Origin of the sequence: Pseudomonas sp. NFPP24, from assembly GCF_900112095.1 — a bacterium.
Taxonomy (GTDB): Bacteria; Pseudomonadota; Gammaproteobacteria; order Pseudomonadales; family Pseudomonadaceae; genus Aquipseudomonas; species Aquipseudomonas extremorientalis.
In genome coordinates this window covers 336,976-393,672 of record NZ_FOKD01000003.1, presented here as the reverse complement: position 1 = coordinate 393,672, position 56,697 = coordinate 336,976, and the positions used below count along the sequence as shown (strand labels likewise).

Annotated in this window: 53 protein-coding genes and 1 pseudogene (2 of these 54 cut by a window edge); 21 read left to right on the top strand and 33 right to left on the bottom strand. The window is 62.6% G+C overall.

Translation table 11 applies throughout. The features are described 5' to 3' along the window. Both BM026_RS08670 and BM026_RS08665 read left to right on the top strand, forming a co-directional pair. On the top strand, positions 1-288 hold the 3' portion of the coding sequence (locus BM026_RS08670) for a hypothetical protein (RefSeq protein WP_093124398.1). The gene continues 93 nt to the left of window position 1, outside the view; only the last 288 of its 381 coding nucleotides appear in the window; its start codon lies off the left edge, out of view; it ends in the stop codon at positions 286-288. A gap of 113 nt (positions 289-401) precedes the next feature. Further along, positions 402-1,913 (top strand): hypothetical protein, encoded by a 1,512-nt coding sequence (locus tag BM026_RS08665; protein ID WP_071492122.1) that lies wholly within the window; start codon positions 402-404, stop codon positions 1,911-1,913. A 60-nt stretch (positions 1,914-1,973) separates the two neighbouring features. On the opposite strand, the gene BM026_RS08660 is transcribed toward BM026_RS08665, so the two are convergent. Both BM026_RS08660 and BM026_RS08655 read right to left on the bottom strand, forming a co-directional pair. Then, positions 1,974-3,071, bottom strand: a complete 1,098-nt coding sequence (locus BM026_RS08660) for an SMP-30/gluconolactonase/LRE family protein (protein ID WP_093528079.1) — start codon at positions 3,069-3,071, stop codon at positions 1,974-1,976. Next, entirely contained in the window at positions 3,068-3,745 is a 678-nt protein-coding gene (locus BM026_RS08655; RefSeq protein ID WP_093528076.1) for a sterol desaturase family protein, read from the bottom strand. The genes BM026_RS08660 and BM026_RS08655 overlap by 4 nt, the downstream gene beginning before the upstream one ends. 294 nt (positions 3,746-4,039) lie before the next feature. Between BM026_RS08655 and BM026_RS08650 the strand changes: the two genes are divergently transcribed. From BM026_RS08650 to BM026_RS08625, 6 genes are all read left to right on the top strand, one after another. After that, entirely contained in the window at positions 4,040-4,963 is a 924-nt protein-coding gene (locus BM026_RS08650; protein WP_093528073.1) for a substrate-binding domain-containing protein, read from the top strand. A gap of 63 nt (positions 4,964-5,026) precedes the next feature. Continuing rightward, the gene (locus tag BM026_RS08645) at positions 5,027-6,535 is read left to right on the top strand and encodes a sugar ABC transporter ATP-binding protein (protein ID WP_093512974.1); all 1,509 of its coding nucleotides are present in this window, start codon (positions 5,027-5,029) and stop codon (positions 6,533-6,535) included. Continuing rightward, on the top strand, positions 6,501-7,493 hold the full coding sequence (locus tag BM026_RS08640; protein ID WP_093512972.1) for an ABC transporter permease: 993 nt from the start codon (positions 6,501-6,503) through the stop codon (positions 7,491-7,493). Before BM026_RS08645 ends, BM026_RS08640 begins: the two co-directional genes overlap by 35 nt. Before the next feature lie 22 nt (positions 7,494-7,515). Continuing rightward, entirely contained in the window at positions 7,516-8,595 is a 1,080-nt protein-coding gene (locus BM026_RS08635) for an alcohol dehydrogenase catalytic domain-containing protein (RefSeq protein ID WP_078049332.1), read from the top strand. A 2-nt stretch (positions 8,596-8,597) separates the two neighbouring features. Then, the gene (locus tag BM026_RS08630) at positions 8,598-10,130 is read left to right on the top strand and encodes an FGGY-family carbohydrate kinase (RefSeq protein ID WP_093528070.1); all 1,533 of its coding nucleotides are present in this window, start codon (positions 8,598-8,600) and stop codon (positions 10,128-10,130) included. After that, positions 10,131-10,856 (top strand): SDR family oxidoreductase, encoded by a 726-nt coding sequence (locus BM026_RS08625; protein WP_071492114.1) that lies wholly within the window; start codon positions 10,131-10,133, stop codon positions 10,854-10,856. On the opposite strand, the gene BM026_RS08620 is transcribed toward BM026_RS08625, so the two are convergent. From BM026_RS08620 to BM026_RS08555, 14 genes are all read right to left on the bottom strand, one after another. Next, positions 10,853-11,857 carry a LacI family DNA-binding transcriptional regulator gene (locus BM026_RS08620; RefSeq protein ID WP_092244607.1) on the bottom strand — a complete coding sequence of 335 codons (1,005 nt, stop codon included), beginning with the start codon at positions 11,855-11,857 and terminating at the stop codon, positions 10,853-10,855. The genes BM026_RS08625 and BM026_RS08620 overlap by 4 nt on opposite strands. Positions 11,858-11,915: 58 nt before the next feature. Then, positions 11,916-12,779, bottom strand: a complete 864-nt coding sequence (locus tag BM026_RS08615) for a LysR family transcriptional regulator (RefSeq protein ID WP_092244610.1) — start codon at positions 12,777-12,779, stop codon at positions 11,916-11,918. 176 nt (positions 12,780-12,955) lie between these two features. Further along, on the bottom strand, positions 12,956-14,362 hold the full coding sequence (locus BM026_RS08610) for an amidase (RefSeq protein WP_093528067.1): 1,407 nt from the start codon (positions 14,360-14,362) through the stop codon (positions 12,956-12,958). Then, positions 14,359-15,627, bottom strand: a complete 1,269-nt coding sequence (locus BM026_RS08605; RefSeq protein ID WP_092244616.1) for a Zn-dependent hydrolase — start codon at positions 15,625-15,627, stop codon at positions 14,359-14,361. Before BM026_RS08605 ends, BM026_RS08610 begins: the two co-directional genes overlap by 4 nt. A gap of 13 nt (positions 15,628-15,640) precedes the next feature. Further along, positions 15,641-16,336 (bottom strand): ABC transporter ATP-binding protein, encoded by a 696-nt coding sequence (locus tag BM026_RS08600; RefSeq protein ID WP_028617000.1) that lies wholly within the window; start codon positions 16,334-16,336, stop codon positions 15,641-15,643. Next, the gene (locus tag BM026_RS08595; protein ID WP_071492108.1) at positions 16,336-17,085 is read right to left on the bottom strand and encodes an ABC transporter ATP-binding protein; all 750 of its coding nucleotides are present in this window, start codon (positions 17,083-17,085) and stop codon (positions 16,336-16,338) included. Before BM026_RS08595 ends, BM026_RS08600 begins: the two co-directional genes overlap by 1 nt. Continuing rightward, a complete protein-coding gene (locus BM026_RS08590) occupies positions 17,082-18,092 on the bottom strand; it encodes a branched-chain amino acid ABC transporter permease (RefSeq protein WP_093124359.1) in 1,011 nt (336 codons plus the stop codon). Before BM026_RS08590 ends, BM026_RS08595 begins: the two co-directional genes overlap by 4 nt. Position 18,093: 1 nt before the next feature. Beyond that, the gene (locus tag BM026_RS08585) at positions 18,094-18,954 is read right to left on the bottom strand and encodes a branched-chain amino acid ABC transporter permease (protein WP_015884776.1); all 861 of its coding nucleotides are present in this window, start codon (positions 18,952-18,954) and stop codon (positions 18,094-18,096) included. Positions 18,955-19,011: 57 nt separating this feature from the next. Further along, positions 19,012-20,214, bottom strand: a complete 1,203-nt coding sequence (locus tag BM026_RS08580; protein WP_092244625.1) for an ABC transporter substrate-binding protein — start codon at positions 20,212-20,214, stop codon at positions 19,012-19,014. 225 nt (positions 20,215-20,439) lie between these two features. Continuing rightward, the gene (locus tag BM026_RS08575) at positions 20,440-21,207 is read right to left on the bottom strand and encodes a FadR/GntR family transcriptional regulator (protein ID WP_015884774.1); all 768 of its coding nucleotides are present in this window, start codon (positions 21,205-21,207) and stop codon (positions 20,440-20,442) included. A 107-nt stretch (positions 21,208-21,314) separates the two neighbouring features. Further along, the gene (locus BM026_RS08570; RefSeq protein ID WP_093528064.1) at positions 21,315-22,064 is read right to left on the bottom strand and encodes an alpha/beta fold hydrolase; all 750 of its coding nucleotides are present in this window, start codon (positions 22,062-22,064) and stop codon (positions 21,315-21,317) included. A 104-nt stretch (positions 22,065-22,168) separates the two neighbouring features. After that, complete coding sequence (locus BM026_RS08565; protein WP_093528062.1) at positions 22,169-23,572, bottom strand: efflux transporter outer membrane subunit; 1,404 nt, start codon at positions 23,570-23,572, stop codon at positions 22,169-22,171. Next, positions 23,565-25,553, bottom strand: coding sequence for a MacB family efflux pump subunit (locus BM026_RS08560; protein ID WP_139217545.1), 1,989 nt, complete (start codon positions 25,551-25,553; stop codon positions 23,565-23,567). Before BM026_RS08560 ends, BM026_RS08565 begins: the two co-directional genes overlap by 8 nt. Then, positions 25,537-26,706: an efflux RND transporter periplasmic adaptor subunit gene (locus BM026_RS08555; RefSeq protein ID WP_092244633.1), complete on the bottom strand. Its 1,170-nt coding sequence runs from the start codon at positions 26,704-26,706 to the stop codon at positions 25,537-25,539. Before BM026_RS08555 ends, BM026_RS08560 begins: the two co-directional genes overlap by 17 nt. A 255-nt stretch (positions 26,707-26,961) precedes the next feature. Between BM026_RS08555 and BM026_RS08550 the strand changes: the two genes are divergently transcribed. From BM026_RS08550 to BM026_RS08535, 4 genes are all read left to right on the top strand, one after another. Further along, complete coding sequence (locus tag BM026_RS08550) at positions 26,962-27,444, top strand: sigma-70 family RNA polymerase sigma factor (RefSeq protein WP_093528056.1); 483 nt, start codon at positions 26,962-26,964, stop codon at positions 27,442-27,444. Positions 27,445-27,564: 120 nt separating this feature from the next. Beyond that, the gene (locus tag BM026_RS08545; protein ID WP_093528053.1) at positions 27,565-28,902 is read left to right on the top strand and encodes a lysine N(6)-hydroxylase/L-ornithine N(5)-oxygenase family protein; all 1,338 of its coding nucleotides are present in this window, start codon (positions 27,565-27,567) and stop codon (positions 28,900-28,902) included. A gap of 66 nt (positions 28,903-28,968) precedes the next feature. Continuing rightward, the gene (locus BM026_RS08540) at positions 28,969-30,189 is read left to right on the top strand and encodes a putative DNA modification/repair radical SAM protein (RefSeq protein ID WP_092244638.1); all 1,221 of its coding nucleotides are present in this window, start codon (positions 28,969-28,971) and stop codon (positions 30,187-30,189) included. Continuing rightward, a complete protein-coding gene (locus tag BM026_RS08535) occupies positions 30,186-31,019 on the top strand; it encodes a TIGR03915 family putative DNA repair protein (protein ID WP_092244641.1) in 834 nt (277 codons plus the stop codon). Before BM026_RS08540 ends, BM026_RS08535 begins: the two co-directional genes overlap by 4 nt. Positions 31,020-31,141: 122 nt before the next feature. Here BM026_RS08535 and BM026_RS08530 read toward each other — a convergent pair whose 3' ends face one another. The 7 genes from BM026_RS08530 to ctlX form a co-directional block, all read right to left on the bottom strand. Further along, a complete protein-coding gene (locus BM026_RS08530) occupies positions 31,142-31,639 on the bottom strand; it encodes an Lrp/AsnC family transcriptional regulator (RefSeq protein WP_016974875.1) in 498 nt (165 codons plus the stop codon). Between the two features lie 5 nt (positions 31,640-31,644). Then, positions 31,645-32,475, bottom strand: a complete 831-nt coding sequence (locus BM026_RS08525; protein ID WP_256575504.1) for an ABC transporter ATP-binding protein — start codon at positions 32,473-32,475, stop codon at positions 31,645-31,647. A 3-nt stretch (positions 32,476-32,478) separates the two neighbouring features. Next, the gene (locus tag BM026_RS08520; RefSeq protein WP_065903984.1) at positions 32,479-33,192 is read right to left on the bottom strand and encodes an ABC transporter permease; all 714 of its coding nucleotides are present in this window, start codon (positions 33,190-33,192) and stop codon (positions 32,479-32,481) included. Next, positions 33,189-33,890 carry an ABC transporter permease gene (locus BM026_RS08515; protein WP_071492097.1) on the bottom strand — a complete coding sequence of 234 codons (702 nt, stop codon included), beginning with the start codon at positions 33,888-33,890 and terminating at the stop codon, positions 33,189-33,191. Before BM026_RS08515 ends, BM026_RS08520 begins: the two co-directional genes overlap by 4 nt. Before the next feature lie 167 nt (positions 33,891-34,057). Beyond that, positions 34,058-34,837, bottom strand: a complete 780-nt coding sequence (locus tag BM026_RS08510) for an ABC transporter substrate-binding protein (RefSeq protein WP_092244644.1) — start codon at positions 34,835-34,837, stop codon at positions 34,058-34,060. Positions 34,838-35,063: 226 nt separating this feature from the next. After that, positions 35,064-36,110, bottom strand: a complete 1,047-nt coding sequence (locus BM026_RS08505; protein WP_093528050.1) for an ornithine cyclodeaminase — start codon at positions 36,108-36,110, stop codon at positions 35,064-35,066. Between the two features lie 11 nt (positions 36,111-36,121). Then, entirely contained in the window at positions 36,122-37,048 is a 927-nt protein-coding gene (gene ctlX / locus BM026_RS08500) for a citrulline utilization hydrolase CtlX (protein WP_092244650.1), read from the bottom strand. Between the two features lie 285 nt (positions 37,049-37,333). Here ctlX and BM026_RS08495 point away from each other — a divergent pair, with 285 nt between their 5' ends. Further along, complete coding sequence (locus BM026_RS08495) at positions 37,334-38,224, top strand: GNAT family acetyltransferase (RefSeq protein WP_083351484.1); 891 nt, start codon at positions 37,334-37,336, stop codon at positions 38,222-38,224. 35 nt (positions 38,225-38,259) lie between these two features. Here the strand turns inward: BM026_RS08495 and BM026_RS08490 are convergent, their stop codons facing one another. The 5 genes from BM026_RS08490 to BM026_RS08470 form a co-directional block, all read right to left on the bottom strand. Next, positions 38,260-39,279 carry a branched-chain amino acid aminotransferase gene (locus BM026_RS08490; protein ID WP_093528047.1) on the bottom strand — a complete coding sequence of 340 codons (1,020 nt, stop codon included), beginning with the start codon at positions 39,277-39,279 and terminating at the stop codon, positions 38,260-38,262. Positions 39,280-39,463: 184 nt separating this feature from the next. Further along, on the bottom strand, positions 39,464-40,843 hold the full coding sequence (lpdA, locus tag BM026_RS08485; protein ID WP_093528043.1) for a dihydrolipoyl dehydrogenase: 1,380 nt from the start codon (positions 40,841-40,843) through the stop codon (positions 39,464-39,466). A gap of 3 nt (positions 40,844-40,846) precedes the next feature. Then, positions 40,847-42,106 (bottom strand): dihydrolipoamide acetyltransferase family protein, encoded by a 1,260-nt coding sequence (locus BM026_RS08480; protein WP_093124315.1) that lies wholly within the window; start codon positions 42,104-42,106, stop codon positions 40,847-40,849. Continuing rightward, on the bottom strand, positions 42,107-43,165 hold the full coding sequence (locus BM026_RS08475; RefSeq protein WP_016978112.1) for an alpha-ketoacid dehydrogenase subunit beta: 1,059 nt from the start codon (positions 43,163-43,165) through the stop codon (positions 42,107-42,109). Position 43,166: 1 nt separating this feature from the next. Further along, positions 43,167-44,402 carry a 3-methyl-2-oxobutanoate dehydrogenase (2-methylpropanoyl-transferring) subunit alpha gene (locus BM026_RS08470; RefSeq protein ID WP_092244665.1) on the bottom strand — a complete coding sequence of 412 codons (1,236 nt, stop codon included), beginning with the start codon at positions 44,400-44,402 and terminating at the stop codon, positions 43,167-43,169. A gap of 195 nt (positions 44,403-44,597) precedes the next feature. Between BM026_RS08470 and bkdR the strand changes: the two genes are divergently transcribed. Then, positions 44,598-45,086 carry a Bkd operon transcriptional regulator BkdR gene (gene bkdR, locus BM026_RS08465; RefSeq protein WP_092244668.1) on the top strand — a complete coding sequence of 163 codons (489 nt, stop codon included), beginning with the start codon at positions 44,598-44,600 and terminating at the stop codon, positions 45,084-45,086. Between the two features lie 123 nt (positions 45,087-45,209). Here bkdR and BM026_RS08460 read toward each other — a convergent pair whose 3' ends face one another. Further along, the gene (locus tag BM026_RS08460; RefSeq protein WP_092244671.1) at positions 45,210-46,073 is read right to left on the bottom strand and encodes an MBL fold metallo-hydrolase; all 864 of its coding nucleotides are present in this window, start codon (positions 46,071-46,073) and stop codon (positions 45,210-45,212) included. Positions 46,074-46,167: 94 nt separating this feature from the next. On the opposite strand from BM026_RS08460, the gene BM026_RS08455 reads away from it, so the two are divergent. The 6 genes and pseudogenes from BM026_RS08455 (at position 46,168) to BM026_RS08430 (ending at position 52,410) form a co-directional block, all read left to right on the top strand. Continuing rightward, on the top strand, positions 46,168-46,503 hold the full coding sequence (locus BM026_RS08455) for an ArsR/SmtB family transcription factor (RefSeq protein ID WP_005789341.1): 336 nt from the start codon (positions 46,168-46,170) through the stop codon (positions 46,501-46,503). A 50-nt stretch (positions 46,504-46,553) separates the two neighbouring features. Continuing rightward, complete coding sequence (locus BM026_RS08450; protein WP_093124298.1) at positions 46,554-47,798, top strand: NAD(P)/FAD-dependent oxidoreductase; 1,245 nt, start codon at positions 46,554-46,556, stop codon at positions 47,796-47,798. Then, on the top strand, positions 47,799-48,611 hold the full coding sequence (locus BM026_RS08445) for a sulfite exporter TauE/SafE family protein (protein WP_092244676.1): 813 nt from the start codon (positions 47,799-47,801) through the stop codon (positions 48,609-48,611). 145 nt (positions 48,612-48,756) lie between these two features. Beyond that, a pseudogene (locus tag BM026_RS08440) lies at positions 48,757-49,080 on the top strand (porin); the annotation flags it as partial. A gap of 299 nt (positions 49,081-49,379) precedes the next feature. Continuing rightward, positions 49,380-50,525 (top strand): nitric oxide-sensing protein NosP, encoded by a 1,146-nt coding sequence (nosP, locus tag BM026_RS08435; protein ID WP_093124293.1) that lies wholly within the window; start codon positions 49,380-49,382, stop codon positions 50,523-50,525. Beyond that, a complete protein-coding gene (locus BM026_RS08430) occupies positions 50,467-52,410 on the top strand; it encodes a PAS domain-containing hybrid sensor histidine kinase/response regulator (RefSeq protein ID WP_175507939.1) in 1,944 nt (647 codons plus the stop codon). Before nosP ends, BM026_RS08430 begins: the two co-directional genes overlap by 59 nt. A 585-nt stretch (positions 52,411-52,995) precedes the next feature. Here the strand turns inward: BM026_RS08430 and BM026_RS08425 are convergent. Together BM026_RS08425 and BM026_RS08420 are read right to left on the bottom strand one after the other, a co-directional pair. Continuing rightward, entirely contained in the window at positions 52,996-53,661 is a 666-nt protein-coding gene (locus BM026_RS08425; RefSeq protein ID WP_058427587.1) for a response regulator transcription factor, read from the bottom strand. A gap of 27 nt (positions 53,662-53,688) precedes the next feature. Beyond that, positions 53,689-54,228 carry a PQQ-dependent catabolism-associated CXXCW motif protein gene (locus BM026_RS08420; RefSeq protein WP_093528036.1) on the bottom strand — a complete coding sequence of 180 codons (540 nt, stop codon included), beginning with the start codon at positions 54,226-54,228 and terminating at the stop codon, positions 53,689-53,691. Positions 54,229-54,381: 153 nt separating this feature from the next. Between BM026_RS08420 and BM026_RS08415 the strand changes: the two genes are divergently transcribed. Beyond that, positions 54,382-55,008, top strand: coding sequence for a response regulator (locus BM026_RS08415; RefSeq protein ID WP_092244689.1), 627 nt, complete (start codon positions 54,382-54,384; stop codon positions 55,006-55,008). On the opposite strand, the gene BM026_RS08410 is transcribed toward BM026_RS08415, so the two are convergent. After that, positions 55,005-55,652, bottom strand: a complete 648-nt coding sequence (locus tag BM026_RS08410) for a pentapeptide repeat-containing protein (protein WP_092244692.1) — start codon at positions 55,650-55,652, stop codon at positions 55,005-55,007. The two genes, BM026_RS08415 and BM026_RS08410, sit on opposite strands and share 4 nt — an antisense overlap. Positions 55,653-55,841: 189 nt before the next feature. Beyond that, on the bottom strand, positions 55,842-56,697 hold the 3' end of the coding sequence (exaA, locus tag BM026_RS08405; RefSeq protein ID WP_083351482.1) for a quinoprotein ethanol dehydrogenase. 1,037 nt of this gene lie beyond the right edge of the window; 856 of the gene's 1,893 nt are visible here — the last part of the coding sequence; its start codon lies off the right edge, out of view; the stop codon is at positions 55,842-55,844.

Below are 56,697 nucleotides of genomic sequence, written 5' to 3'. Positions count from 1 at the left end.
GAGGTCGAAAGTTACTTCCTTGAAAACGAAAAGGTTCGCGAGAACAAGCGCTTCTGGAGCCGAAACCAGTGGATCGACAGGCAGCATCGCATGATGCTGATTTCTGACTTCTTTTCAAACTCAAAACGCCATGTGGAGGCCGGTTTGGTGACAGAGGCCGAACTGGCATCTGTTCCTGTAGCGCTCAAGCGTTGGATGGTGTGGCCCTACTACCTTTTGCAAATTTTGGCCGTCGCAACAGCAGTCTGGGGCTTCTGGCGCTGGTGGTGCGACATCCCCACTCCATAGAAATTGAAATTTCTTCAAAAAATACTGTACATCCATCCAGTTATATCCTACATTCCATCCCAGGTGACCGGACGTCACCTGAGCTTCACTTTTTAACTATGGATGGATAAAAAATGAAATCGAAAAAAGCCTTTATGCTGGGCGCGGCCATGGCGGCCTCCTGCTTCGTTTCGGCCTTCGCCCTGGCCGAGCAATACCCTCACCTGGCTGCACAAGCCGTTCAAACTGACATCAAGCAAAGCCTCAAAGCCGCCGGTATAGTGCCGGCCACCAAGGCCCCAGCGACGCTCAAGCAGCAACTCAAAGCGGGTGCTCAACTGAAAAAACCGGCGTTCGCCGCCAAGGCCCAGGCCGATTCGGTGGTGGAAGATCATGCCGCTCCGGCGCCGGTAACCCAGGTCAAGAAAGCCGATGCCCAGGCAGCGGCCGCCGTGCAGGCGGCACTGGTCCAGGGCTGTGAAACCACGCTGGATGTGAACCAGTTGTACACCATCAATGGCGTACAGACCGGTGACCTGCTGTGCTACCACTTCAACCTGCCACAGAAGGCGCGCATCAACGCGTTGCTGGTGGGTCAGACCGCAGGCACCGACATGTCTTTGACCCTGTTCCAGGACGATGGTCAAGGCAATCCGCTCCCGCTGGGCACCTCCAATAATCCAGGCACGGGCGATGAAAGCCTGAGCGGGGTGGTGCCTGCCGGTGACTACTACTGGTTCATGGAAGCCAACGCAGCGGTGCAGGGCTCCAGCTTCCAGTTCGGTGTGGCGGTGGATGCCAACATCGATGCCTATGAACCCAATGACACGCCCGACACGGCGTTTCAACTGCCGGATACCCTGAACTACATCAAAGGCAACGCCGACAGCCTAGACGATGTCGACTACTTTGATTTCACGGCGGTCCGTGGCCAGAGCGTAGGCATAGCCCTGACGGCCGACGCGGCCAGTGGCAGCACCCGTAACAAGTGGATCCTTGAGCGTTTCGATGGCAGCCAGTGGGTCACCGTGGGTGCGAATGTCGTGTCGACGTCGATCCCGAACCCGGGTGTCGGTGGGGTAGTCAAGGTGCGTGTTCGTCCGAACCAACACCCGAATGAGCCTTGGAGCGCAACGGGCAAATACAACCTGTCCTTCGGTTCCAACCCTCGGGTCAACAGCCCTGATGTAAAAGGCGAAGGCAACGTGTTGCGCATCCCTTACTCCGCGTCCGACGTGGGGTATGGCTACATGACCACCCAGGCCTATCGCGACCTGACCTGGACCATGGGGCTGTCGGACAGCACCGGCGCACCGCTGGTGGGGCTGCACCCGATCGTCTACCTCGACCAGCACATCAACCCCGACACCGGTGCTATCGTCTACAAAGGGTATTCGGCGGCTACCAACAGTGCCGGTCAGGCGAGTGGCACGATCAACGTGGGCACCTGCTTCGGTGACTTCCAGACCACCTTTGTCGACTACGCCCAGGGCTACAAAAACACTTGGCGTACCGACTTCAACTACGGGGTATGGCGCATGGAAGTGCTGGAATACCCAGGTATCGGCGTGGGTGGTGATAACACTGAGTTCGTCAGCTTTGGCCATCTGTGCAAGCAGACCCTGCTCAGCAGCACCAAGAGCTAAGCGTGTTTAACCAGTAACCACCAGGGCATACAGGCCGCGCGCCTGTATGCCCTTTTTGCGTCAGGGCGCCAACGCCTGTGCCAACGGCAACCGCGCCATGCTCGTGCCCTTCAACGAGCCCAGGTACAACCACTCGCCGTATTCCCGAGCGGTGGTAATGGGCGAGTAATTCCCCGCGCTGCCATCCTGCAAATTGGCAATCACCTTGCCTTGCGTATCCAACCCCAGCACAAAGGCTTTGCGCTCGATCGGCTTGGGCACCACCATCAACGCCCGCACCATCACTTTGCGCAGCAAGGGGTAGCCGGCGAAGCTGTCCAGCAAAGGGTTGCGCGGTGAATACAGCGCCACCCAGAAACGGTCCTGGCCGTTGAAACTGAGGTTGTCCGGCAGGCCGGGCAGGTTGTCGATAAACAGGTCATGGCTGCCGGCACGTTCGCCCTTGAGCCAATACCGGCTGATGCGATAGGCGCCGGTCTCATTGACCAGTACGTAATGTTCATCCGGGCCCAGGGCCACGCCATTGGCGAATTGCAGCTGGTCGAGCAGCACCTCGGTGGTGCTGTTGCTGAAGTCATAGCGCAGCAACCGGCCATCGCCACCATGCTCGATCACCGCTTCGCCGTCCTGGCCGTAACCCCAGCGGCTCGATGCATCACTGAAGTAGGCATAACGCCCGCTGGCGTCCACGGTGACGTCATTGGTGAAACCGAAGGGGACGTTATTGGCACCCGTGCTCAAGGTAGTGAGTTGGCGGTTTGCATCCAGGGCGAGCAGGCCCTTGATGCCATCGGCAATGATCAAGCGCCCATCCGGGTGCAGCGCCAGACCCAGGGGCCGCCCGCCGGTGTCGGCCAGCACCTCCAGGCTGCGGCTGTCGGGCGCGGTGCGGATGATGCGCCCGTCATGCAGGCCGCTGATCAGATAACCCTGTGTATCCAGCAGCAACGCCTCTGGCCCGGCGATGTCCTGGGCGCCGATCTTCTGCACGCCCTTGAGACGCTGGTTTTCGGCGTAGGGGCCGTCCTTCATCGAAGGTGGCTTGGGCGGTGTCCAGTTCACCGGTTGCACTTTGGTGGGCATCAGCAGCAAGAAGGCAACCACCAGCAGAAACAGCACAAACAACAGATGACGCAGTTTTTTGGGACGGGTACTCATGACGATTCCTGGTTGTCGTGGGGGCCCGGCTCCCAGTACAGGGTGCCGAACAGGTAATCCATCAGCGGGAGGACGATATTGAAATTGCGCCCCTGCATCAGCTCACGGCGGTGATGCAGGGCGTGCAACTGGTGCATCTGGCGGATCCACGGCAGGCGCGCCACCGGGTGGTCGGCGGGCAGGTGCTCACAGGCGTGAAACAATTCGTAAAGCAAATACCCGAGGATCATGCACCCGGCGAACAGGCCGGCGACGTTGGGACTCAGTTGCTTGATCAACCACCACGCGGGCAGTGTGATCGCCAGGCTGTGCAACACGATCAGCCAGGCCGGGAACAGGATGACGCGCCAGTCCCGGGGGCTGTCGTAGGTCATGTGGCCAGGGGTGAAAAAGCTGTGGTGATCGCCAGTATGGCGCGCATAAAACAGACGGGCCAAGGCGTGTTTGTGATGGCCAAGGTGGCGGTGCACCAGGTAGATACACAGGTTGAAGAACACCAGCGTCGCGGGCACGGTCAGCCATTGCAGTGCGGTGATCTGGTGCGTCGATGACCAGGCCAGGCTGATGCACACAATGCCGTAGCCGAACACGAAACTGGCGTGGAGCCAGGGGTTGTAGTGGCGCGCGACTTGGGCGCGGTAACGGGCGCGAAAGGTCTCGGTGGGATGGGCCATGGCAGGCAGCTCGGTATTTTTTATTGGAGGCTGAGCTTAGTTGGTACTCAAGATTGTGCGAGGTTTTGTGGTGCACACATGAACACGTGTGGGAGGGGGCTTGCCCCCGATGGTGGCGGGTCAGTCACTTACATCGCCAACTGACACTCCGCCATCGGGGGCAAGCCCCCTCCCACATTCCGACCGAAGCCGACCAGTGGCCCCTTGCGTCACCCGAATTTCCTTGTTAGCTTCTCGCAAAATGTTAACGATAACATTTGCTCTAACAATAAAAACAAAACAGAGAACCACGCCATGAAAATGCTCCCGAAAACCCTGTGTTTATTGGCTGTAAGCATCACCCTCGGCACCGCCGCCCCTGCTTTTGCCGACGCCGCCACGCCGATCCGCATCGGCGCGTCCTTCCAGGAAATCAACAACCCCTATTTCGTCACCATGAAAAATGCCCTGGAAGAAGCCGGGGCGAGCATCGGTGCGAAACTGATCATCACCGACGCCCGCCACGACGTGTCCAAGCAGGTCAGCGACGTCGAAGACATGCTGCAAAAAGGCATCGATATCCTGCTGATCAACCCCACCGATTCGGTCGGCGTGCAATCGGCCGTCAAATCCGCCCATGCCGCCGGTGTGGTGGTTGTCGCGGTCGATGCCCAGGCGGATGGCCCGCTGGATTCCTTTGTCGGTTCGAAAAACTTCGATGCCGGCTTCCAGGCCTGTGAATACCTGGCCAAGAGCATCGGCGACAAAGGCAACATCGCCATCCTCGACGGCATCGCCGTGGTGCCGATCCTGGAGCGTGTGCGCGGTTGCAAGGAAGCCGTGGCCAAGCACCCGGACATCAAGATTGTCAGCATCCAGAACGGCAAGCAGGAGCGCGACCAGGCGCTGACCGTCACCGAAAACATGCTGCAGGCGCAACCGACGCTCAAAGGTATTTTCAGCGTGAATGACAACGGCTCCCTCGGCGCACTCTCGGCCATCGAAGCCAGCGGCCTGGACGTGAAACTGGTCAGCGTCGACGGCGCGCCGGAAGCGATCAAGGCGATCCAGAAGCCGGGCAGCAAGTTCATCGCCACCTCGGCGCAATACCCTCGCGACCAGATCCGCCTTGCCCTGGGCATTGCCCTGGCCAAGAAGTGGGGCTCGCAAGTGCCGGCCACCATCCCGGTGGACATCACCTTGATCGACCGGGACAAGGCCAAGGATTTCAGCTGGTAAATCACCCGGGCCCCACGCCATCCGTGGGGCTTGCGGTCTCCTTCTGAATACGAGGTCGGCGGTATGAGCAGTCTTCTGAAGCTGGAAAACATCTGTAAGCGTTACCCGGGCGTACAGGCCCTAAAGTCCATCAACCTGCAGGTCGAGCGCGGCGAGATCCATGCCTTGCTCGGCGAAAATGGCGCGGGCAAATCGACCCTGATGAAGATCCTCGGCGGCGTCGAGCATCAGGACGAAGGCCAGATCCTGATCGATGGCCAGGCACGGCAGTTCGCCACCTACCGCGATGCAATCGCCGCTGGCATCGGCATCGTGTTCCAGGAATTCAGCCTGATTCCCTACCTCACGGCGGTGGAAAACATCTTCCTCGGCCATGAGCTCAGCAACCGTTTCGGCCTGCTGCGCAAGCGCGAAATGGTCGAGGCCAGCGAGGCCTTGTTTAAGCGCCTGGGCGTGACCATTGACCTGCAATGCGCAGTCAAGCACCTGAGCGTGGCCGAGCAGCAGTTTGTCGAAATCGCCAAGGCCCTGGCCCTGGATGCGCGCCTGCTGGTGCTCGACGAACCCACCGCCACCCTCACGCCCAGCGAAGCCGAGCTGCTGTTCGAGATCATGCGCGAGCTCAAGCGCCAGGACGTGGCAGTGATATTCATCTCCCATCACTTGGAGGAGATTTTCCAGGTGTGCGACCGCATCAGCGTGTTGCGCGACGGCGGCAATGTCGGCGTCACCGAGGTGGCCGACAGTGATATCGACCGCCTGGTCGAGATGATGGTCGGGCGGCGCCTGGAATGCAGTTTTCCGCCCAAACCGAGCGGCGCACGCGGCCCGCTGTTGCTGGAGGTCAGGGACATCCAGCTGGTGCGCAACGGGCCCCGCAACAGCTTCCAACTGCACAAGGGCGAGATCCTCGGTTTTGCCGGTCTGGTCGGCTCCGGTCGCACCGAACTGGCGCTGGGCATGATGGGCGCGCTGCCGTCAGTGAGCAAAGACGTGTGGCTGCGCGGTGAGAAAATCACCCTCGATGACCCGGCGCAAGCGCTCGCCCACGGCATCGGCCTGCTGCCGGAAAGCCGCAAGAGCGAAGGGCTGATCACCGATTTCAGCATTCGTGAAAACATCTCGCTGAACAACCTGCCCAAATACCAGAACGCTTCGGGCCTGATCGACAAGGCCAGGGAAAGCGCCAGCGTCGAAGACCTGATGCGTCAGCTGTCGATCAAGGCGCCCAGCGGCGAAAGCCGGGTGTTCAACCTCAGTGGCGGCAACCAGCAGAAGGTGGTGATCGCCCGCTGGATCAACCACCACTGCGACGTGCTGGTGTTCGACGAACCCACCCGTGGCATCGACGTGGGGGCCAAGGCGCAGATCTACGCGCTGATGCGCAGCCTCACCGCACAGGGCTACGCAATCATCATGATTTCCTCCGAGTTGCCGGAAGTCATCGGCATGTGCGACCGCGTCGCCGTGTTTCACAAGGGCGCCATCGTCAAGGTACTCGAAGCGTCCGCCGTCAATCCTCAAGAGGTCATGCGCCATGCAACAGGGGGCTCAAGTGAATACGTCCATTAACACCGTCGACAGCAGTCGGCTGCGCCTGAACCTGGCGCGGCTGGTGCGCTCGCCGGCGTTCTACCCGTTCGTGGGGCTGGTGGTGGTGACCCTGGTGATGATCCTGGCCAGCGACACCTTCCTCTCCGCCAGCAACCTGTCGAACATCGCCCGCCAGGTGTCGATCAACGCGATCATCGCGGTGGGCATGACCTGCGTGATCCTCACCGGCGGCATCGATCTGTCGGTGGGGCCGGTGATGGCGTTGTCCGGCACGCTCACCGCTGGCCTGATGGTCGCGGGCTTGCCGCCGGGCCTGGCGATTGGCGCGGGGATGTTGATCGGCGTGGCCTTCGGCATCGGCAACGGCCTGTTCGTCGCCTACCTGCACATGCCGCCGATCATCGTGACCCTGGCGACCATGGGCATCGCCCGGGGCCTGGGCCTGATGTACACCGACGGCTACCCGATTTCCGGGCTGCCGGAGTGGTTTGGCTTCTTTGGTCGCCAGAGCCTGTTCGGCATCGAAGTGCCGATCCTGATCATGCTGGTCACCTACGCCGCCGCCTATGTGCTGCTGCAACACACGCGCATCGGCCGCTACATCTACGCCATCGGCGGCAATGAAGAAGCGGTGCGCTTGTCCGGCGTGCGCGCCGCGCGCTTCAAGTTGCTGGTGTATGGCATCAGCGGCCTGACGGCGGCGATTGCCGGGCTGGTACTCACCTCACGCCTGATGAGCGGCCAGCCGAATGCCGGCGTGTCGTTCGAGCTGGATGCGATTGCCGCCGTGGTACTCGGCGGCGCGTCGATTGCCGGCGGGCGCGGGGTGATCGTGGGCACTTTGCTCGGCGCCATGCTGCTCGGCGTGCTGAACAACGGCCTGAACATGCTTGGCGTTTCACCCTACGTCCAGAGCGTGATCAAGGGCGGGATCATTTTGCTGGCGATTTTCATCAGCCGTCAGCGCCATAAATAAACTCAAGACAGGACCTAACACCATGGACAAGCACACCCAAATGCAAGCCGTCGTTTGCCACGGCCCCAAAGACTATCGCCTGGAGCGCATCGGCAAACCCCAGGCGCGCGCCAATGAACTGGTGATCCGCATCGCCGCCTGTGGCATTTGCGCCAGTGACTGCAAGTGCCACTCTGGCGCGGCGATGTTCTGGGGTGGCGACAACCCGTGGGTCAAGGCGCCGGTGGTGCCGGGGCACGAGTTTTTCGGCTATGTGGTGGAGGCGGGCGAGGGCGCCGAAGAGCACTTTGAAGTCGCGGTAGGCGACAAGGTGATCGCCGAGCAGATCGTGCCCTGCGGCAAGTGCCGCTTCTGCAAATCCGGCAAGTACTGGATGTGCGAAGTGCATAACATCTTCGGCTTCCAGCGTGAAGTGGCCGAAGGCGGCATGGCCCAGTACATGCGCATTCCCAAGACCGCCATCGTGCACAAAATTCCCGAGTCGGTGTCGCTGGAAGACTCGGCACTGGTGGAACCGATGGCGTGTTCGATCCACACCGTCAACCGTGGCGATATCCAGCTCGACGACGTGGTGGTGATCGCCGGCGCCGGCACCCTCGGCCTGTGCATGGTCCAAGTCGCCGCGCTGAAAACCCCGAAGAAACTGGTGGTGATCGACATGGTCGATGAGCGCCTGGAGCTGGCGAAGACATTCGGCGCCGATGTGGTGATCAACCCGTCGCGCGACAACGCCCGCGAGATCATCAACGGCCTCACCGACAACTATGGCTGCGACGTCTACATCGAAACCACCGGCGTGCCGGCCGGCGTGACCCAGGGCCTGGATTTGATCCGCAAGCTCGGGCGTTTTGTCGAGTTCAGCGTATTTGGCGCCGAGACCAGCGTCGACTGGTCGATCATCGGTGACCGCAAGGAGTTGGACGTACGTGGCGCGCACCTCGGCCCCTATTGCTACCCCATTGCCATCGACCTGTTCGAGCGCGGCCTGGTCACCTCCAAAGGTATCGTCACCCATGACTTCCCGCTGGACGATTGGGCCGAAGCCTTCGAGCTGGCCAACTCGACCAAATCGATCAAGGTGCTGCTGAAGCCGGTGGTTTGAGCATGAATTACGTGATGGGGGTCGACATAGGAACCCAGAGCACCAAGGCGCTGCTGGTGGATGGTCACGGCACGATCATCGCCCAGCACAGCCAGGGGTATCGCGTGGATACCCCGAAAGTGCGCTGGGCCGAACAATGGCCGCAGGTCTGGCTGGACGCGGTCGAGATCTGTGTGGCGCAGTGCATGGCCAAGGCCGGCGTGGCGAAAGACCAGGTCAAGGCGCTGTGCATCAGCAGCCTGTACGGCGGCTCGGGGATTGCGGTGGATGCGCAGCTCACACCGCTGCACCCGTGCCTGATCTGGATGGACCGCCGCGCCGGCGAGCAGGTGGCCTGGGTGCGTGAGCATGTGGACCTGGAGCGCCTGTTCGAGGTGAGCGGCAACTCGGTGGACAGCTACTACGGTTTCACCAAGATGCTCTGGCTCAAGCAGCACCAGCCCGAGGTGTGGGCGAAAACCCGCTACCTGCTGCCACCGAACAGCTACATCAACTGGTGCTTCACCGGTGAGTTGGCGGTGGACCACAGCAGTGCCGGCAACATCGGTGGCGTCTACGACGTGAAGACGCGTGGCTGGTCTGGCGAAATGCTCGATGCATTGGGCATACCGCCGGCGATGATGCCGGAGCGCCTGGTGTATTCCGGGGAGGTCGTCGGTGGGTTGCTGGAGGGGTGGGCTGCGCGTCTGGGCCTGCAGGCGGGGACACCGATCCTGGCCGGTGGCGTCGATGCGGCCATGGCAACCTTGGCGGCGGGAGTGACTCAACCAGGCAATCATGTGGCAATGATCGGCACCAGCATGTGCTGGGGGTACCTCAACCAGCAGGTGGATGCACACCATGGCCTGGTGAGCATGCCCCACGTCTACAACGGCCACCGCGACCTGTATATCTTTGGCGGTGCGATCACCGCCGGGGCTTCGGTGAGCTGGTTTCGCGAGCAGTTCTGCCAGGCCGAAGAGCAGCAGGCCAAGGCCAGCGGCCAGGACAGCCTGGCGTTGCTGGAACAGCGTGCGACGCATATCCCGGCGGGCAGCGAAGGGTTGTTGTTCCTGCCCTACCTGATGGGTGAGCGCAGCCCGGTGTGGGACGACCGCGCCAGTGGCAGTTTTGTCGGCTTGAACCTGTATCACAGCAGAATCCACCTGTACCGCGCAGTGCTGGAAGGGGTGAGTCTTGCCCTGCGGCACAACATCGAAGCGGGCACGCGCGGCGCGCATTCCCTGGACCCGCGCTTGATCGTGGTGGGCGGGGCGAGCCATTCGGACCTGTGGATGCAGATCATCGCGGACGTTACGCGGTATCCGGTGTACACCATCGTGCAGGAGGTTGAGGCGGCGTTGGGCGCGGCGTTGCTGGCGGCACATACGGTGGGGTTGGTGAGCGATGGGGAGATGGACAAGGGCTGGGTACAGCTGGAGTTGCGAGCCGAGCCCAAGGCGGAAGATGTCGAGGCGTACGACCGTGCGTTCGGCGAATACCTGAAGCTGTATCCGGCCCTGAAACCGATCATGCACAGCCTGCAGGAGAATTGAATGAACGCAGCCTTCGACTTCACCCATCACCGCATCCTCGTCACCGGCGCCAGCAGTGGCATCGGCCGTGAAATCGCCTTGCAACTGATTGCCAGCGGCGCCGATGTGTTTGCCCTCGGCCGCGACGCCCAAGCCTTGGCCGAACTCGGCTGCCATAGCCTCTGCCTGGACATCGCCGACAGCGCCGCCCTCGACAATGCCCTGCAAGACCTGCCGCCGCTGCACGGCCTGGTCAACTGCGCGGGTATCTCGCGCCTGGAGCCCGCCGCTGCCATCAGCGCCGAGGCGTTCGACCAGGTGATGCAGGTCAACGCCCGCGCCGCCGCGCAGGTCGCCAGCCGCGTGGCGGCAAAAATGATCGAAGCGCAGATCGCCGGCAGCATCGTCAACGTCTCCAGCCAGGCGTCATTGGTGGCGCTGGACGATCACCTTGGCTACTGCGCCTCCAAGGCGGCGCTGGATGCGATCACCCGTGTGCAATGCGCCGAGTGGGGCCGCTTCGGCATTCGCGTCAACAGCGTCAATCCCACGGTCACACTCACGCCGATGGCAGCCATGGCGTGGTCCGCGCCGGCCAAGCGTGACCCGGCGCTGGCGGCAATTCCCTTGGGGCGGTTTGCTGAAACTGCGGAAGTGGCCCTGCCGGTGCTGTTCCTGCTGAGCCGCGCGGCCAGCATGATCAGCGGCGTCAGCCTGCCCATCGACGGCGGCTATACCAGCCGCTAGCCGTTTTCCAACTGGCCGGCGATGACCACCTTGTCCCGGGGCTTGCCCGGGTCTTCGAGACGGTCAAGCAGCAGGCGTACCGCGCTGCTGCCGGCCAGCGACGCATCATGGGCCACGCAGGCGATGGGCACGCCGAAGATATCGGCGAAGGGCAGGCGGTCGATGCCGCAGATGGTCAGGCTGTCGTGGGGGATATTGTGCATGCGCAGCGCACGCAGGGCGCCGAGGGTGATCAACTGGTTGAACCCCATGATTGCGTCCGGCGCCGAGTGTTCGGCCAGGTAGTCGAGGGTGTGCAGGTAGGACGGCATCAGCGTGTAGTCGCCGGCCTGCACTTCGACCTGCACCTGCGGGTGTTCGGCCAGCACTTCACGCAGGCCTTTGAGGCGCTCCACAGTGATGCGTGAATGTTCGGGGCCGGTCAGCACCAGCAGGCGCCTGAGGTCGGGCGTCTGGCGCAGCAGGTAGTGCGCGGCCTGGATGCCGCTGTGGTAGTTGTCGAGCACCACGCGGCTGAACGGACTGTCGTGGATCGTGCGGTCGAGCAGCACCACCGGGGTCTTGCCGTTGGCCAGGCGTTCCAGGTAGTCGGGCTGGTAGCCCGGCTCATCCGAGACCGGCGACAGGATGATCCCCGCCACGCGGTAGCCCAACAGGGTGTCCACGGCCTTGCTTTCCAGTTCTTCCAGCTCATCGGTGTCCACCAGCATGATGGTGTAGCCGTGCTGCTTGGCCTCGCGGGAAATTGCCTTGATCATTTCGCTGTAGAACGGATTGTCTACCGAGGCGGTGATCACGCCGATGATCAGGCTTTCGCTGCGCTTGAGGCCGCGGGCGAATGCGTTGGGCACATAGTCCAGCTCCCGCGCCACTTCGAGGATGCGCGCCAGGGTGGCCGGCTTGACCAGGTCAGGTTTGCTCAGCGCCCGGGACACCGTGATGGTGGTCATGCCGACCTGTTTGGCGATGTCGCTGATGGTGACGGACTTTTTCTTGTTCATCGGTAAGGCTGCAAAAGGAAACACCCGCAGGCTAGCATGCGCGGCGGATATTGTTGCTTCAAATCAGCGGGTCCCAGCGCTGCGACCAGTCGCTTTCGGCCTTGACCACCTCGCGCAGCAACGCCAGTGCCTGTTGCAACACCGCCGAATCCCGCGCCCGTGAATACACCAGGTACGTGGGGAAGCTGAACTCCGGCGCCTTGGGCACGCGTTGCATCACGCCGCTGTCCAGGTAGCTCTGCACCACGCGGGTACGGAAATAACCGGCGCCGCCATTTTCCAGGATGTACTGCAACGCCAGCGGCCCCAGGTTGAAACTCAGTGCGGCGCGGGCCTTGTCGGGCAGGGCGGCGTCGTGTTGTTGACGAAAGCCGGGTCCCCAATCGATGTACACGTAGGGCGCCGGGTTGCTCGCCAGTTGCACCAGGATCAGTTTTTCCTCCAGCACCTGTTCCACTTGCAACCCAGGCCAGTACTGCGGCTGGAACACCAGCGCGGCGTCCAGCACACCCAGTTCCAGTTGGCGCAACAGGTATTCGCCTTCGCGGATTTCGGTGCGCAGGGCATGGCCGGGGATGTTCTGGCGCAGGGCCTGGGCCCAGCCGAGCATCAACGGGTTGCACAGGCTGACCTCGCCGCCGATGTGCAGCACGTTGCGATAGCCATCGGGCAATGGCAGGTCGCGTTTGGCCGCTTCCCAGGTTTGCAGCAACTGGTTGGCGTACACCACGAAGGCCTCGCCGTCGGCGGTCAGCCTGGCGCCGGCGCGGTTGCGGATGAACAGCGTGCTACCCAATTGGCTTTCCAGGCTCTTGACCCGTGCGGTGATGGCGGTCTGGGTGACGTGCAGTTTCTCGGCCGCTGCGGCGAGGCTGCCGCAGCGGGTGATTTCGAGGAAGGTGCGTGCCAGTTCGATGTCCATGAAACCCCCCGGGGATGAATGGGGGACAGTGTAATGGAATGCGCTCGAAACGGTGGGAGAAGGCTTGCTTCCAAGGTCTTTAGGTAGAACTGGCGAAAAGTACCCACAGTTGCAGTGTTCGTCCTTAGCCAGATAAGGCCAGGACCATCGGCGTGAAGCCCCTCCCACATTGGGTCCTACGGTGTTCTGATGATTGGCGCTTGCAGGTGCTTGGTCGGAAATGCCTTTGCATACGCCTGGCACACCCTCAACACCTGCTCATCGGCAAACCGCGCGCCCACCACATGCAAGCCCACCGGCAAGCCATTCGCCGCCAGCCCGCACGGCACCGATGCCGCCGGTTGCTGGGTCAGGTTGAAGGGGTAGGTGAAGGGCGTCCACTGCGTCCATGCCTGCAAGCCGGAGCCGGGCGGTACGTCGTGCCCGGCTTCGAATGCGGTGATCGGCATCATCGGCGACACCAGCACATCGTAATGCTCATGGAACGCGGCCATGCGCGCCACCAATGCGGCGCGGGCTTCAAGGGCGGCGCTGAAGTCGTCCAGGCTCAACTGTTCGCCGCGTTGTGCAATCCTTGACAGTCCGGGGTCCAGCAGTTGTTTTTGTGTCTCGCTCATGGCGCCGGTCAGGCGTGCCGCGCCGGCTGCCCACAAGGTGCTGAAGACGTCCAGCGGGTCGCTGAAACCGGGGTCGATCTGCTCGACATGGGCGCCCAGTTGTTCCAGGCCTCGCACCGCCTCCGCGACCACCTTGGCCACTTGTGGGTCGACCTTCACGTAACCGAAGTTCGGACTGTAGGCCACACGCAACCCTTTCAAATCCGTACTCGGCGTCAGCCATGGTGTGGTGCGTGGAGCACCGATCAAGCCATCGCGCGTATCCGGCTGGGCGATGGTTTGCAGCATCAGCACACTGTCTTCCACCGTGCGGGTCATCGGCCCCAGGTGCGACAGAATGGTCATGGAGCTGGCCGGCCACTGCGGCACATAACCGAAGGTCGGCTTGATCCCGAAGGTGCCGGTAAACGCGCAGGGAATGCGGATCGAGCCGCCGGCGTCGCTGCCCTGGTGCAACACACCGAGGTTCAACGCCGCCGCTGCGCCCGCGCCGCCGGACGAGCCGCCCGCCGTGGTGCGGGTGTCCCAGGGGTTGCGGGTGATGCCGTACAGCGGGTTGTCGGTGACGCCTTTCCAGCCGAATTCCGGGGTGGTGGTCTTGCCCAGCAGCACCGCGCCGGCCTTGCGCATGAAGGCCGTGAAAGGCGCGTCGACGTCCCAGGGCCCTTCGGCGGATGACGTGCGCGAGCCCTTGCGGGTCGGCATGCCGATGGTCAGCGTCAGGTCCTTGATCGACGCCGGCACGCCGTCCAACGGCCCGCAGGGTTGGCCCTTAAGCCAGCGTTGTTCCGAGGCGCGTGCGGCGTTCAGCGCACCTTCCGGGTCGACGTGGCAATAGGCGTTCACCACCGGGTTGTAGCGCTCGATGCGCAGTAAAGCGTCCTCGGTGACTTCCACCGGCGACAAGGTCTGGTCGCGAAAATGCTGCAGCAGTTGCACCGCTGTCAGTTGGCCGATCTCGCTCATGCCACGTCCCCCTGTGCCGCATTGACCATGGCGCGCAGCAATACCGCGCAGCCGGCTGCCAGGTCATCCGGCGCGGCGTTTTCGATTTCGTTATGACTGATGCCGCCTTCGCACGGCACAAAGATCATGCCGGCCGGGCCGAGTTCGGCGACAAAAATCGCGTCGTGCCCGGCCCCGCTGACGATGTCCATATGGCTCAGGCCCAAGGCTTCGGCGCCGTCACGCACCGCATTGACGCAGGCCGGGGCGAAGTCCAGCGGTGGAAAGTCGGCGGTAGGCGTCAGCTCAAAGGTCAGGCCGTGTCGCTGGGCAGTGGCTTCGATCACGCCGCGCACTTCGTCGACCATGGCTTGCAGCTTGTCCGCGTGCAGGTGGCGCAGGTCGATGGTCATGTGCACCTGGCCGGGAATCACGTTACGCGAGCCAGGGTGCAGGCTCAGGCAACCCACCGTGCCGCAGGCGTGGGGCTGCTGTTGATGGGCGATGCGGTTGACTGCGCTGACCACCTCGGCGGCGCCGACCAGGGCGTCCTTGCGCAGGTGCATCGGCGTCGGGCCGGCGTGGGCCTCTACGCCGGTAAGGGTCAGATCGAACCACTTCTGCCCCAGGCACCCCATGACCACGCCAATGGTAGTGGCCTGGTCTTCCAGTACCGGGCCTTGTTCGATATGTGCTTCGAAGTAGGCACCGACCGGGTGGCCGAGCACGGCGCGGGAACCGGCGTAACCGATGCGCTGCAATTCGGCGCCCACCGACAGGCCCCGGTCATCGACTTTGTCGAGGGTGTCCTGCAAGTCGAACTTACCGGCAAATACCCCGGAGCCCATCATGCACGGCGGAAAACGCGAGCCTTCTTCGTTGGTCCACACCACCACTTCAATCGGCGCTTGGGTTTCGATGTCCAGGTCATTCAGGGTGCGGATCACTTCCAGCCCGGCCATCACCCCGTAGCATCCGTCGAACTTGCCGCCAGTGGGTTGGGTGTCGATATGGCTGCCGGTCATCACCGGGGGCAGGGCGGGGTTGCGCCCGGCGCGGCGGGCAAAGATATTGCCGATGGCGTCGACACTGACGCTGCACCCGGCGGCCTCGCACCACTGCACGAACAGGTCGCGGGCCTGGCGGTCGAGGTCGGTGAGGGCCAGGCGGCACACGCCGCCCTTGGCGGTGGCGCCGAGTCGGGCCAGGTCCATCAGCGATTGCCACAGGCGGTCGCGGTTGATCAATAGGGCGTTGCTCTGGAGCGGTTGCGCAAAACTGTTCATCTGCAATCTCCGGTCAGGCACTCAGGGCCAAATAACGGTTTTTGATCGTAGGGTCGGCGCGGAAGGCTTCGGCGCTGCCTTCGTAGACGACACGGCCCTGTTCAAGCACGTAATGGCGGTCGGCGAGCTTGTCGCAGACCATCAGGTTCTGTTCCACCAGCAGCACCGGCAGGCCATCGTCCTTGACCTTGCGCAGGATTTTCACCAGTTCGTCGACGATCACCGGGGCCAGGCCTTCGGTGGGTTCATCGAGGATCAGCAGCTTGGGGTCGTTGAGCAGCGCACGGGCGATGGCGAGCATCTGTTGCTCGCCGCCGGACAGCGCATGGCCGGCGTTTTTGCGGCGCTCCTTGAGGCGCGGGAACATGGCGTACACGTCTTCGAGTTGCCAGCGGCTGGTCTTGCGTGCGGCGATGCGCAGGTTTTCCTCGACGGTGAGCAAGCGGAAAATCCCACGGTTCTCCGGGACCAATGCCAAACCCTGACGGGCGATTTCGAAGATCTTCTGCCCGACCAGCGCCTGGCCGTTGAAGTGGATCTGGCCCTGGCGCGGGCAGATGATGCCGAGGATGCTGCGCAGGGTGGTGGTCTTGCCGGCGCCATTGCGCCCCAGCAGCGTTACCAGTTCGCCGGGGTTGACGGTCAGCGACACGCCTTCCAGCACGTGGCTCTTGTCGTAGTAGGAATGGATATTCTCGACGATCAGCATCAGGCAGCCTCCCCAAGGTATGCGGTGCGCACACGTTCATCGGCGCGCACGAATTCCGGCGTGCCTTCCACCAGGATCTGGCCGTGGCTCATCACCGTGATGCGTTGGCTGATGGACATGACAATGCTCATGTTGTGTTCGATCAGCAGTACGGTGTGATCGCGGCCGAGGTCGCTGATCAACTGGGTCATGATCGGGATATCGTCGATGCCCATGCCCGAGGTGGGTTCATCCAGCATCAACAGTTTCGGCTTGGAGCAGATCGACATGCCCACCTCCAGTACCCGTTGCTGGCCGTGGGACAACTCGCCGGCCAGGGTGTCGGCGCGGGCGGTGAGTTGCAGGCGTTCGAGCACCTGGTCGGCCATCTCCAGGTGTTCGCGCTGGCTGTCCACGCGACGCCAGAAGTTGAGGGCACGTGCGCCGTCACGGCCCTGAGCGGCCAGGCGCAGGTTCTCGCGCACGCTGAGGTTCTGGAACAGGCTGGTCAGCTGGAACGAACGCGCCATGCCCAGGCCCACACGGCCGTGGGCGGGCTTGCGCATCAGGTTTTTACCGTCGAAATGAATTGCTCCAGCGGTGGCCTGGCGCTCGCCGGTGAGGCAGTGGAACAGGCTGGTCTTGCCGGCACCGTTGGGGCCGATGATGGTGTGGATGGTGCCGGCCTCGACCTTGAGGTTGACGCCATTCACTGCGTGGAACGCGCCGTAGGCCAGTTCCAGGTCCTGGGTTTCCAGCAGGATGCTCATAGCCCTTCCTCCTTGGCGATAACCACGTTCTTGCGGCTGCCGCGTACCTTCTCGAACAGCGACGCCAGGCCGCCCCACAAACCACCGCGCATGAAGATCACCACCAGGATCAGGATCACCCCCAGCAGCATCAGCCAGCGCGGCCACAGGTCGGAGAGGAAATCCCCGAGCAGCACGATGGAACCGGCGCCCAGCAACGAGCCAAACAGCGAACCGGTGCCGCCGACGATGGTCATGATCAGGATGTTCTCGGACATCGCCAGGTCGATGTTCGACAGCGGCACAAAGTGCAGCAGCATGGCGTACAGCGCCCCGGCAATCCCGGTGACGGCGCCGGACAGCACGAACACCAGGATCTTGAAGTGCCGCGTGTCGTAGCCGATGGCCGAGGCGCGGGTTTCGTTTTCACGGATCGCCATCAGCGTGCTGCCGAACGGCGAGGCGATCACCCGGCGCGCACCGATGAAGATCAGCAGGAACAGCACCGCGACAAAACCGTAGAACGCGCGGGCGTCGGCCAGGGACAGCAGCACGGTGTCGCCGAGGCGGATTTCCGGGCGCGGCACGCTGAGCAGGCCGTTGTCGCCGCCGGTCCAGTCGCTGAGGGTGTAGGCGACAAAATACGCCATCTGGCTGAACGCCAGGGTCAGCATCACGAAATAGATACCGGTACGCCGGATCGCCAGGGCACCCACCAGCAAGGCCAGGAACCCACCCGCAATGGCGGCGCCGAGCAACGCGGTGAACAGGCCCAGTTGCAGGTGGATCATCAGCAGCGCCGCACAGTACGCGCCGGCCCCGAAGAAGATGCCTTGGCCGAACGACAGCAGCCCGGTGTAGCCCAGCAACAGGTTGCAGGCCAGGGCGGCCATGGCAAAGATCAGGATCTCGGTGGCCAGGGTCGCCGACGGCAAGATCAGCGGCAGGCCGATCAATACCGCCAACACCCACAGCAGCATTGCGCGCGATTGCGTCTTGGCAAACGGCAGGGGATTTTTCTCGCTCATGTCAGGCTCTCCCGAACAGGCCGTAGGGACGGACCAGAATCACCACGGCCATCGCGCCGTAGATCATCAGGCTCGCACCCTGGGGCCAGAGTGTGGTCATCAGGCTTTGCACCACGCCCACCAGCAAACCGCCAACCAGCGCACCGCTGAACGAGCCCATGCCGCCGATCACCACCACCACGAAGGCGACGCCGAGGATCTCCGGGCCGACAAAGGGCTGCGCGCCGCGCAACGGTGCGAACAGCACACCGGCGACGCCGGCCAGGGCCACGCCGAGGGCGAAGGTCATGGAGAACAGGCGGAAAATATTGGTGCCCAGCAGCGACACGGTTTCGGTGCTTTCACTGCCGGCGCGCACCAGGGCACCGAAGCGCGTGCGTTCCAGCAGCAACCACAGGCCCAGGCCGACCAGCCCGGAAAACACAATGAGGAACAGGCGGTAGTAGGGGTACACGAAGTCACCCACCACCAGCACGCCGCGCAGCAGTTCCGGTACCGCGACGCTCTTGCCCACCGGGCCCCAGATCATCACGCTGGCCTCCTGGATGATCAGTGCAATCCCCAGGGTCACCAGGATCTGGAACATGTGCGGCAAGTGGTAGATCCGCTGGATCAACAGGCGCTCGATCACCCAGGCCAGTGCAGCCACCACCAGTGGCGCGATCAGCAACGCCAGCCAGAAGTTGCCGGTGAGGCTCACGGCGGTGTAGCAGATGTAGGCACCCAGCAGAAAGAACGCGCCGTGGGCGAAGTTGACGAAGTTGAGCAGGCCGAAAATGATCGTCAGCCCGACCGCAATGAGGAAGTAGATCATCCCCAGCCCAAGGCCGTTGAGGATCTGGAACAGGTAAAGATTAAGCATGCAGGAACCCTCGGCAGGACGCCGCTTGCGCGGCCCTGCGCTACAAAATTCAGGGGATCAGCCGAGCGTGCAGCCCGTGGCGTCCACCGGCGGGAACGATTGGCCGGCGCTGAGCACCTTGGCCAGGTCGTCCTTGTCGGCCATCTCGCTGCTGGCCTTGCCGATCAGCAGGTAGTAGTCCTTGATCACCTGGTGGTCGCCGGCGCGGATCGATTCCTTGCCGGTGGGCCCTTCGAAACTCAGGCCCTGCATGGCCTTGGCCACGGTCGGCCCGTCGAAGCTGCCGGTGGCGATGATGGTTTCGAGCATGACCCTGGTGCTGATGTAGTCGGCGGCCAGCGGGTAGGTGGGGTTGATGCCGTACTTGGCCTGGGTCAGCTTGACCAGTTCACGGTTGAGCGGGGTGTCGACCTGGTGCCAGTACTGTGCGCCAAGGTACACGCCCTCGAGTACATCGCTGCCCAGTTCCTGGAATTGGTCGAGTCCGGCGGACCACACCAGCAGCACTTTCATGCGCTCCTTGATGCCGAAGTTGACCGCCTGGCGCAGGGTGTTGGACGACTGGCTGCCGAAGTTGAGCAGCACCAGCACGTCGGGTCTGGTCGAGATGGCGTTGGTCAGGTAGCCGGAAAATTCCTGTTCCTGCAACGAGTGGTAGCTGTTGCCGACGTGTTCCAGGCCGTGTTCCTTGAGCACGTTTTTGGCGCCTTCGAGCAGGGCTTCGCCGAACACGTATTGCGGGGTGATGGTGTACCAGCGCTTGGCGTCGGGCAGCAGTTTGATCAGCGGCACCATGGTTTCGCGGATTGCGCCGTAGGTGGGCACGGACCAGCGGAACGTCGCCTTGTTGCAGTCCTTGCCGGTGACTTCATCGGCGCCCACCGGGGTCATGAACACGCCGCCGACCTTGTCGACTTCCTTGGCCACCGCCAGTGCCGACGAGGACAAGGTGCACCCCTGGAAGAACCGCGCGCCGTCCTGCTGGATGGCTTCCTGGACCTTGCGCACCGCCTTGCCGGCGTTGCCTTCGGTGTCGATGACCTTGTAGTTCAACGGGCGACCCAGCACCTGCGGGTACTGCTCCACCGCCAGGCGCGAACCCATGTCGGCAAACTTGCCATAGCTGGCAAACGCGCCAGACATGGACTTGAGGCCGTAAAAGGTAAAGGGCTCGGCGGCGAATGCCGAGCGCACGCTCAGCGGGAGGCTGAGGGCGGCTGCGGCGGTGAGACTGGCTTTCAACAACGTACGACGCTGCATGGGGTGACTCCCTGGTTTAGTTATTGGCAGGAGTGGCAATGGCGATACGGTGGAGCAAGGGCCTGTGGGCAGGCCTGTTATTGGATGAAACGATGTGTGGTTGAAATGCAGCCCACATGTGGGAGGTGGCTTGCCTCCGATAGCGGTGTGTCAGTCGACATTAATGTTGAATGTGCTGGCGTCATCGGGGGCAAGCCCCCTCCCACATGGGGTCTGTGGTGTTCTTTAAGAGTGATCGAACTCCAGTAGAAAATGCGGGCTGACCTGGCCTTCAAGGGCGGTCATGTGGTGTTCGGCATCGCACATGTGTTCATGCATCAAGCTGCGTACCGCGCTTTCATCCCCGGCACGAAAGGCGATCAGCAACTGCTTGTGATAATCCAGGTTGGCCGCGTCGAACTGCTTGCGCTTGGGCTTGTAGGCTTTTTTCAGCACCACCAGGTCGCGCAGCAGGTCGTTGAGAAACTGCGCCATGAAACTCAGCAGCGGGTTGGGGCAGGCCTTGGCCAGCAGGTTGTGGAACTCCAGCTCCGCCAGGCGTTGTTCGCGCTGGCCGGCCTCGCTGTCTTCCGGGGCGCTGCAGAAGTCCACGTTGTCTTGCAGGGCCTGGTAGTCGTCTTCGCTGAGGCGCCCGAGCACCGACACCGCCAGTTCCACTTCGATGACTTTGCGCAGTTGGTACACCTGTTCGCCGTCCAGGTGCTGGAAGTGCAGGTAGTTGCGCAATGCGCGGCTGGCCGGTTCGGTGCCGGCCTGGTTCAGGTAGGCGCCACCGCTGGGGCCGGTGCGGGTGCTCACCAGGCCTTCCACTTCCAGGGCCTTGAGTGCTTCGCGGGCAGAGCCCTTGGAGCACTGGAAGCTTTCCATCAACTCACGTTCGGTGGGCAGGCGGTCGCCGGGCTTCAAGGCGTCGGTGACGATGGAGCGCTTGACCGACTCGACAATCACATCGGACAGCTTCTGGCGTTTGCGTCGTAGCGGGCGGCTTAGCATGGGTTCGATTTATCGTATTAATGCGGATAAATAGCACTTAATAACGATCGACCCCCAACGTCAACGCCGGGTGTCGTTTTTGAGGACAACAGGTCGCAAACAGGGGGTTACTGTCCTTCGGCGGAATCCAGGCAGCGCGTGGAGCGTGGAGGTTGCTTGCCGTAGATCAGGAAGTCGCCCACCCAGCGGTTGATGCAACTGCTGGAGTCTTGTGTGGACGAGTCTTTCAGGCGCAGTTGTTCAACGAAGGGCGCCGCCATTTCGCTCGCGTGCGCGTTGACCAGTACCATGCGCGTGACCCGCTCGGGGAACAGCGTGGCGTAGCGGTTGCCCAGGCGTGCGCTGTCGGCATTGCCCAGGTAACGCAATTGAGCTTCCCCGAGTTGGGTACGTACGAACTCCAGGTCCTGGGCTGCCTGCTCGATGCCATTGTCGGTACTGAGGTCGCGGGTGCTGAGCTCGATGACGTCATAACGGTCGACCAGCCGGCGATAGGCTGGGTGGGAGTGGGAGCCCCACAGGCTGGCCAGGTGGATGACGAAGGTGCCGACCTGAGTCTTCTTGGCCGCGTCGCCGGCCTGGGCAATGATCACCCCTTCACGGTTCAACGGGTCGCGGGCCCCGACGCGGGTTACGTACAAGCGCAACCTGCCCTGGCGGGGTGCGGCATAATTGCGCGGTACGCTCACGGTGCCGCATTGGGTCCGTTCCAGTACCGCAGGGTCCAGGCGTTCAATGGAGGGCAGGGGACAGTCCAGCAACCAGTCGATGGCAGTGGGTGGGATCAACGGCTGGGCTGTAGCAAGGTTTGCCATCAGCCAGAGGCAGGCGCCCGTCAGGTGTTTTGCAGAAGTCATCGAGAGGTCCCGGGCAACCGTGTGATAGCGGCTTTTTTACCAAGGACCTTGGGTCGAAGAATGTAGGCTGAAAGAACGTCTGTTGTATGAAATTGGAGTTTTGTTTATCGGATCTCCGTCTGCCAGCCACCACCCAGTGCTTTGTACAGGGCGATACTGGCCTGTAGGCGTGACAAGCGCAGTTGCACGTTCTGGTCCTGGGCCGCGTACAGGGTGCGCTGGGTTTCCAGCACGGTGAGCAGGTCTTCGGCGCCGGCCTGGTAGCGGCTTTCGGCAATCTGGAACGCCGTCTGCGCCTGTTGCAGTTCTTCACGCTGCCATTCGCGTTGCTGGTCGAGGCGGGTGATGCTGCTGAGGGCTTTTTCCACATCGGCAAAACCGTTGATGATCGCGCCGCGATAGGTTTGCAGCAGTTCATCCTGGCGGGCGCGGGCCTTGTCGCGTTCAGCGCTTAAACGGCCGTTGTTGAAGATCGGGCCGACCAGGCCGGCGGTCAGCGTGTAGTAGGGGCTGCGCAGGATATCCAGGGCCTTGTAGGCATCCGAGCCCAGGGTTGCGCCCAGGGTGATGGCAGGCAGCATGGCGGCGCGGGCCACGGTGACGTCGGCCTGTGCCGCCGCCAGTTGTGCTTCGGCCTTGGCGAGGTCGGGGCGGCGGCTGAGCAGTTGGCTGGGCATGCCCGCGCCGATGGTTGGCCAGGTCAGCGCCTGGAAGCTCTCGGAGCCCAGGTCCAGGCCTTGTACCGGCTGGCCGAGCAGGGCGGCCAGGGTGATCCGCGATTCTTCGCTCAGTTGCTGGATCAGCGGCAATTGGCGTTGCTGGCTGGCCACCAGGCTTTTTTGCTGGGCCAGTTCCAACGCGGTGGCGGAGCCGGCGTCATAGCGGGTCTGCACCAGCGCGAGCACGTTGCGCGCATTGGCCAGGTTCAGCTCGGCAATCTGCTCGCGCTGCCGGGCGGCCAGGGTTTGCGCGTAGCGGTCGGCGACGCTGCTGAGCAGGGTCAGTTCCACCGTGGCCCGGTCGAACGCGCTGGCGCGCAGACTCTGTAAGGCGCTGTCGCGGGCGGCGGCGCGGCCACCCCAGAAGTCCACCTCGTAACTGGCGGTGAGGTTGGCGCTGTAGTTATCGACGGTATCATCGCTGCGTGTTGCGTCCAGGTCCGGGCCACCCGGGCCGCGCAGCAATTTCTGGCGGCTGGTGGCGAGGTTGAATTTCACCTCCGGCAGCAGCGGCGCGCCGGCGATCACTGCGCTGGCCTGGGCCTGGCGCACGCGGGCCGTGGCGGCGGCCACGTCGAAGCTGTCCCGGCGGGCCTGGTCGACCAGGCGATTGAGCTGCGGGCTGCCGAACTGGGTCCACCATTGCTGCTGGGTGGCCTGGGCGGCGCTGCGCTCGGTATATTGCCAGGCAGCCGGCGGTGCAATGCCGCTGTCGATGGCAGGCGGGTTGCCGGTGCAGGCGCTGAGCAATACGCAGAGGCCGGGCAGGTAAAGGGATCGTTTATTCACTGGTCAACGCCTTGACCGGATCGAGCCGGGCAGCTTTACGGGCCGGCATAAAGCCGAATACGACGCCGGTGACAAGGGCGCAACCGAATGCACCGAACACCGCCACCAGGGAAAACTGCACCGCCACCTTGGCCAGCACCAGCACGCCGCCCACCAACAGCGCGAGGGCGATGCCGCACAGGCCGCCGACCACCGAAAGCATCACTGCTTCGGTGAGGAACTGACGCAGGATGTCGCGCTGGCGTGCGCCGGTGGCCATGCGGATACCGATTTCACGGGTACGCTCGCGTACAGTCATCAACATGATGTTCATCACGCCAATGCCGCCCACCAACAGGGAAATCGCGGCAATCGAACCGAGCATCAGCGACAGTGTGTTCTGCGTGCGCGCCTCGGCCTGGATCATCGCGGCGTTGTTGGTCAGCTCATAGTCGCGCTTGCCGTTGTGCAGCTTTTGCATCAACTGGTCGATGGCCACCTCGGCCTCGCGGACCTTGCGCGCGTCCGCCGCGGCGATCACCACATACTCGGGGTTGTAGCTGCCGAACAGGCGCACGCTGGCGGCGGTGTAAGGGATGGCAACGCGATCGTCGCTGTCCTTGTTGCCGGAGCTGGCGCCTTTTTCCGCCAGCACGCCGATCACCTGGAATGGCACGTTTTCAATCAGGATGTACTGGCCGATGGGGTCGACCTCGCCCTTGAACAGCTTCTCGCGCACACGATGACCAATTACCGCCACGGTGGCAGCGGCACGCTCGTCGGCGGCAGTGAAATAATTGCCCTCGACCACCGGCCAATTGAAAATCTCCGGGAAGTTGGTGTCGTTGCCGCCCACGTAAGCCATGTAGTCGACATTGCCGAAACGCACCCCGGCTTCGTTGCCGTTGACCGGCATGATGCGCTGCACCTGCGGCAGGGCCGCCAGCGCATGCACGTCATCGAGCGTCACGATCCCCAGCGGCGTGCGCGGATTCGGCGATGAACCGCTGAGGTAGATGATGTTGGAGCCGAACGCCCCCATCTGCGCCATGACCTGGCGCTTGCTGCCTTCGCCTACCGCCAGCATCACCACCACTGACGCCACGCCGATGATGATGCCCAGCAGGGTCAGCGCGGTGCGGAAGCGGTTGATCCACATCACACGCCAGGCAGCTTGCACCGCGTCCACCAGTTCGGCTTTCCAGGCGCCATTGTGCTCGGCGCCGTCGGCCAGGCGCTGGCGCAGGTCCACGGCTTGCAGGGCCCCGGTGGTGGCTACGGGCCTGGTGTCGCTGTCGTTGGCCGAGTCACTGATGATCAAGCCATCGCGAATTTCGATGATACGGTTGGCCCGCGCAGCCACTTCGCGGTCGTGGGTAATCAGGATCACTACGTGGCCCTGGCTGGCCAGTTCGTCCAACAGGGTCATGACCTCGGCGCCGCTGTGGCTGTCGAGGGCGCCGGTGGGTTCGTCGGCGAGGATGATATGGCCGCCGTTCATCAACGCACGGGCGATGGACACTCGCTGCTGCTGGCCGCCGGACAGCTGGTGCGGACGGTTGCCGGTGCGCTCGGCCAGGCCCAGGCGGGTGAGCAGGGCGTTGGCGCGGGCATGGCGTTCGGCGGCGCTGATGCCGGCGTAGATCGCCGGCATCTCGACGTTTTCCTGGGCCGAGCCCGAGGGGATCAGGTGGTAGCCCTGGAACACAAAACCAAAGGCTTCGCGGCGCAGCCAGGCCAGTTCGTCGCTGTCCAGGTGCGCGACGTTTTCCCCGGCGAACAGGTAGTCGCCGGTGCTGGGGCGGTCAAGGCAACCGAGGATGTTCATCAACGTGGACTTGCCGGAGCCGGAGGCACCGACGATGGCGACGAATTCCCCGGCATGGATCGCCAGGTCGATGCCGCGCAACACGTCGACCTGCGGGCTGTCGCCGCCGCCGTAGGACTTGCGGATGTCCTTGAGTTCGATCAGGGGCGTGTTCACCTCAACCCCCGTTGCCATCGGCCGGGCCGACCAGCAGTTGATCACCTTCGTTCAGGCCGTCGAGTACCTGCACGCGCAAGCGGTCGCTGATGCCGACCTGCACCTGGCGCTGCTCGATACGGCCATTCTTGCCCACCACCCGGGCGATCTGCTGGTTGGCGTTGGCCGTGCCCTGTAGCGCAGCGATCGGCGCCGTCAGCGTATCCTGGGCCTGGCTGGCGACGAAAAATACCTGGGCGGTCATTTCCGCCATCAACGCGTTGTCGCTGTTGTCCACATCCAGCAACACGGTGTACAGCACCACGCGGCCGCTGCCGCTTTTATTCGAACTGTTGGGGCTGCCGCTGCCCTGGGTTTCGTTCAACGGCTTGGGCGGGATCGGCAGGATCTGCCGCACGGTGCTGGTCCAGCGCCGGTTGCCGCCGCTCAGGGTGGTGAAATAGGCGGTCATGCCCGGTTTGACGTGGCCGATATCAGCTTCCGAGACTTGCGCCCAGACGGTCATCGGCGACAGCTTGGCGATCCGCAGGATCAACGGTGTCTGCTGCTGCGCGTTGAGGGTCTGGCCGACCCGTGCGTCCACCGCGACCACGGTGCCGGTCATCGGCGCATAAATCCGCGTGTAGCCCAACTCGGCTTCATCACTGCGCAGGCTGGCCTGGGCTTGCAGGATCTGCGCCTGGAACATATCGACCCGGGCCTGGGTGGCGCTCAGTTCCGCCTTGGCGGTTTGTACGTCTTCCTCGCGGGTGGCGTTGCCGGCGACCAGGCGCTGCTGGCGCTGGTATTTCTGGCGCGCCAGTTCGTGCTGGGCCTTTTGCTCCTGCAACTGGGCCTTGAGGTTTTCGATGGCGTAGCGGCTGGCGTCGAGCTTGGCCTTCTGCGTGGACGGGTCGATCTCCACCAGCAGTTGGCCTTCCTGCACCTGGTCGCCGGCCTCGACGTGGATCTTGCGGATCTGCCCCGATGCCTGGGCGCCCACGTCCACATAACGACGCGGTTGCAGGGTGCCCAGGGCGGTCACGCTGTTTTCGATATTGCCGCGGGTGACGCTGACGGTGGTGAGGGTGTCACGCCCCGGCGGCAGCACCTGCCAGGCCGCGACGGCGATAATGGGGATCAGGCACGCGATAACGAGCAAGGCGCGTCGGGCGGGTCGAGGGCGTTTCATGCGTGGGTTTCCAGCCAGGAAAGTTCGGACCGCAGTTGCGGGGAGCTGACAAGTAAACGAGAGAATTGCGCGGGGATTTAGGCGGTTACATAAGCAGTTACAGCTCCCTTGAAGAAAAAAATCGTCCGTTGATGCGAGTCTGCTTTAAAAGTAGATGAGAATTACTATAAATTGCACACACTCAAACTGCCATCACCTGAACGCTGTCTTTTTTGCACCCGGGGACCTAATGCCGCCACCCCGCGGCCGGGAGTCATGTTGGAAAACTACTATCGCGAGCTGGTGTGTTTCCTCAACGCCAAGCTGGGCAACCGTCAGGTGGCCGAGGATGTGGTGCATGACGCGTATGTCCGGGTGCTGGAACGTTCCAGCGACACTCCCATCGAACAACCCCGTGCCTTTTTATACCGCACCGCGCTTAACCTGGTGATTGACGGCCACCGGCGCAACGCCCTGCGGCAGGTCGAACCGCTGGACGTACTCGATGCCGAAGAACGCTTTGCCAGCAGTTCGCCGCACACCACCCACGACCACGGCCAGCGCCTGGAACTGCTCGAACGCGCCCTGGCCGAGCTGCCGCCGGCCTGTCGCGACAGCTTCCTGCTGCGCAAACTCGACGGCCTCACTCACCTGCAGATCGCCGAACGCCTGTGCATTTCCCGCGCCCTTGTGGAAAAACACATCGTCAACGCCATGAAGCACTGCCGGGTGCGCATGCGCGAGTGGGAAGCGAACTGATCAATGATTGGTTAAATTTTATTTCACTGTCCTCGTTTCCTATCAACACACGGCCTGATGTGCAGGCCTTGAAAGGTATTCCCGCCCCACCGCCAAGGGGCTTATCCAGAGGACACTGGAATGACACAGGCAATTGCTTCGCCCGCGGTTCACGACCTGATCGGTATCGGTTTCGGCCCTTCGAACCTGGCGCTGGCCATCGCCCTGCAGGAGCGCGAAAAGGCCCAGGGCAAACTGGACGTGCTGTTCCTGGACAAGCAGGCCGACTACCGCTGGCACGGCAATACCCTGGTCACCCAGAGCGAGCTGCAGATTTCGTTCCTCAAGGATCTGGTGACCCTGCGCAACCCCACCAGCCCGTACTCTTTCGTCAATTACCTGAAAGCCCACGACCGCCTGGTGGAGTTCATCAACCTGGGCACCTTCTACCCGTGCCGCATGGAGTACAACGATTACCTGCGCTGGGTCGCCGGCCAGTTCCAGGCCCAGGCGCGCTACGGCGAGGAGGTGCTGGCCATCGAGCCGATCCTGCACCAGCAGCAGGTCGAAGCCCTGCGCGTGATCTCCCGCGATGCACTGGGCGAGCAGCATGTGCGCACCACTCGTTCGGTGGTGGTCAGCGCCGGTGGCACGCCACGTATTCCCGAGGCGTTCAACGCGCTCAAAGGCGACAGCCGGGTGTTCCACCATTCCCAATACCTGGAGCGCATGGCCAGCCAGCCGTGTGTCGACGGCAAGGCCATGCGCATCGCCATCATCGGCGGCGGCCAGAGTGCGGCCGAAGCCTTTATCGACCTGAACGACAGCTTCCCGTCGGTGCAGGTCGACATGATCCTGCGCGGCTCGGCGCTCAAGCCGGCCGATGACAGCCCGTTCGTCAACGAAGTGTTCTCGCCGGCCTTTACCGACCTGGTGTTCCAGCAGGAGGGCGCCGAGCGCGAGCGCCTGGTGGCCGAGTACCAGAACACCAACTATTCGGTGGTGGACCTGGACCTGATCGAGCGCATCTACGGCATTTTCTACCGCCAGAAAGTTTCCGGCATCGCCCGCCAGGCGTTCCGCACCATGACCGTGGTCGAGAAGGCCACGCCGGGCCCGCTGGGCATCGAGTTGGCTCTACGCAACAACGCCAACGGCGAAACCTGCCTCAACCATTACGACGCGGTGATCCTGGCCACCGGCTACGAGCGCCAGACGCACCGCGCCTTGCTCGCGCCGCTGGAAGACTACCTGGGCGACTTCGATGTAGCGCGCGACTACCGCATCGTCACCGACGAGCGATGCAACGCCGGCATCTACATCCAGGGTTTCAGCCAGGCCAGCCACGGTTTGAGCGACACCTTGCTGTCGGTGCTGCCGATCCGCGCCGATGAAATTGCGGCGTCGTTGTATGCCCTGGACCGTGGGCGCGGCAAGGGGCGCTCGGTGCAGGACCTGTTGCTTGCCACCGCCAGCTGACCAACTGCGCTTGTGACCGGGAGGGCTGCCTGATACTGTACAAAAAACCAGTATCGGTAGCCCTCCATGCAGTTGATCGAAAAACTCAGCATTCTCGCCGACGCCGCCAAGTACGACGCGTCCTGCGCCAGCAGTGGCGCGCCCAAGCGCAGTTCCGAGGGCAAGACGGGGCTGGGTTCCACCGATGGCATGGGCATCTGCCACAGCTATACGCCGGACGGGCGTTGCGTGTCGTTGCTCAAGGTGCTGCTCACCAACTTCTGTCTCTACGACTGCCAGTACTGCGTCAACCGCCGCTCCAGCGACGTGCCACGCGCACGGTTCAGCCCGGAGGAGGTGGTGACCCTGACCCTGGATTTCTATCGGCGCAATTGCGTCAGCGGGCTGTTTCTCAGCTCCGGCATCATCCGTTCGTCCGACTACACCATGGAGCAGTTGGTTCGCGTGGCCAAGCTGCTGCGCGAAGAGCACGACTTTCGCGGCTATATCCACCTCAAGACCATTCCCGACGCGGACCCGGCGCTGATCGCCGAGGCCGGGCGCTATGCCGACCGGCTGAGCGTGAACATCGAGCTGCCCACCGAGGCCAGCCTGCAGACCCTGGCGCCGGAAAAAAAGATCGTCTCGATCAAGCAGGCCATGCAGACCATCTACACTGGCGAGCAGACGGTCCGTAACGAACCGCGTGCACCGCGTTTTGCCCCGGCCGGGCAGAGCACGCAACTGATCGTCGGCGCCGACGACACCGATGACAGCACCATCCTCCACGGTGCCGAGGCGTTGTACGGCAACTTCAAGCTGCGTCGCGTGTATTACTCGGCGTTCAGCCCCATCCCCAACAGCCCGAAAAGCGTGCCCTTGGCCGCGCCGCCGCTGATGCGCGAGCACCGCTTGTACCAGGCCGATTTCCTGTTGCGCAGCTATGGGTTCAACGCCAATGAGCTGTTCAAAGGTCCCGGCCACCTGGCCCTGGACATCGACCCCAAGCTGGCCTGGGCCCTGGACAACCGCGATGTGTTCCCCCTGGACCTGAATCGCGCCGAACCGACCTTGATCGCACGCATTCCAGGCATTGGCCTGCGCACCACCCAGCGCCTGGTGGACCTGCGCCGCGAACGCAAGATCCGCTTCGAAGACCTGGCGCGCATGCGCTGCGTGCTGGCCAAGGCCAAGCCGTTTTTCATCACCAGCGACTACCATCCGCAACAGGCCGACAGCACCAGCGTGCTGTTGCGCGAGCAACTGCGCGACCGCCCGCAACCCGAGCAGATGGGGTTGTGGGGGTGATCAGCCTGGAATGCGACAACCTGTTCGCCACCTGGCGCGACCAGGCACGCTGGCTGCTCAGCCATCAGGTCGACCCCAGTCAGGTGAGCTGGGGCGAGGCGGAGGTGGCGGACCTGTTTGCCACTGACCAGTCGATTCCCGAGGCGCCCGGGCCTTTCCAGACGCGAGTGCCCAAGGCCCTGCTGGAACTGCTGGAATCGGCTGCCTGCTACCACGGCGACCAACGCTGGAGCCTGCTGTATGAGGTGCTGTGGCGCGTCAGCCATGGCGACCGCACCGCGATGCTGGCCGGGGACAAGCTGGGCAGCGAGTTGCAGCGGCGGATCAAGCAGGTCAGCCGCGAGGCGCACCACCTGCATGCATTTGTGCGGTTTATCGCGCTGCCGGCGGGAGCGGGGCCGGAACTGCCGGAATACGTGGCCTGGCATGAACCGGCCCATGACATCCTGAAATCCGCCAGCCAACATTTTATCGGGCGCATGGGCCGTCATCGCTGGATGATCGCCACGCCGTTGGATGGGGTTTACTACGATGGCGAGCAGTTGATCCACCAGCGCGAGTGCCCCGAGGCGTGGCGGCAGTTGGCGCAGAATGTCGAGGACCCCCATAGCGCGATGTGGCTGACCTATTACAGCCATATCTTCAACCCGGCACGGTTGAACCCCAAGGTGATGGAAGGGCATTTGCCCAGCCGGTTCTGGAAGAACCTGCCGGAGGGCAAGTTGATACCGGGGTTGATCAGCGAGGCGCGGACGGGAAAGCAGAAGGATGGGCAGGCCAGGCTGATTGGCACCAAGCCTGGCAAGAGAATCTTAAGCGGGCAGGGTTGAATATGTGGGAGGGGGCTTGCCCCCGATGAGGGAGTGTCAGTCACAGATGCATAGACTGACACACTGCTATCGGGGGCAAGCCCCCTCCCACATTCGATCGGCAGTGTTTTGGAGAGATAAGTTCAGGCCAACTCGGTGGCGGTGTTCTTGACCACTGCCAATTCCGGATGCGCCACCAACTTATCGATGTGCAACTCATCATTGTTCAGCCAGGTCTCTGTCAACACCCGGTAATGCTCCATGTCCCGGCAACGCATGCGCAGGCTGTAGTCGAACGGCCCGCTGATCAGCTGGCATTCGAACACCTGCGGGCAGGCCTTCACACAGGCTTCGAAGGCCTTTTGCGCTGAGCGCCCGCTTTGGTTGGACAAGGCCACCAGCACCAGCAATGACAAGCCTGGCGAGACCATCTGCACATCGATGATCGCCCCATACCCACGGATCACCCCGCGCCGCTCCAGCTTGCGCACCCGTTCCAGGCAGGGCCGGGGCGTGAGGTGTACCAGCGACGAGAGCTTTTCGTAGGTGATGCGCCCCTGATGGCGCAGCACTTCGATAATGGCTTCATCGATGCGGTCCAGCGCAGGGGAGGAATGGGGTCCGTTGGCCTTGGTATCCATGGGTTTCACTTCAAACGGTTGGAAAGAAATTGCTGCAGGCGCTCACTGCGGGGGTGGTCGAGGATCCTGGCGTCGCCTTGTTCCTCAACCTTGCCCTGGTGCAAGAACAGCACTTGGCTGGACACCTGGCGGGCAAAGCCCATTTCGTGGGTGACCATCAGCATGGTACGACCTTCCTCAGCCAACGTCTGTATGACTTTGAGGACTTCTCCTACAAGTTCTGGGTCGAGCGCGGAAGTCGGCTCATCGAACAGGATGATCTCCGGCTCCATCGCCAAGGCCCGGGCAATCGCCACGCGCTGCTGCTGGCCGCCGGACAGGAACGCCGGGTACTGATCCGCCACGCGGCCCGGCAGGCCGACCTTGTCCAGGTACAGGCGTGCGCGTTTTTCCGCCTCGGCGGCGCTCACGCCCAGCACCCGGCGCGGGGCCATGGTGATATTTTCCAGCACGGTCATGTGGCTCCACAGGTTGAAGTGCTGGAACACCATGGCCAGGCGTGTACGCAGGTTCTGCAGTTGGGCCTGGTGCGGCGCGCGTGTGCCGGCGCGGCCTTGCTGCATTTCGATGCTGATGCCGTCCAGGGTGATCACCCCGGCGTCCGGCTGTTCGAGGAAGTTGATGCAGCGCAGCATCGTGCTTTTGCCGGAGCCGCTGGCGCCGATCAGGCTGATCACATCGCCATTGCGCGCATTCAGCGATACGCCCTTGAGCACTTCGTGTTCGCCGTAGCGTTTGTGGATGCCTTCGACTTGCAGCTTGATAGCGGTGGTGGCGGGTGTGGCAACGGGTTCGTCAACGGGATAAGTGGCCAGGGCCTGCGCGGACTGATTCATGGGTTAGCCTCGGGTAGGAACAAGAAAACGCATCCAGCGACGTTCGGCCAGTCGGAACAGGCCCACCAGTGCAAAGGACAGCAGCATGTAGAGCAGGGCGGCGATGCCGAAGGCCTGGAACGTCAGGAACGTCTCGGCATTGGCGTCGCGGGCCACCTTGAGGATGTCGGCGACGGTGGCGGTAAACGCCAGGGAGGTTGCGTGCAGCATCAGGATCATTTCATTGCTGTAGGCCGGCAATGCGCGGCGCAAGGCCGCAGGCACCACCACAAACAGGTTCAGCCGCCAGCCATGCAAACCATAGGCGCGGGCCGCTTCGATTTCGCCGTGGGGAATATTGCGGATCGCCCCGGCGAAGATTTCCACGGTGTAGGCGCAGGTGTTGAGCACGAAGGCCAGCAGGGTGCAGTTCAGCGCGTTGCGAAAAAACTGGTTGAGCAGGGCGTTGTCCTGCACCACTTCCAGGCTGTACAGCCCGGTGTAGCAAATCAGCAGTTGGATATACAGCGGCGTCCCGCGGAACAGGTAGGTGTAGACCTCTACCGGCCAGCGCAGCCAGAAGTGCTCGGAAACCCTTGCCAGTGCCAGTGGAATCGACAGCACGAAGCCGAACACCACCGAGATGATGAACAGCCACAGGGTCATGGCCACGCCGGACAGCCCCGCGCCATCGCTGAACAGGTAGGCCAGGCCGTATTGCTGGAACAGTTCGATCATCGCGCCATCCCCTTGATGCCGAGGTTGTAGCGCCGTTCGAGGCGCTTGAAGATGCGGTTGGAGAGGGTGGTGATCACCAGGTACACCAGGCCGGCGAGGATCAGGAAGTACAGCGGCTCGTTGGTGGTCTTGCCGGCGTTCTGCGCGGCCTTGACCAGATCCGACAGGCCGATGATCGACACCAGGGCCGTGGATTTGAGCAGCACCAGCCAGTTATTGCCCAGGCCCGGCAGGGCAAAACGCATCAACTGCGGGAACAGCACCAGGTGAAAACGCTGCCAGCGGCTCAGCCCATAGGCGGTCGCCGCTTCCAGTTGGCCGACCGGCACGCTGAGGATCGCGCCCCGGAAGTTCTCGGTGAAATACGCGCCGTAGATGAAGCCCAGGGTGACGACGCCTGCGGTAAACGGGTCGATTTCAAAGTAGCCCCAGCCGAACATTTCGCTCAGGTCGTTTAGCCACAGTTGCAGGCTGTAGAAAATCAGCAGGATCAGCACCAGGTCCGGCACGCTGCGGATCAGCGTGGTGTAGAGCGTGGCCGGTACCCGCAGCCATTTGGCGCTGGAGAGCTTGGCGCCGGCGGCGATCAGGCCAAGGGCGAGGCTCAGGGCCAGGGCGAGGAAGGACAGCTTGAGCGTCATCCACGCACCCTGGGCGAGCATCGGGCCGTAGCCCTGCAAGTTGAGGAATTCATTCATGGAAATGATCTCGATGGAGCACAGAGATTGACTGTGGACGCTGCCTTTTGTGGGAGGGGGCTTGCCCCCGATAGAGGTGTATCAGTGCCAAATCAGTTGACTGACCCACCGCTATCGGGGGCAAGCCCCCTCCCACACAAGCAAGTTTCCACAGCGAGGTCAGAGCATCACTCGTGGTAGATATCCTGATCACCGAAGTACTTCTTCTGGATCTGCGCGTAAGTGCCATCCGCCTGCACGGCAGCGATACCCTTGTTGATCAGCGTGCGCAGTTCCTGGTCGTTCTTGCGCAGGCCCATGGCGATGTCCAGGGGCAGGGTCGGGTCCTTGAAGGCCGGGCCGGTCTTGAAGTCGGCACCTTCGGGCTTGGACAGGAAGTTGAGCTGGGCTTCGAGCTTGTCGGTCAGGGTCGCGTCGAGGCGGCCGTTCTGCAGGTCGGCGTAGTTCTGGTCCTGGGACTGGTACGCCTTGATCTGCGCGCCAAGCCTGGCCAGGTGCGCACGGGCATAGGCCTCCTGCAACGAACCTTGCAGTACGCCGACCTGCTTGCCCTTGAGGGATTGCGGGGTGTCGCCGAAGTCAGCGCTCTTGCGGGTGATCACCGAGGTCGGGCTGAGGAACAGCCGGTCACTGAAGTCGATGATTTTTTCACGGGCGGGGGTGACGGCCATGGACGACATGATCGCGTCGAACTTGCGCGCACGCAGGGCCGGGATCATGCCGTCGAATTCGTTGTGGACCCAGGTGCATTTCACTTCGAGCTTGGCGCAGATCGCGTTGCCCAACTCGATATCGAAGCCTTGCAGGCTGCCGTCGGCGGCCACCGATTCGAAGGGTGGGTATTCGGGGAATACGCCGAAGCGGATTTCTTTCCAGTCCTGGGCGTGGGCGGCGCTTGCGCAGAGTGGCAACAGCAGCGCGGCGAAGAGTGATCGCAATGGAGTCATGTGCAGGTCCCTATATTTTGTAATTGATGTCAGGGCAGTGAATAACTGGGAGCAGAGAATGCTTCATGATGGTGCGTTTTTTGTGTCGTTTACCCCGTGCACAAAGCGCGAATTGCGCTGTTAAAACTGGCAATGCAGCGGAATCGGCTGTGACACCCGCTGAATCGGCTTTTCATCCCTGAAAAATCGGCCTGCCATCGACGCAAAGCAGCAGGCCAGAGCGGTCTCAGGCACGCCTTTTCTGCTGTACGCCGGGCTGCCGGGCCAGGCGTGCGAACAGGTCTTTGGGATCGGCCAGGTCCGGCACCAGTTCAAGTGTGCTGCCCACATCCAGCGCTTTTGCGACGTCCATTACGTAGCGCAGTGCCGAGTAGTCTTCGATGGCGAAACCCACCGAGTCGAACAGCGTGACCTGGCGCGCATTCTCGCGGCCTGGCTGCTGGCCGTTGATCACTTGCCACAGCTCGGTCACCGGCGAATCTTCCGGCATGTGCTGGATTTCACCTTCGATACGGCTTTGTGGTTCGTACTCGACGATCACGCGGGCGCGCTCGACGATACGTCGGTCCAGTTCGGTCTTGCCTGGGCAGTCGCCGCCGACGGCGTTGAGGTGCATGCCGGGCTCGATCATGTCGTCGGTGAGGATGGTGGCGTAGGCCTTGTCGGCGGTGACGGTGGTGACGATGTCGGCGCCTTTGACGGCCTCGGCCACGCTGCCGGCCAGGACCACTTTGATTGCCGGGAAGGCTTTGAGGTTGGCCGCCAGCTTGGCGGTGGCCTTGGCGTCGATATCGAACAGGCGGATTTCATTGATGCCGAGCATGGCGTGGAAGGCCAGGGCCTGGAACTCGCTCTGCGAGCCGTTGCCGATCAGCGCCATGCTGCGGCTGTTCTCGCGGGCCAGGTAGCGGGCGACCAGCGCCGAGGTGGCGGCGGTGCGGATCGCGGTGGTCAGGGTCATTTCCGCCAGCAGCACCGGCAGGCCGGTATCGACATCGCCCAGCGCACCGAAGGCCATCACGGTGAGCATGCCGGCCAGGGTGTTTTTCGGGTGGCCGTTGACGTACTTGAACGCATACAGCGACGCGTCGGACACCGGCATCAGCTCGATCACGCCGTCCGGCGAGTGGTTGGCCAGGCGCGCGCATTTCTCGAAATCCTGCCAGCGCAGGTAGTCGGCGCGAATGTACTCGGCCATCTCGGTGATGCAGGTGGGCAGGCCTTTTTGCGAGACCAGGTAGCAGAGATCGTTGACGTCGATATAGCGGGTCATGGCAAGACTCCTTATTGAAATGAGGGACGGGCAGGCAGGTGCACTTCCGCCAGCATGCAGCGGGCACTGCCGCCGCCGATGCGTTCGATGTTGTCGATGTTCACCACCACCGGCCGGGTGTGGCGTTCTATGTGTTGGCGCTGGGTCGGTTGCAGGGCGCCCCAGGCGCTGGCCGACATCACCAGCAGCGGCTGGCCGTCGCGGTCGTGGACTTCGAGCATGTTGCCGGCGAAGGCTTCCAACTGGTCGAAGTCGAGGGCGACGATGTCCTTGCCAGTGTCGCGCAGGGAGCGCTCCAGGGCCTGGCGCTCATCGGCAATCGGCAGGGCTTGCAGGCACACCACCGAGAGGTCGCGGCCGACGCTCATCATCACGTTGCTGTGGTAGATCGGCGCGTGGTGGCGGTCGACCGCATGGAACACGCAGAGCTGGTAGTCGAGGCGTTCGGCGAACTGGCGCAGGGCGTCGTGGTGAGTGCGCCCGGAGTGGCAGGCGTAGCTGATGCGGTGCTGGCGGTCGAGCACCATGCTGCCGGTGCCTTCGAGGAAGATGTTCTGTTGTTCGAGGTGGCTGAGGTCGATGGTGTCCTTGACCGTAAATCGCTGTTCCAACACTTGCAGCACGCCTTTGTCGCGTTCCAGTCGTCGGTTCTGGCCTTCCATCGGGTACAGCACCAGGCTGCCGTCGGCGTGGCTGCTCCACCAGTTGTTGGGGAAGATCGAGTCGGGGGTGTGCGGCGCCGGGGTGTCCTGCACCACCAGAACCTCCACGCCGTGATTGCGCAGGGTGGTGACATAGCCGTCGAACTCCTCCAGCGCTTTCTGCTGTGCGTGGAGCGGGTCGAGGGGCGGGCGTTGGAAACGGTTGTTGATCGCGGTGTCCGGGTTGAAGGCAAAGCGCGCCGGGCGAATCATCAAGACGGTGTTGGTGGTTTGCATGGGGGCACGAATTCCATGAGGTGAGCAGTGCGGCTATTTTGTGGGTTGTGCGGGATGAATCCCGGCTGAAACCGAGGGGTGGTTCAGCCGGGAAAGCTGAAAAGTGGGGTAGGGCAGCCGAATCGGCTGCCGGAGTGAAATGCACGCAACCTGTGGGAGGGGGCTTGCCCGCGACAGCGGTGGGTCAGCCAGAAAATCTATATCTGAAAGCATGCTATCGGGGGCAAGCCCCCTCCCACATGGGTAGAGTGGTGTTTGTTGCAGCTGTGTCAGCCAGGAGGAATTATGTCTACCGTCGTTCGTTTAGCCCAAGCCACCGATGCCGAGGGCATCAGCCAGGTCATCCTGGCCGCCCTGCACAGCAGCAATGCGCGGGACTATCCGGCGCATGTGATTGCGCGGGTTGCCGCTAACTTCACGCCGGAGGCGGTGCTGGAACTGCTCAAGCGACGCGTGGTGCTGGTAGCGATTCAGGATCAGGTGATCGTCGCCACCGCAGCGCTGGATGCGAATGTGGTGCGCTCGGTATTCGTCAACCCGCCGCTGCAAGGGCAGGGCATTGGGCGATTGTTGATGATCGAGATTGAGCTACGCGCCCGCGAAGCCGGGGTGACGGTGCTGAGCGTGCCGTCATCGCTGACCGCCGAGCCGTTCTACACCAAATTGGGGTTTCACACCGTGCGCGACGTTTATCACGGCAGCGAACGTACGTTGGTGATGGAAAAGGCCCTGCTGTCCCGGCATCCCATCGGGCCGTATCGCGACCGTCAGCACCGGGCGCAGGTGGTAGCGTTATGGCAGGAGGCATTCGGCTACGAAACGGCGCACAACCTGCCCGCCCTGGCGATTGATAAGAAGCTGGCGGTCGACGATGGGCTGTTCTTTGTCGCGACGGACAAAAAAACCGTGATCGGGACCATTCTGGCCGGGTATGACGGGCATCGTGGCTGGCTGTATTCAGTGGCGGTGCATGGGGACTATCGGCGGCAGGGTTTGGGATCGTCGCTGGTGCGGCATGCGGAACAGGTATTGACGGCGCTGGGCTGCATGAAGATCAACCTGCAGATCACCAGTGGTAATGAGGGGGTCGTCGGGTTCTACGAGGCATTGGGGTATGGGGTGGAACCCAGGATCAGCATGGGCAAGAAGCTAGTGGTGAATATCCCCGAACAATGAAAAAACCCGCCAGATGGCGGGTTTTTCCAGGTGGCTCAGACCTTGACGATCCAGCCTTGCGGCGCTTCGACGTCACCGGTCTGCACACCGGTCAGCTCTTTGTAGAGCTTCTGGGTGATCGGGCCGACTTCGGTCTCGCTGTGGAACACGTGCAGCTTGCCGTTGTACTGGATGCCGCCGATCGGCGAGATCACCGCCGCCGTACCGCAGGCGCCGGCTTCCTTGAACTGGTCCAGTTTGTCGATGAACACTTCGCCCTCGATCACGTCCAGGCCCAGGCGGGTCTTTGCCAGTTCGATCAGCGACAGGCGGGTGATGCCTGGCAGTACCGAAGGCGACTTCGGCGTGATGAACTTATTGTCGTGGGTGATCCCGAAGAAGTTGGCCGAGCCGACTTCTTCGATTTTCGAATGGGTCATCGGGTCCAGGTAGATCGCGTCGGCGAAACCGGATTTCTTCGCTTCCGAACCCGGCATCAGGCTGGCGGCGTAGTTGCCACCGACCTTGGCGGCACCGGTGCCCTGTGGTGCGGCGCGGTCGAAGGTGGATATCTGGAAGTTGTGCGGCACCAGGCCGCCCTTGAAGTAGGCGCCGACCGGGATGCAGAACACCGAGAAGATGAACTCCGGCGCAGTGCGCACGCCGATGTTGTCACCGGTGCCGATTACGAACGGGCGCAGGTACAGCGCGCCACCACTGCCGTACGGCGGGATGAAGCGCTCGTTGGCCGCGACCACTTGCTTGCAGGCGTCGATGAAGTCTTCGGTCGAGACGTGCGGCATCAGCAGGCGGGCGCAGCTGCGCTGCATGCGGGCGGCGTTCTGGTCCGGGCGGAACAGGTTGATCGAACCGTCCTTGCAACGATAGGCCTTGAGGCCTTCGAAGCATTGCTGGCCGTAGTGCAGGGCGGTCGAGCCCTCGCTGATGTGCAGCACGTTGTCGTCGGTCAGGGTGCCTTCTTGCCATTCGCCGTTTTTCCAGACCTGGAGAAACCGCTTGTCGGTCTTGATGTAGTCAAAACCCAGCTTGTCCCAATTGATGCTTTCGTTACCCATGACACCCTCTATCGTTGGTCAAGTCGGTTTTTTTCTGGATGGGCGCAACAATACTGCATTCTTGGCTTGTGTGGGAGCCACTGGGTGTGACCGATCCACCGCCATCGGGGGCAAGCCCCCTCCCACATTTGGAATGCATTCCCCTTGTGGGAGGGGGCTTGCCCCCGATGGCCTCACCGCGTTTTTACAGATGCAGTGCGTGCCCCAACGCCCGCAGCGCGGCTTCCTGCACCGCTTCGCCGAGGGTCGGATGCGCATGGATGGTGCCCGCCACGTCTTCCAGGCGCGAACCCATTTCCAGGCTCAGGCCAAAGGCGGTGGACAGTTCCGAGACGCCCACCCCCACGGCTTGCCAGCCGACGATCAGGTGGTTGTCACGGCGTGCCACCACCCGCACGAAGCCGGTCTTGGACTCCAGGGTCATGGCCCGGCCATTGGCCGCGAACGGGAAGCTCGACACGATGCAGTCAAGGCCAGCGGCCTTGGCTTGGTCGGGCGTCTTGCCGACCACCACCAGTTCCGGGTCGGTAAAGCACACCGCCGGAATGGCCGCCGGGTTGAATTCGCGATGCTTACCGCTGATCAGTTCGGCGACCATCTCGCCCTGGGCCATGGCCCGGTGTGCCAGCATCGGCTCGCCGCTCAGGTCGCCAATGGCATACACGTTGCGCATGCTGGTCTGGCAGCGATTGTCGATCCTGATCGCCGCGCCGTTCATGTCCAGGTTCAGCGCTTCGAGGTTCCAGCCCTGGGTGTTGGGTTTGCGACCGACGGCAACCAGCACCTGATCAGTGGCCAACGACAAGGTGTCGCCGTTCGGGTCGAGCACTTGCAGGCTGCCATCGGCAAAACCGGTGACACTGTGCTTGAGGTAAAGCTTCACGCCCAGTTGCCTGAGGGATTCGTTCACCGGCTGCGTCAGCTCGGCATCATAGGCCGGCAGGATACGATCCTGTGCTTCGACCACACTCACGTCGGCGCCGAGCTTGCGGTAAGCGATGCCCAGTTCCAAACCGATGTAACCGCCGCCCACCACGATCAGGCGCTTGGGCACGCTTTTCGGTGCAAGGGCTTCGGTCGAGGAGATGATCGGCCCGCCAATCGGCAGCATTGGCAGGTTGACGCTTTTCGAGCCGGTGGCCAGCAGCAAGTGTTCGCACTGGATGCGCTGGTCGCCGACGTCGACGGTCTTGCCGTCCACCACCTTGGCCCAGCCGTGGATCACTTGCACCTTGTGCTTTTTCAGCAGCGCCGCGACGCCAGTGGTCAGGCGATCGACAATGCCATCTTTCCATTCCACGCTCTTGCGGATGTCCAGGGTCGGCACATCCACTTCGATGCCCAGTTGTGAACCCTGGCTGTGGTGCACGGTTTGCTGGAATTGCTCGGCCACATGGATCAGGGCCTTGGATGGGATGCAGCCGATATTCAGGCACGTGCCGCCCAGCGCCTGGCTCTCCACCAGGATGGTCGGGATACCCAGTTGGCCGGCACGGATCGCCGCCACATAACCGCCAGGGCCGCCACCGATAATCAGCAGGGTGGTATTCAATGTCTGCGTCATGCCTTACTCCAGGAACAGGCTGGCGGGTTGTTCGAGCAGGCCGCGAATGGCCTGGATGAATTGCGCCGCGTCCATGCCATCGACCACGCGGTGATCGAAGGAGCTGGAGAGGTTCATCATCTTGCGCACCACGATCTGGCCCTTGATCACCATCGGCCGCTCGACAATGCGATTGACGCCGACGATGGCCACTTCCGGCAGGTTCAGCACCGGCGTGCTGACAATGCCGCCCAGCGCGCCCAGGCTGGTCAGGGTAATCGTCGAACCCGATAGCTCATCGCGGCTGGCCTTGCCGTTGCGCGCCGCCGTGGCCAAGCGTGCGATTTCCTCGGCATTGCCCCACAGGCTGCGGGCTTCGGCGTGGCGCACCACCGGCACCATCAGGCCGACATCGCTCTGGGTGGCGACGCCCACATGCACCGCGCCGAGGCGGGTGATGACCTGGGCTTCGTCGTCGTAACGCGCATTGATCTGCGGGAAGTCGCGCAACGCCACGACCATGGCGCGCACGATGAACGGCAGCAGGGTCAGCTTGCCGCGTGTGGCGCCGTGTTTCTCATTGAGGTGCACGCGCAACTCGTCGAGGGCGGTAACATCGATTTCTTCAACATAGCTGAAATGCGCGGCGCGCCGGGTGGCGTCCTGCATGCGCTGGGCGATCTTGCGGCGCATGCCGATCACCGGGATCTGTTCCTCGGTGTTGCGTTCGGCATAAGGGTTGGCCGTTGCCGAAGACTTTGCCGCGCCTTGTTGCAGGTAGGCGTCGAGATCTTCGTGCAGAATCCGCCCGGCGGGGCCCGTGCCCTGCACCAGGCGCAGTTGAATCCCGGCGTCCAGGGCGTGTTTGCGCACGGCGGGGGAGGCCAATGGGCGCTCGTCGGCGGCACGTGCCACGGGGGCCTGGGCCGCGACAACCGGTGCTGGCTTGCTTTCAACCACGACCGGTGCAGGCTTGGCTTCCATCACCGGTACGGCCTTCGGCGCCTCTTTGACGACCGGCGCATCCTTGGCGTTGCCCACGCCTTCCACTTCAATGCTGATCAGAATACTGCCCACCGCCATGACCTCACCCGGCTCGCCGCCGAGGGAGATCACCTTGCCGTGCACCGGCGAGGGAATGTCCACCATCGCCTTGTCGGTCATTACGTCCGCCAGCACCTGGTCTTCGACCACCATGTCGCCGACCTTCACATGCCACACCGACAGTTCAACTTCCGCGATGCCTTCGCCAATGTCCGGCATCTTGATAACGTGCGTGCCCATTCAGACCTCCATGACCCGTTTCAACGCCGCACCCACGCGGGACGGCCCTGGGAAATACGCCCACTCCTGCGCGTGCGGGTAGGGGGTGTCCCAACCGGTAACGCGTTCGATCGGCGCTTCCAGGTGGTGGAAGCAATGCTCTTGCACCAGCGACACCAGCTCGGCACCAAAGCCGCAGGTGCGGGTGGCTTCGTGTACCACCACGCAACGGCCGGTCTTCTTCACCGATTTGACGATGGTTTCCAGGTCCAGCGGCCACAGGCTGCGCAGGTCGATGACTTCGGCGTCGATGCCGGTTTCTTCGGCGGCCACTTGCGACACATATACCGTGGTGCCGTAGGTCAGCACGGTGACGGCCGAACCCGGACGCACGATGGCGGCCACGTCCAGCGGCACGGTGTAGTAACCGTCCGGCACCTGGGCTTGCGGGTGTTTCGACCACGGCGTTACCGGGCGGTCGTGGTGGCCGTCGAACGGGCCGTTGTACAGGCGCTTGGGCTCGAGGAAGATCACCGGGTCATCGTTTTCGATGGAGGCGATCAGCAGGCCCTTGGCGTCATACGGGTTGGACGGCATCACCGTGCGCAGGCCGCAGACCTGGGTGAACACCGCTTCGATACTCTGGCTGTGGGTCTGGCCGCCGTAGATACCGCCGCCGCAGGGCATGCGCATGGTCAGCGGCGCGGTGAACTGGCCGGCCGAGCGATAACGCAGGCGCGCCGCTTCCGAGATGATCTGGTCGGTGGCGGGGTAGACGTAGTCGGCGAACTGGATTTCGGCCACCGGGCGCAGGCCATAGGCGCCCATGCCCACGGCCACGCCGATAATGCCGCTTTCCGAGATCGGCGCGTCAAACACCCGCGAGCTGCCGTACTTGGTCTGCAAGCCTTCGGTGCAACGGAACACGCCGCCGAAATAGCCCACGTCCTGGCCAAACACCACCACGTTATCGTCTCGTTCGAGCATCACATCCATGGCCGAGCGCAAGGCCTGGATCATGGTCATGGTGGTGGTGGTCATGGCGGTTTCCACTTCAATGCTGTTGTTGTGATCGTTCATGTCAGACCCCCAACTCTTGACGCTGGCGCTTCAAGTGCTCCGGCATCTCTTTATAGACGTCCTCGAACATGGTCGCGGCGCTTGGAATCTGGCCACCGGCCAGGGTGCCGTACTGTTCGGCCTGCTTTTGCGCGGCAATCACTTCGGCTTCAAGTTCGGCACTGACCGCCGCGTGTTCCTCTTCGGACCACTGGCCAATCCTGATCAGGTGCTGCTTGAGACGGGCAATCGGGTCGCCCAGGGGGAAGTGGCTCCAGTCGTCGGCGGGGCGGTATTTGGAAGGATCATCCGAGGTGGAGTGCGGACCGGCGCGGTAGGTCACCCACTCGATCAGCGTGGGCCCCAGGTTGCGGCGCGCGCGCTCGGCAGCCCAGGCCGAAGCGGCGTACACCGCGATGAAGTCGTTGCCGTCCACCCGCAGGGAGGCGATGCCGCAACCCACGCCGCGTCCGGCGAAGGTGGTGGCTTCGCCGCCGGCAATCGCCTGGAAGGTGGAGATGGCCCACTGGTTGTTGACTACATTGAGGATCACCGGCGCACGGTACACGTGGGCGAAGGTGAGGGCGGTGTGGAAGTCGGATTCGGCGGTGGCGCCGTCGCCGATCCAGGCGGAGGCGATCTTGGTATCGCCCTTGATCGCCGAGGCCATGCCCCAGCCCACGCCTTGTACGAACTGGGTAGCGAGGTTGCCGGAAATGGTGAAGAAGCCGGCGTCTTTCACCGAGTACATGATTGGCAACTGGCGGCCCTTGAGCGGGTCGCGTTCGTTGGACAGCAACTGGCAGATCAGGTCCACCAGTGGCACTTCACGGGCCATCAGGATGCTTTGCTGGCGGTAGGTGGGGAAGCACATGTCGTCGATGTTCAAGGCCAGGGCCTGGGCGCTGCCGATGGCTTCTTCGCCAAGGCTCTGCATGTAGAACGACATTTTTTTCTGACGCTGGGCGACCACCATGCGGTTGTCGAAGATCCGCGTCTTGAGCATGGCGCGCATGCCTTTGCGCAGAATCTCCACCGGGACGCCTTCGGCCCACGGACCGAGGGCCTGGCCTTGGTCGTCGAGCACGCGGATCAGGCCCTTGGCCAGGTCGGCGGTGTCGGCGGGTTCTACGTCGATGGCGGGTTTGCGCACGGTGCCTGCGTCGGTCAGGCGCAGGTACGTGAAGTCGGTCTTGCAGCCTGGACGGCCCGAGGGTTCAGGGACGTGCAGACGCAGTGGTTCATACTGCTGGGTCATGGCTTTCTACGCTCTATCTTGTGAATTTCTTGTAGTGGGCGCGCTAGCTGACAGTCAGTCCCCGGGTAGGGGAAATCTTGTCCTACAACAATCATAGGCGTGGCGTAGAAGAATATTTATCTCTGTTTCGTTGCGCCCGCGGTCATTTGCGGATAAAAAACCTGCATAAACATAATAAACAGGTGAATTTGTCTCATGCGCAAACTGGACCGTACCGATATCGGCATTCTCAACGCTCTGCAGGAGAATGCACGGATCACCAACGCCGACCTGGCCCGCTCGGTCAACCTGTCGCCCACGCCGTGTTTCAACCGGGTGAAGGCGATGGAAGAACTGGGCCTGATTCGCGACCAGGTCACGCTGCTGGACGCCGACCTGCTGGGGCTGCACGTCAATGTGTTCATTCACGTGAGCCTGGAAAAGCAGAATGAGTTGGCGTTGCAGCAGTTCGAAGGGGCAATTGCGGACCGTCCGGAAGTGATGGAGTGCTACCTGATGGCCGGCGACCCGGACTACCTCATCCGCGTGCTGGTACCGACGATCCAGTCGCTGGAGCGTTTCATGATGGACTTTCTGACCAAGGTGCCGGGGGTGGCGAACATCCGCTCAAGCTTTGCGCTCAAGCAGGTGCGCTATAAAACCGCACTGCCGCTGCCGGCCAATGGCATCAGTCTGGGTGCCTGATAAAAGTGGGAGGGTGCTTGCCCCCGATAGCGGTGGATCAGCTACACATGATGTGTCTGACATACTGCAATCGGGGGCAAGCCCCCTCCCACATTTGATCCCATTTCAGATCAGAGACCATTTTCAGAGTTGGTTGACGGGGATTTTCAGGTAGGTCACGCCGTTATCTTCCGCCGGCGGCATATTCCCCGCCCGCACATTCACCTGGATCGCCGGCAGCAGCAGCGTCGGCATCCCCAGCCCGGCGTCGCGTCGGGTGCGCATCTCGACAAACGCCGCTTCATCCACCCCGTCATGCACATGGATATTGCCTGCGCGCTGCTCGGCCACTGTGGTCCGGCACTTAGCCTCTCGGCCTTCCGGCGGGTAGTCATGGCACACGTACAGTTCGGTTTCCAAAGGAAAGGCCAGCAACTTGCGCATCGATGCATACAACTGCCGCGCATCCCCGCCGGGGAAATCACAGCGGGCGGTACCGACATCCGGCATGAACAGCGTGTCGCCCACCAGGATCAATCGGCCGTCGATCAGGTAGGCCATGTCCGCTGGAGTATGCCCTGGCACATGCAGTGCCTGGGCCTTTAGGTTGCCGATGTGAAACACCTCATCCGGCGCAAACAGGTGGTCGAACTGCGAGCCATCTACACGAAATTCCGGCTCCAGGTTGAACAGGTGCTTGAATACGCCCTGGACTTTGCTGATGGCCTGGCCAATCGCGATCTTGCCGCCCAAGGTGCGGCGCAGGTAGGGCGCCGCCGACAGGTGGTCGGCGTGGGCGTGGGTTTCCAGCAGCCACTGCACCTGCAAGCCGTGCTCGCGCACGAAGGCGATGACGTTATCGGCCTGGGCGGTGTCGGTGCGCCCCGAGGCCGGATCGTAGTTGAGCACTGAGTCGACAATGGCGCACGGGCCGCCGTCGGTTTCATAGACGACGTAGGTGTAGGTCGACGATGCCTCGTCCAGAAAGGCTTGAATCAACGCTGGCATGGCGAACGTCCCCGATGGAGAAAAAAGTAGTTACAATCAGTTTACGTTTTCACATAATGTTTCGAGCTTAAGTGACACAAAGGACCCGAGGCAAATGGAATCTACTCTGAGTGAAGGCGAAGTTGCCCAGTTGCGCGCATCGGCGTCCAAGGCCTGCTCCTTGCTCAAGGCCCTGGCCAATGAGGATCGCTTGCTCATCCTGTGCCAGCTGACCCAGGGCGAGCGCAATGTCGGCGAGCTGGAAGCCCTGACCGGCGTGCGCCAGCCCACGCTGTCACAACAGTTGGGCATCCTGCGTGACGAAGGGTTGGTGGCCACCCGTCGGGAAGGCAAATACATTTTCTACGGGCTGGCCAGCCATGAAGTGATTCAAGTGATGAAGACCCTGTCCGGGCTGTACTGCGGCGCGGTCATAAAAAGCTGGGCGTGACGCCATCCGGCAGCGACCCTTGTGTGCATGTATTACAAAGGCGATAGACCATGACCGACCAACACTGGGGCCCTACCATCAGTGGCGATATCGTAGTCATCGGCGGCGGCTCGGCGGGCATCGGCCTGCTGGCCAGCCTGCTCAAGCGCGATCCCCACCTGCATATCACCCTGATCGAACCGAGCGACCACCACTGCTACCAGCCCGCCTGGACCCTGGTCGGCGGCGGTGCCTACGACGTGAAGAAAACCCGCCGCCCACTGGCCGATGTCCTGCCCAATGGCGTCACCTGGGTACAGGCCGCCGTCACCGAACTGCTGCCCGATGAGCAGACCCTGGTGCTCGACAGCGGTCAGCGCGTCACCTGGAACAACCTGATCGTCTGCCCCGGCCTGCGCCTGGCCTGGGAAAAGGTCGAGGGGCTGCAGGACACCCTGGGCAAACATGGCGTCACATCCAACTACAGTTACCAGCACGCTGCTTACACCTGGCAGTTGGTGCAGCAACTCAAGGGCGGCAAGGCGATCTTCACCCAGCCGGCCATGCCGATCAAATGCGCGGGTGCGCCGCAGAAAGCCATGTACCTGTCCTGCGATCACTGGCTCAAACAGGGCACGCTGAACAATATCGACGTCGAATTCAACCTGGCCGGCGCCGCACTGTTCGGGGTGGCAACCTTTGTGCCGCCGCTGATGAAGTACGTGGAAAAATACAACGCCCGCCTGGCGTTCAATGCCAACCTGGTGAAAGTCGATGGCCCTGCGCGCAAGGCCTGGTTCGAGGTGAAGGACCCCGAGGGTAACGTCCGCGTCGAGGATAAAACCTTCGACCTGCTGCACGTGGTGCCACCGCAAGTGTCCCCGGATTTTATCCGCCAAAGCCCACTGGCCGACGCCGCCGGTTGGTGTGAGGTAAACCCCCATAGCCTGCAGCACCTGCGGTATCCGCATATCTTCGGCCTGGGCGACGTGTGCGGCACCACCAACGCCAAGACCGCCGCAGCGGTGCGCAAGCAAATCGTGGTGGTTGCCGAAAACCTGCTGGCCCTGCGCAAACAGGCGCCGTTGCCGCTCAAATATGACGGCTACGGTTCCTGCCCCTTGACGGTGGAGAAGGGCAAGGTGGTGCTGGCCGAGTTTGGCTATGGCGGCAAGCTGCTGCCGACCTTTCCCCTGGACCCGACCCGGGCGCGTCGTTCGATGTGGTTCCTCAAGGCGACCTTGCTGCCGTGGTTCTACTGGAACGGCATGCTCAAGGGCCGCGAATGGCTGACCCGCCTGAGCAAGGTGGACTGAATGCTGCTCGCCAGTGTGTTGGGATTGTTGATGGGCCTGGTCATGGGCCTGACCGGCGCCGGTGGCGGCATTCTCGGGGTGCCGGCGCTGGTGCTGGGCCTGGGTTTGAGCATGACCCAGGCGGCGCCGGTGTCACTGCTCGCCGTGGGCGCGGCGGCTGCGGTGGGGGCGGTCGATGGTTTGCGCCATGGCTTGGTGCGCTACCGCGCGGCGTTGCTGATCGCCTTGCTTGGCGCGCTGTTTTCGCCGGTGGGGGTGTATCTCGCCCACCAATTGCCTGAAGCCCTGTTGATGGGGCTGTTCAGCGCATTGATGGTGCTGGTGGCCTGGCGCATGTTGCAGCGGGAAAAACGCGAGGCAGGGCCGAGTGACCACGGCACCGCCTCCTGGGGCCAGAAGAACTGCATGCTCGACCAGCACACCGGGCGCCTGGCCTGGACTGCCAAATGCAGCGCGACCCTGGCCGCTCTCGGCGCAGTGACCGGTGCGGTGTCCGGCTTGCTCGGTGTCGGCGGTGGCTTCCTGATCGTGCCGGCATTCAAGCAACTCACCGACGTGCAGATGCGCGGCATCGTCGCCACCTCCCTGATGGTGATCAGCCTGCTGTCGTTGATCGGCGTGGCCGGCGCGTTGCATGCCGGTGTGCGCATCGAGCCGGTGGGTTGGGTGTTTATCGCCGCGAGTATCGTCGGCATGCTGGCCGGTCGGCGTCTGTGTTCGGTGATTCCTGCGCGTACCTTGCAAGTGGGGTTTGCCAGCCTGTGTGTCGTGGTGGCCGTGGGCATGTTGGTCAAGGCCGGTCTTACATCCTAAGTGCCGGGCCTGGACTAAACCGAACTTGCCGGGCACCCGCTGCCTCTCCAAAGCATCCGCAAATCAGGGCCAAGGCAGCGTATGCCATGGCCCACCGCCTTTTGATAATCGCCTCCGACATCAAGTCCCCGTTGCGGAGCGCACCATGCATAATAATAAGAACGTCCCCCTGCGTCTGTTACCTGTCTTTATCCTCGGCCTGGGCCTCAGCCCATTCGCCGACGCCGAAATCATGCTGTACGACAAGGGCGAAACCACCTTCTCCACCGATGGCTACATCAACGCCTTCTACGTCAATAGTGACGTCGGCCGTGCCGGTGACCAATACGACCGCCGCCAGTCGCGTGTGAAGATGGGCTTCTTGCCCAACTACCTGGGCTTCAACATGACCAAGTAGGTGGACGACCTCAAGCTCGGCGACAACCTGAAGCTGGTGGCGGAGTACAACCAGATCGAGGCGCATGACACCCATGCCCAAAATGAAGACACCGATACCTTTGCCGTAGGTGCTGTCCTCACGTGGTAGTCATCTGAAATGCAATCAAAATGTGGGAGGGGGCTTGCCCCCGATAGCGGTGGATCAATCACTCATGCATCGACTGACACACTGCAATCGGGGGCAAGCCCCCTCCCACATTGGATCTCCATTGGCTTTTGAGAGAGTGGTCTTGAAAGCCTCATCCCATCGCATCCCCCACCCAGTACCCAAGTAGCATAGGCCCATGCCCAGGCCCTTCGTACACTGATGCTTCAGAGGGGGAGGCAACGATGCACAACAGTGAAGGCGTAGTCAGCGCCATGTCCCAGGCCACCGATGCCGGGCAGGCCGCCGAGGAATTGGCCCAGCAACTGCTGCACCCGTACCTGGGTTTTGTGCTGTTTTTCTGTTCCGCGTCCTACGACCTCCAGGCCCTTGGCCAGGCCCTGCAACAGTGCTTCGGCAAGGTGCGTGTGGTCGGCTGCACCAGCGCCGGCGAAATCACGCCCCAAGGCTACGGCCGTAATTGCATCACCGCGATGGGCTTTAACCACGCGCACTTTTCCATCGCCACCGAGCTGATCGATCAGGTCGAGCACTTCAGCCTGATCGGTGCCCAGGACATGGTCGAACGTCTGGTCGGCGGCTGTCGCAGCAATACCCTGGCGCCGATCAAGGGCAACACGTTTGCGCTGACCCTGCTTGACGGCCTGTCCAGCCGCGAAGAAATGGTCCTCGCCGCCCTTAGCGCGGCCCTTGGGGATATCCCGCATTTCGGCGGCTCGGCCGGTGACGACAACTTCCTCACCCACACCCACGTGTACTTCAACGGCGTGTTCCACAGCGGCGCGGCGGTGGTGATGCTGGTCAACACCTGGCTGGATTTCGAGGTGTTCACCACCCACCATATCCTGCCGCGCACGGAAAAACTGGTGGTGACCGGCGCCGACAGCGCGTCACGCCGTGTGTTCGAACTCAACGCCGAGCCCGCCGCCGAAGAGTACGCGCGGCATATCGGTGTGGCGGTGGCCGACCTCGACCACCGCACGTTCGCCGCCCACCCGTTGGCGGTGCGTATCCACGACCAATACTACGTGCGCGCTATCCAGCAGGTGCATGAAGACCTCAGCCTGAGTTTCTACTGCGCGGTGGAAAACGGCATCGTGCTGACGGTGATGACGCCCGGCCCGCTGCTGCCGAACCTGCAGGCTCTGTTCGACGGCCTGCAAGCGCGCCTCGGCGACCTGTTGCTGACCATCGGCTGCGATTGCTTTTTGCGCCGCCTGGAGCTGGAGGACAACGGCACCCTCGAACAGCTCGGCGGTTACTTGCGGGACCAGCGGGTGATGGGTTTCAACACCTACGGAGAACAGTTCAATGGCATGCACATCAACCAGACCTTCACCGGGGTCGCCATTGCCCGAGGCCGGCGCTGACCTGCCCGCTCAGCTGGCCCGGCTGCAACAGGACAACCTCAAGCTGGCGCGGATCAATGTGGCGCTGATCGAGCGCATCGAGTCCGGCATGCCCCAGGGCAACAACCCCTACACCACCTTCCAGCATTCGGTGGTGCTGGCCGAGCAAGTGCGCGAGCGCACCGACGCGCTGAACCAGGCGATGGCCGAACTCAAGGCCAGCAACCACCTGCTGATCAACGCCCGCCTGCGCGCCGAAACGCTGCGTGGCGAACAGGCGGCGGCGCAGAAAGCCCAGGAGAGCGAGCGCTGGATCCGCCTGATCACCGACAACGTGCCGGCGCTGATTGGCTACCTGAATGCCGACCTGGTCTATGAGTTCACCAACAAGGTTTATGAAGAATGGTACTGCTGGCCGCGCGGCATGATGCTCGGCCAGAGCCTGCGCGAAGTGCACAGCGAGCAGCATTGCCAGCGCCTGGATGCCTACGTCGCCCGTGCCTTGGCGGGGGAGAGCGTGACCTTCGAGTTCGCCGAAACCAACATCAACCACCAGGAACGCTACATGCTGCGTTCCTATGTACCGAACATGCTCGCCAGTGGCGAGGTGGTGGGGATCTTCGTGTTGATCCGCGATATCACCGAACGCCGCCGCACGGCCGAAGCCTTGCACCAGGCCTACCAGCATCTGGAACAGCGCGTGGCCCAGCGCACCTCGGAGCTTACGTCGCTCAATGACCAACTGCTCAAGGAAATCGACGAGCGCCGTCGCATGGAAACCCGCCTGCGCGAAGCCAAGCTCGAGGCCGAGCAGGCCAACCTGTCGAAAACCAAGTTTCTCGCCGCCGTCAGCCATGACCTGTTGCAGCCGTTGAATGCGGCGCGGCTGTTCACCAGTGCCTTGCTGGAGCGACCCAGCGAAGCCCTGGTGCGCAATGTGAGCAACTCCCTGGAAGACGTGGAAAACCTGCTGGGGACCCTGGTGGATATTTCCAAGCTGGATGCTGGCGTGATCAAGGCCGATATCGCGCCGTTCGCCTTGAGTGAGTTGCTCGACAACCTCGCCGCCGAGTACACCCAGCTGGCCCGCGCCGAAGGCCTGGCGCTGCACTTTGTCGGCTGCTCTGCGTTGGTGCGCAGCGACATCCAGTTGCTGGCGCGGATCCTGCGCAACCTGCTCAGCAATGCCATTCGCTACACCTACCAGGGGCGGGTGGTGCTGGGTTGCCGGCGTCAGCAGCAGCGCCTGTTGATCCAGGTGTGGGACAGCGGCATGGGGATTGCCCAAGAGCGCTTGGAGGAGATTTTCCAGGAGTTCAAACGTGGCGACGTGCAGCGACCGGACCAGGACCGCGGCCTGGGCCTGGGCCTGGCCATCGTGGAAAAGATCGCCGGGATACTCGGCCATCGCATCAGCGTCAGGTCCTGGCCGGGCAAAGGCTCGATGTTCTCGGTGGAGGTACCGTTGAGCGCCACGGCCCCCAAGTCGCTGCCTGCGCCTTCCATGAGCGAGCCGTTGCTCGAGCGCCTGCAAGGTGCCCGGGTGTGGGTGCTGGATAACGACGCGGCGATCTGCGCGGGTATGCGTACCTTGCTCGAAGGCTGGGGCTGCCGGGTGATCACGGCGCTGTCGGAACAGGACCTGGCGCGGCAGGTGGACAACTACCATGCCGAGGCGGATCTGTTGATTGCCGATTACCATCTGGACGACGACCAGAACGGCGTGGACGCCGTGGCCCGCATCAACGCCCGGCGCGGGAGCGCGGTGCCGGCGTTGATGATAACGGCCAACTACAGCAATGAATTGAAGCAGCAGATACGTGAGTTGGGGCATACCTTGATGCACAAGCCCGTCAGGCCCATGAAGCTGAAAACCGCCATGAGCCACCTGCTCAGCCAGCCCTGACAAAAATGCAGATCAAATGTGGGAGGGGGCTTGCCCCCGATAGCGGTGCATCAATCAATGGATGTGCTGACTGACACTCTGCCATCGGGGGCAAGCCCCCTCCCACAGTTGATTTGTGATGTGTCAAAGGGTCAGCGACGCAGGTACGAGCCGAGAATTGAAGCAGCAGATACGGGAGTTGGGGCATACCTTGATGCACAAGCCCGTCAGGCCCATGAAGCTGAAAATCGCCATGAGTCACCTGCTCAGCCGACCCTGACAAAATGCAGATCAAATGTGGGAGGGGACTTGCCCCCTCCCACAGTTGATTTGTGATGTGTCAAAGGGTCAGCGACGCAGGTACGAGCCGAGAATTGAAGCTGCAGATACGTGAGCTAGGGCATACGTTGATGCACAAACCCGTCAGGCCCATGAAGCTGAAAACCGCCATGAGCCACCTGCTCAGCCGGCCCTGACAAAATGCAGATCAAATGTGGGAGGGGGCTTGCCCCCGATAGCGGTGCATCAATCAATGGATGTGCTGACTGACACTCTGCCATCGGGGGCAAGCCCCCTCCCACAGTTGATTTGTGGAGTGTCAGACCGTCAGCGGCGCAGGTACGAGCCGAAATCGATATCCCCGGCACTGAGTATCGCCTGCACCCGGTTATGCACATTCAACTTGCGCAAAATCGCCGACACATGGGCCTTCACCGTGGTCTCGGCAATCTCCAGCGTATAGGCAATCTGCTTGTTCGATTCGCCCTTGGTCATCCGCTCCAGCACCAGCAATTGTTTACGGGTCAGTGCCTGCAAGAGCTCCGGGGCAAACCCCGGGCTGTCATTCATCCGCCGCTGCCCGGTGTTTTTCTGGGTGCGGATGATGTCCGGCGGCAGGTACACATTGCCGTTGAGAATCTGCTGGATCGCCTCGGTCATTTGCAGGCGCGGTGATGATTTGGTGATAAAACCCACGGCGCCGTAGGTGATGGCCTGCAGCACGATCTGTTTGTCCTGCTCGGCCGAGACAATCACCACCGGGATGGTCGGCGACTCGTTGCGCAGGTTGATCAGGCCGTTGAGGCCGTGCATGCCGGGCATGTTCAGGTCCAGCAGGATCAGGTCGAGGTCGTCATGTTCCTGGGTCAGGGCGAGGGCGCTGTCCAGGTCGGCGGTTTCCATCACATCGCTGCCGGGGAAACCGTCGCTGATGACGTTGTGGATCGCCTCGCGAAACAGCGGGTGATCATCGGCGATCAGGATTTTGTACATGGCCGTTCACCTTCTTGTTGTGGTTTTTTATTCAAAGGGTTCGGGTGTCGCAGCCATTACTGGCAGGTTTGCCGCTTCCCATGCATCCAAACCATCGCGGTACCAATACACAGTGGTATAGCCCAGGTTGGCGGCCCGTTTTACCGCGTTCCAACTCAGCCAGCAATCGGCGCGGCAGTAGAACACCAGCGGGCGCGCCAGGTTGCCGCCCGTGTACTTGTAAAGGTGACGCACAAAGTAACCTTGCCACTCGGGCGTGAGGTCGCCGTCGCCGGTATTGGCCAGCCAGTGACTGCCGGGCAGGTTGGCGTGGGGCTGGTCTTCGATGAAACGACCCTGTAGCCACGGGCGGCGGTACACGTCGATCAATACCGGTGCGGGCATCTGGGCCAACAGCGTCTGCAGGGCCGGGGTGTCGACAATGACGGCCCCGGGCAGGTGTTCGGGCGTGGGGCTGCGGTACAGGCTGATGCGGTAGCCATCGGCGGAAAACAGTGGCGTGTCGGCCTGTACGTGCGTGATGAACAGGCACAACAGTGCCGCAAGTGGCAGTCTAGCGGGCAGCATGGCGGGTCCGGTCCTTATCGTTATGCCCCCATTACACGCCAGTCCCGCTGCCTTGGGAATGCGACGATAGACAGCAAAACCAGTACCAAAGTAGTAGGTCCCATTGGTCCCCGGGGTTCTAGCATGGCCAGAGGTACTGCCATGGGAGGCACTATGAACATCCTGCTGGTCGATGATCACGCCGTGGTCCGCCTGGGTTACGCCAGCCTGTTGCGCAGCGGGCTGCCGGATGTGGTGGTGCGCGAAGCAGCGAGTGGCGAGGACGCCTTGACGCGGGTGCACGAAGCGGTACCCAACCTGGTGATCATCGGCTTTGGCCTGCCGGGTATCAGCGGCCTGGAAACCACCCGCCGCCTGCGCCAGCGCCTGCCGCAATTGCGCGTGCTGTTTTTCAGCCAGCATGCCGAGTTGCCCCTGGTGCGCCAGGCGCTGGAGGCCGGTGCGTCCGGCTACCTGACCAAAAGCGCGTTGCCGGCGGTGATGCTGGATGCGGTCGAGCGCATTCTTGACGGCCACACCTATATTGAACAGGACCTGGCCACCCAGCTGGCTTACCACCCCACCGACCGGCGCCTGCAAAGCATGACCCAGCGTGAGCTGGAGATTTTCCTGATGCTCGCCAAGGGCACCCCGGCGCGCGCGATTGCCGCTCAGTTGAGTATCAGCAGCAAGACCGTGTCCAATCACCTGACCTTGCTCAAGAGTAAGTTGCAGGTGAGTTCCCATGCCGAGTTGGTGCATTTGGGTATCGACATGGGGGTGGTGCGGGTGGCGGGTTAACGATCCCAGGTGGTGGGGCAATCCTTGCAACCGTCCATATTCGCATCCTGGAAATTCGCATAGTGCTGGCGGCTGCCGGTGAGCGTGGCTTTTTCCAGGTTGCTTTCGCCGAACTTGGCTTCTTGCAGATTGGCGTCGCTGAGGTCGGCGCCTTGCAGATCGGCCTTGCTCAGCCAGGTCATCTCCAGGTCGGCCGCCCGCAGGTTGGCCTGGTGCAGCTTGGCCCCCGACAGCCGGGCAAATTGCAGGTAGGCGGCGCTGAGGTTGGCGTTTTCAAACTGCGCACCCTGGGCGAACAGCCCCCAGCCTTGCACGGCCATCAGCGTGGCGCCGGTGAAGTCGGCCAGGCGCAGGTTGGCTTGTTGCAGGCTGGCGCGGGTCAGGTTGGCGCCTTGCAGCTGGGCTTTTTCCAGGTTGGCCAGGTCGAGGTTGGCGTGGCGCAGATCGGCATCGCGCAGGTCGGCACCGGCCAGGTTCATTTTGCTCAAGTCCTGGTTGCTCAGGTCGGCGCCCTTGAGGTTGGCACCGGGGCATTGGCTGTGTGCGGCCAGGGTGCAGCCGTTGATGACCAGCGGCGCGTCGTCGCCCTCGTCGGCGTGAGCCAAGGGCAGGGATAGCAGGATTAAAAATGGCAGATATTTCATCGCGAGACCTCTGGGGATCCTGGGGTGAGCGGGCTTGCTGTGGCGAGCGGGCTTGCCCCGCGTTGGGCTGCGCAGCAGCCCAAAACCTGACGACTCGGTGAGGCTGGAGAAAAGCCGGGGGCCGCTTCGCTGCCCAACGCGGGACAAGCCCGCTCGCCACAAAGGATGACCCCCGCATATAGGGTGAGGTTACTTCTGCGCGGTTTTCAGGTCCCAGCTCGGGATCTTGAACACCCAGAACGACCCACCCTGTGCCACCGGCTTGGTCAGCTCCGCCATGTCGCCGCCCCACAACGGCACCGCGCCGCCGTAGCCGACTGTCACGCCGATGTACTGCTCGCCATCCTGTTCCCAGGTGATCGGCGGCGAGACGATGCCGCTGCCGGTCTGGAATTTCCACAGCTCCTTGCCGGTCTTCGCGTCGAAGGCCTTGAAGAAGCCATCGCCGGTGCCGGTGAACACCAGGTTGCCCTTGGTCGCCAGTACGCCGGCCCACAACGGCAGGTGTTCCTTGTGCTCCCACACCACCTTGCCGGTGGTCGGGTTCATCGCCCGCAGGGTACCGACGTGGTCGTCATACATGCGCTTGATGCGAAAGCCCATGCCCAGGTACGCCGAGCCCTTCTTGTAGTTGACCTCTTCGGTCCAGTATTCCTCTTTCCACTGGTTGCCCGGGATGTAGAACAGCCCGGTGTCCTGGCTGTAGGCCATGGGGTTCCAGTTCTTGCCACCCAGGAACGGCGGCGAGACTTCCACCGGCTTGCCCTTGGTTTCACCCGGCAAAGGCTTGGCCGGACGCTGGCCTTCGTTTTCCACGGGGCGGCCGGTCTTCAGGTCGATGTGGCTGGCCCAGGTGATGTTGTCGACGAACGGGAAGGCGTTCTGCAGCTTGCCGTTGTTGCGGTCGACCACGTAGAAAAAGCCGTTGCGGTCGGCGTGGCCGGTGGCCTTGATGACTTTGCCGGCCTTGTCCTTGTAGTCGAACAGCACCAGCTCGTTGTTGCCGGAGAAGTCCCAGGCATCGTTCGGCGTGTGCTGGTAGAAC

Coding starts and splice junctions, on each gene's coding strand:
- BM026_RS08665 (WP_071492122.1), top strand. CDS start 402: ATGAAATCGAAAAAAGCCTTTATGCTGGGCGCGGCCATGGCGGCCTCC.
- BM026_RS08660 (WP_093528079.1), bottom strand. CDS start 3,071: ATGAGTACCCGTCCCAAAAAACTGCGTCATCTGTTGTTTGTGCTGTTT.
- BM026_RS08655 (WP_093528076.1), bottom strand. CDS start 3,745: ATGGCCCATCCCACCGAGACCTTTCGCGCCCGTTACCGCGCCCAAGTC.
- BM026_RS08650 (WP_093528073.1), top strand. CDS start 4,040: ATGAAAATGCTCCCGAAAACCCTGTGTTTATTGGCTGTAAGCATCACC.
- BM026_RS08645 (WP_093512974.1), top strand. CDS start 5,027: ATGAGCAGTCTTCTGAAGCTGGAAAACATCTGTAAGCGTTACCCGGGC.
- BM026_RS08640 (WP_093512972.1), top strand. CDS start 6,501: ATGCAACAGGGGGCTCAAGTGAATACGTCCATTAACACCGTCGACAGC.
- BM026_RS08635 (WP_078049332.1), top strand. CDS start 7,516: ATGGACAAGCACACCCAAATGCAAGCCGTCGTTTGCCACGGCCCCAAA.
- BM026_RS08630 (WP_093528070.1), top strand. CDS start 8,598: ATGAATTACGTGATGGGGGTCGACATAGGAACCCAGAGCACCAAGGCG.
- BM026_RS08625 (WP_071492114.1), top strand. CDS start 10,131: ATGAACGCAGCCTTCGACTTCACCCATCACCGCATCCTCGTCACCGGC.
- BM026_RS08620 (WP_092244607.1), bottom strand. CDS start 11,857: ATGAACAAGAAAAAGTCCGTCACCATCAGCGACATCGCCAAACAGGTC.
- BM026_RS08615 (WP_092244610.1), bottom strand. CDS start 12,779: ATGGACATCGAACTGGCACGCACCTTCCTCGAAATCACCCGCTGCGGC.
- BM026_RS08610 (WP_093528067.1), bottom strand. CDS start 14,362: ATGAGCGAGATCGGCCAACTGACAGCGGTGCAACTGCTGCAGCATTTT.
- BM026_RS08605 (WP_092244616.1), bottom strand. CDS start 15,627: ATGAACAGTTTTGCGCAACCGCTCCAGAGCAACGCCCTATTGATCAAC.
- BM026_RS08600 (WP_028617000.1), bottom strand. CDS start 16,336: ATGCTGATCGTCGAGAATATCCATTCCTACTACGACAAGAGCCACGTG.
- BM026_RS08595 (WP_071492108.1), bottom strand. CDS start 17,085: ATGAGCATCCTGCTGGAAACCCAGGACCTGGAACTGGCCTACGGCGCG.
- BM026_RS08590 (WP_093124359.1), bottom strand. CDS start 18,092: ATGAGCGAGAAAAATCCCCTGCCGTTTGCCAAGACGCAATCGCGCGCA.
- BM026_RS08585 (WP_015884776.1), bottom strand. CDS start 18,954: ATGCTTAATCTTTACCTGTTCCAGATCCTCAACGGCCTTGGGCTGGGG.
- BM026_RS08580 (WP_092244625.1), bottom strand. CDS start 20,214: ATGCAGCGTCGTACGTTGTTGAAAGCCAGTCTCACCGCCGCAGCCGCC.
- BM026_RS08575 (WP_015884774.1), bottom strand. CDS start 21,207: ATGCTAAGCCGCCCGCTACGACGCAAACGCCAGAAGCTGTCCGATGTG.
- BM026_RS08570 (WP_093528064.1), bottom strand. CDS start 22,064: ATGACTTCTGCAAAACACCTGACGGGCGCCTGCCTCTGGCTGATGGCA.
- BM026_RS08560 (WP_139217545.1), bottom strand. CDS start 25,553: ATGGCAACGGGGGTTGAGGTGAACACGCCCCTGATCGAACTCAAGGAC.
- BM026_RS08555 (WP_092244633.1), bottom strand. CDS start 26,706: ATGAAACGCCCTCGACCCGCCCGACGCGCCTTGCTCGTTATCGCGTGC.
- BM026_RS08550 (WP_093528056.1), top strand. CDS start 26,962: ATGTTGGAAAACTACTATCGCGAGCTGGTGTGTTTCCTCAACGCCAAG.
- BM026_RS08545 (WP_093528053.1), top strand. CDS start 27,565: ATGACACAGGCAATTGCTTCGCCCGCGGTTCACGACCTGATCGGTATC.
- BM026_RS08540 (WP_092244638.1), top strand. CDS start 28,969: ATGCAGTTGATCGAAAAACTCAGCATTCTCGCCGACGCCGCCAAGTAC.
- BM026_RS08530 (WP_016974875.1), bottom strand. CDS start 31,639: ATGGATACCAAGGCCAACGGACCCCATTCCTCCCCTGCGCTGGACCGC.
- BM026_RS08525 (WP_256575504.1), bottom strand. CDS start 32,475: ATGAATCAGTCCGCGCAGGCCCTGGCCACTTATCCCGTTGACGAACCC.
- BM026_RS08520 (WP_065903984.1), bottom strand. CDS start 33,192: ATGATCGAACTGTTCCAGCAATACGGCCTGGCCTACCTGTTCAGCGAT.
- BM026_RS08515 (WP_071492097.1), bottom strand. CDS start 33,890: ATGAATGAATTCCTCAACTTGCAGGGCTACGGCCCGATGCTCGCCCAG.
- BM026_RS08510 (WP_092244644.1), bottom strand. CDS start 34,837: ATGACTCCATTGCGATCACTCTTCGCCGCGCTGCTGTTGCCACTCTGC.
- BM026_RS08505 (WP_093528050.1), bottom strand. CDS start 36,110: ATGACCCGCTATATCGACGTCAACGATCTCTGCTACCTGGTCTCGCAA.
- ctlX (WP_092244650.1), bottom strand. CDS start 37,048: ATGCAAACCACCAACACCGTCTTGATGATTCGCCCGGCGCGCTTTGCC.
- BM026_RS08495 (WP_083351484.1), top strand. CDS start 37,334: ATGTCTACCGTCGTTCGTTTAGCCCAAGCCACCGATGCCGAGGGCATC.
- BM026_RS08490 (WP_093528047.1), bottom strand. CDS start 39,279: ATGGGTAACGAAAGCATCAATTGGGACAAGCTGGGTTTTGACTACATC.
- lpdA (WP_093528043.1), bottom strand. CDS start 40,843: ATGACGCAGACATTGAATACCACCCTGCTGATTATCGGTGGCGGCCCT.
- BM026_RS08480 (WP_093124315.1), bottom strand. CDS start 42,106: ATGGGCACGCACGTTATCAAGATGCCGGACATTGGCGAAGGCATCGCG.
- BM026_RS08475 (WP_016978112.1), bottom strand. CDS start 43,165: ATGAACGATCACAACAACAGCATTGAAGTGGAAACCGCCATGACCACC.
- BM026_RS08470 (WP_092244665.1), bottom strand. CDS start 44,402: ATGACCCAGCAGTATGAACCACTGCGTCTGCACGTCCCTGAACCCTCG.
- bkdR (WP_092244668.1), top strand. CDS start 44,598: ATGCGCAAACTGGACCGTACCGATATCGGCATTCTCAACGCTCTGCAG.
- BM026_RS08460 (WP_092244671.1), bottom strand. CDS start 46,073: ATGCCAGCGTTGATTCAAGCCTTTCTGGACGAGGCATCGTCGACCTAC.
- BM026_RS08455 (WP_005789341.1), top strand. CDS start 46,168: ATGGAATCTACTCTGAGTGAAGGCGAAGTTGCCCAGTTGCGCGCATCG.
- BM026_RS08450 (WP_093124298.1), top strand. CDS start 46,554: ATGACCGACCAACACTGGGGCCCTACCATCAGTGGCGATATCGTAGTC.
- BM026_RS08445 (WP_092244676.1), top strand. CDS start 47,799: ATGCTGCTCGCCAGTGTGTTGGGATTGTTGATGGGCCTGGTCATGGGC.
- nosP (WP_093124293.1), top strand. CDS start 49,380: ATGCACAACAGTGAAGGCGTAGTCAGCGCCATGTCCCAGGCCACCGAT.
- BM026_RS08430 (WP_175507939.1), top strand. CDS start 50,467: ATGGCATGCACATCAACCAGACCTTCACCGGGGTCGCCATTGCCCGAG.
- BM026_RS08425 (WP_058427587.1), bottom strand. CDS start 53,661: ATGTACAAAATCCTGATCGCCGATGATCACCCGCTGTTTCGCGAGGCG.
- BM026_RS08420 (WP_093528036.1), bottom strand. CDS start 54,228: ATGCTGCCCGCTAGACTGCCACTTGCGGCACTGTTGTGCCTGTTCATC.
- BM026_RS08415 (WP_092244689.1), top strand. CDS start 54,382: ATGAACATCCTGCTGGTCGATGATCACGCCGTGGTCCGCCTGGGTTAC.
- BM026_RS08410 (WP_092244692.1), bottom strand. CDS start 55,652: ATGAAATATCTGCCATTTTTAATCCTGCTATCCCTGCCCTTGGCTCAC.